General features: G+C 71.1%; 52 protein-coding genes, 1 tRNA gene and 1 pseudogene (1 of these 54 only partly in view). 25 read left to right on the forward strand and 29 right to left on the reverse strand.

All coding sequences use genetic code 11. The features are described from left to right. A pseudogene (locus ACIQHQ_RS03195) lies at positions 1-700 on the forward strand (fibronectin type III-like domain-contianing protein); the annotation flags it as partial. A gap of 81 nt (positions 701-781) precedes the next feature. On the opposite strand, the gene ACIQHQ_RS03200 reads toward ACIQHQ_RS03195, so the two are convergent. Continuing rightward, complete coding sequence (locus ACIQHQ_RS03200; RefSeq protein WP_402609534.1) at positions 782-1,753, reverse strand: aldose epimerase family protein; 972 nt, start codon at positions 1,751-1,753, stop codon at positions 782-784. A gap of 27 nt (positions 1,754-1,780) precedes the next feature. Beyond that, positions 1,781-2,668 (reverse strand): SGNH/GDSL hydrolase family protein, encoded by an 888-nt coding sequence (locus tag ACIQHQ_RS03205; RefSeq protein ID WP_402609536.1) that lies wholly within the window; start codon positions 2,666-2,668, stop codon positions 1,781-1,783. A 259-nt stretch (positions 2,669-2,927) separates the two neighbouring features. On the opposite strand from ACIQHQ_RS03205, the gene ACIQHQ_RS03210 reads away from it, so the two are divergent. Beyond that, the gene (locus tag ACIQHQ_RS03210; RefSeq protein WP_402609538.1) at positions 2,928-3,422 is read left to right on the forward strand and encodes a DUF3145 domain-containing protein; all 495 of its coding nucleotides are present in this window, start codon (positions 2,928-2,930) and stop codon (positions 3,420-3,422) included. Between the two features lie 64 nt (positions 3,423-3,486). Here the strand turns inward: ACIQHQ_RS03210 and fabF are convergent, their stop codons facing one another. The 5 genes from fabF to fasR form a co-directional block, all read right to left on the reverse strand. Then, a complete protein-coding gene (fabF, locus tag ACIQHQ_RS03215) occupies positions 3,487-4,758 on the reverse strand; it encodes a beta-ketoacyl-ACP synthase II (RefSeq protein ID WP_402609540.1) in 1,272 nt (423 codons plus the stop codon). 85 nt (positions 4,759-4,843) lie between these two features. Continuing rightward, positions 4,844-5,092: an acyl carrier protein gene (locus tag ACIQHQ_RS03220; protein WP_030341284.1), complete on the reverse strand. Its 249-nt coding sequence runs from the start codon at positions 5,090-5,092 to the stop codon at positions 4,844-4,846. 81 nt (positions 5,093-5,173) lie between these two features. Further along, positions 5,174-6,175 (reverse strand): ketoacyl-ACP synthase III, encoded by a 1,002-nt coding sequence (locus tag ACIQHQ_RS03225; protein ID WP_402609542.1) that lies wholly within the window; start codon positions 6,173-6,175, stop codon positions 5,174-5,176. Positions 6,176-6,191: 16 nt separating this feature from the next. Further along, positions 6,192-7,124 carry an ACP S-malonyltransferase gene (locus ACIQHQ_RS03230; RefSeq protein ID WP_402609544.1) on the reverse strand — a complete coding sequence of 311 codons (933 nt, stop codon included), beginning with the start codon at positions 7,122-7,124 and terminating at the stop codon, positions 6,192-6,194. Between the two features lie 89 nt (positions 7,125-7,213). Then, positions 7,214-8,419: a fatty acid biosynthesis transcriptional regulator FasR gene (gene fasR / locus ACIQHQ_RS03235; RefSeq protein ID WP_402609546.1), complete on the reverse strand. Its 1,206-nt coding sequence runs from the start codon at positions 8,417-8,419 to the stop codon at positions 7,214-7,216. 59 nt (positions 8,420-8,478) lie between these two features. Between fasR and ACIQHQ_RS03240 the strand changes: the two genes are divergently transcribed. Then, entirely contained in the window at positions 8,479-9,132 is a 654-nt protein-coding gene (locus ACIQHQ_RS03240) for a pirin family protein (RefSeq protein ID WP_402609548.1), read from the forward strand. A gap of 21 nt (positions 9,133-9,153) precedes the next feature. Here ACIQHQ_RS03240 and ACIQHQ_RS03245 read toward each other — a convergent pair whose 3' ends face one another. Further along, positions 9,154-9,969, reverse strand: coding sequence for a serine hydrolase domain-containing protein (locus tag ACIQHQ_RS03245; protein ID WP_402609550.1), 816 nt, complete (start codon positions 9,967-9,969; stop codon positions 9,154-9,156). Positions 9,970-10,412: 443 nt separating this feature from the next. Between ACIQHQ_RS03245 and ACIQHQ_RS03250 the strand changes: the two genes are divergently transcribed. Together ACIQHQ_RS03250 and ACIQHQ_RS03255 are read left to right on the forward strand one after the other, a co-directional pair. Then, positions 10,413-10,877 (forward strand): MerR family transcriptional regulator, encoded by a 465-nt coding sequence (locus tag ACIQHQ_RS03250; protein WP_402609552.1) that lies wholly within the window; start codon positions 10,413-10,415, stop codon positions 10,875-10,877. Beyond that, complete coding sequence (locus ACIQHQ_RS03255) at positions 10,874-11,890, forward strand: aldo/keto reductase (RefSeq protein ID WP_402609554.1); 1,017 nt, start codon at positions 10,874-10,876, stop codon at positions 11,888-11,890. The genes ACIQHQ_RS03250 and ACIQHQ_RS03255 overlap by 4 nt, the downstream gene beginning before the upstream one ends. A gap of 63 nt (positions 11,891-11,953) precedes the next feature. On the opposite strand, the gene ACIQHQ_RS03260 is transcribed toward ACIQHQ_RS03255, so the two are convergent. The 3 genes from ACIQHQ_RS03260 to ACIQHQ_RS03270 all read right to left on the reverse strand — a co-directional run bounded on the left by ACIQHQ_RS03260 (position 11,954) and on the right by ACIQHQ_RS03270 (position 14,831). Beyond that, entirely contained in the window at positions 11,954-12,814 is an 861-nt protein-coding gene (locus tag ACIQHQ_RS03260; RefSeq protein ID WP_402610612.1) for a DUF4429 domain-containing protein, read from the reverse strand. A gap of 66 nt (positions 12,815-12,880) precedes the next feature. Further along, a complete protein-coding gene (locus ACIQHQ_RS03265) occupies positions 12,881-14,089 on the reverse strand; it encodes an alpha/beta hydrolase (protein ID WP_402609556.1) in 1,209 nt (402 codons plus the stop codon). Between the two features lie 73 nt (positions 14,090-14,162). Further along, the gene (locus tag ACIQHQ_RS03270; protein WP_402609558.1) at positions 14,163-14,831 is read right to left on the reverse strand and encodes a TetR family transcriptional regulator; all 669 of its coding nucleotides are present in this window, start codon (positions 14,829-14,831) and stop codon (positions 14,163-14,165) included. Positions 14,832-14,912: 81 nt separating this feature from the next. Here ACIQHQ_RS03270 and ACIQHQ_RS03275 point away from each other — a divergent pair, with 81 nt between their 5' ends. Both ACIQHQ_RS03275 and ACIQHQ_RS03280 read left to right on the forward strand, forming a co-directional pair. After that, positions 14,913-16,538, forward strand: coding sequence for an MFS transporter (locus ACIQHQ_RS03275; protein ID WP_402609560.1), 1,626 nt, complete (start codon positions 14,913-14,915; stop codon positions 16,536-16,538). A gap of 235 nt (positions 16,539-16,773) precedes the next feature. Further along, positions 16,774-17,082, forward strand: a complete 309-nt coding sequence (locus ACIQHQ_RS03280; RefSeq protein ID WP_402609562.1) for a small hydrophobic protein — start codon at positions 16,774-16,776, stop codon at positions 17,080-17,082. 54 nt (positions 17,083-17,136) lie between these two features. Here ACIQHQ_RS03280 and ACIQHQ_RS03285 read toward each other — a convergent pair whose 3' ends face one another. Both ACIQHQ_RS03285 and aceE read right to left on the reverse strand, forming a co-directional pair. Then, complete coding sequence (locus ACIQHQ_RS03285; protein ID WP_402610613.1) at positions 17,137-17,871, reverse strand: potassium channel family protein; 735 nt, start codon at positions 17,869-17,871, stop codon at positions 17,137-17,139. Between the two features lie 85 nt (positions 17,872-17,956). Then, positions 17,957-20,704 carry a pyruvate dehydrogenase (acetyl-transferring), homodimeric type gene (gene aceE / locus ACIQHQ_RS03290; RefSeq protein WP_402609564.1) on the reverse strand — a complete coding sequence of 916 codons (2,748 nt, stop codon included), beginning with the start codon at positions 20,702-20,704 and terminating at the stop codon, positions 17,957-17,959. A 429-nt stretch (positions 20,705-21,133) separates the two neighbouring features. Here aceE and ACIQHQ_RS03295 point away from each other — a divergent pair, with 429 nt between their 5' ends. The 6 genes from ACIQHQ_RS03295 to ACIQHQ_RS03320 all read left to right on the forward strand — a co-directional run bounded on the left by ACIQHQ_RS03295 (position 21,134) and on the right by ACIQHQ_RS03320 (position 25,706). After that, a complete protein-coding gene (locus tag ACIQHQ_RS03295) occupies positions 21,134-21,571 on the forward strand; it encodes a DUF3052 domain-containing protein (RefSeq protein WP_062926619.1) in 438 nt (145 codons plus the stop codon). Between the two features lie 105 nt (positions 21,572-21,676). Next, the gene (locus ACIQHQ_RS03300; protein ID WP_402609567.1) at positions 21,677-22,135 is read left to right on the forward strand and encodes a peroxiredoxin; all 459 of its coding nucleotides are present in this window, start codon (positions 21,677-21,679) and stop codon (positions 22,133-22,135) included. Positions 22,136-22,282: 147 nt separating this feature from the next. Beyond that, positions 22,283-22,858 carry a TerD family protein gene (locus ACIQHQ_RS03305; protein ID WP_402609569.1) on the forward strand — a complete coding sequence of 192 codons (576 nt, stop codon included), beginning with the start codon at positions 22,283-22,285 and terminating at the stop codon, positions 22,856-22,858. A 135-nt stretch (positions 22,859-22,993) separates the two neighbouring features. Further along, positions 22,994-23,569 carry a TerD family protein gene (locus tag ACIQHQ_RS03310; protein WP_402609571.1) on the forward strand — a complete coding sequence of 192 codons (576 nt, stop codon included), beginning with the start codon at positions 22,994-22,996 and terminating at the stop codon, positions 23,567-23,569. A 125-nt stretch (positions 23,570-23,694) separates the two neighbouring features. Next, positions 23,695-24,840: a DUF475 domain-containing protein gene (locus tag ACIQHQ_RS03315; RefSeq protein WP_402609574.1), complete on the forward strand. Its 1,146-nt coding sequence runs from the start codon at positions 23,695-23,697 to the stop codon at positions 24,838-24,840. Positions 24,841-24,971: 131 nt separating this feature from the next. Then, positions 24,972-25,706 carry a Tellurium resistance gene (locus ACIQHQ_RS03320; RefSeq protein WP_402609576.1) on the forward strand — a complete coding sequence of 245 codons (735 nt, stop codon included), beginning with the start codon at positions 24,972-24,974 and terminating at the stop codon, positions 25,704-25,706. Between the two features lie 32 nt (positions 25,707-25,738). Here the strand turns inward: ACIQHQ_RS03320 and ACIQHQ_RS03325 are convergent, their stop codons facing one another. Beyond that, positions 25,739-26,644, reverse strand: coding sequence for a TerD family protein (locus ACIQHQ_RS03325; RefSeq protein WP_402609578.1), 906 nt, complete (start codon positions 26,642-26,644; stop codon positions 25,739-25,741). Between the two features lie 227 nt (positions 26,645-26,871). Here ACIQHQ_RS03325 and ACIQHQ_RS03330 point away from each other — a divergent pair, with 227 nt between their 5' ends. From ACIQHQ_RS03330 to ACIQHQ_RS03340, 3 genes are read left to right on the forward strand one after another with little or no spacing between them, the layout of a single operon-like run. Continuing rightward, positions 26,872-28,038 (forward strand): HpcH/HpaI aldolase/citrate lyase family protein, encoded by a 1,167-nt coding sequence (locus ACIQHQ_RS03330; protein WP_402609580.1) that lies wholly within the window; start codon positions 26,872-26,874, stop codon positions 28,036-28,038. 58 nt (positions 28,039-28,096) lie between these two features. Next, positions 28,097-30,718 carry a phosphoribosyltransferase gene (locus tag ACIQHQ_RS03335; RefSeq protein ID WP_402609582.1) on the forward strand — a complete coding sequence of 874 codons (2,622 nt, stop codon included), beginning with the start codon at positions 28,097-28,099 and terminating at the stop codon, positions 30,716-30,718. Continuing rightward, the gene (locus ACIQHQ_RS03340) at positions 30,718-31,536 is read left to right on the forward strand and encodes an HAD family hydrolase (protein ID WP_402609584.1); all 819 of its coding nucleotides are present in this window, start codon (positions 30,718-30,720) and stop codon (positions 31,534-31,536) included. Before ACIQHQ_RS03335 ends, ACIQHQ_RS03340 begins: the two co-directional genes overlap by 1 nt. On the opposite strand, the gene ACIQHQ_RS03345 is transcribed toward ACIQHQ_RS03340, so the two are convergent. Both ACIQHQ_RS03345 and ACIQHQ_RS03350 read right to left on the reverse strand, forming a co-directional pair. Next, a complete protein-coding gene (locus ACIQHQ_RS03345; protein WP_402609586.1) occupies positions 31,533-32,225 on the reverse strand; it encodes a DedA family protein in 693 nt (230 codons plus the stop codon). The two genes, ACIQHQ_RS03340 and ACIQHQ_RS03345, sit on opposite strands and share 4 nt — an antisense overlap. Positions 32,226-32,287: 62 nt before the next feature. After that, positions 32,288-32,509 (reverse strand): zinc ribbon domain-containing protein, encoded by a 222-nt coding sequence (locus ACIQHQ_RS03350; RefSeq protein ID WP_402609588.1) that lies wholly within the window; start codon positions 32,507-32,509, stop codon positions 32,288-32,290. A gap of 249 nt (positions 32,510-32,758) precedes the next feature. Here ACIQHQ_RS03350 and ACIQHQ_RS03355 point away from each other — a divergent pair, with 249 nt between their 5' ends. The 3 genes from ACIQHQ_RS03355 to ACIQHQ_RS03365 all read left to right on the forward strand — a co-directional run bounded on the left by ACIQHQ_RS03355 (position 32,759) and on the right by ACIQHQ_RS03365 (position 37,480). Next, a complete protein-coding gene (locus ACIQHQ_RS03355) occupies positions 32,759-34,870 on the forward strand; it encodes a transglycosylase domain-containing protein (protein ID WP_402610614.1) in 2,112 nt (703 codons plus the stop codon). 55 nt (positions 34,871-34,925) lie between these two features. Continuing rightward, the gene (locus ACIQHQ_RS03360; RefSeq protein WP_402609590.1) at positions 34,926-36,203 is read left to right on the forward strand and encodes a hypothetical protein; all 1,278 of its coding nucleotides are present in this window, start codon (positions 34,926-34,928) and stop codon (positions 36,201-36,203) included. 122 nt (positions 36,204-36,325) lie between these two features. Beyond that, a complete protein-coding gene (locus tag ACIQHQ_RS03365) occupies positions 36,326-37,480 on the forward strand; it encodes an amidase domain-containing protein (RefSeq protein WP_402609592.1) in 1,155 nt (384 codons plus the stop codon). An 18-nt stretch (positions 37,481-37,498) separates the two neighbouring features. Here ACIQHQ_RS03365 and ACIQHQ_RS03370 read toward each other — a convergent pair whose 3' ends face one another. Together ACIQHQ_RS03370 and ACIQHQ_RS03375 are read right to left on the reverse strand one after the other, a co-directional pair. Further along, complete coding sequence (locus ACIQHQ_RS03370; RefSeq protein ID WP_402609594.1) at positions 37,499-38,899, reverse strand: hypothetical protein; 1,401 nt, start codon at positions 38,897-38,899, stop codon at positions 37,499-37,501. A gap of 74 nt (positions 38,900-38,973) precedes the next feature. Continuing rightward, positions 38,974-39,771 (reverse strand): DUF4097 family beta strand repeat-containing protein, encoded by a 798-nt coding sequence (locus ACIQHQ_RS03375; protein ID WP_402609596.1) that lies wholly within the window; start codon positions 39,769-39,771, stop codon positions 38,974-38,976. A 211-nt stretch (positions 39,772-39,982) separates the two neighbouring features. Here ACIQHQ_RS03375 and ACIQHQ_RS03380 point away from each other — a divergent pair. Then, positions 39,983-40,054, forward strand: a tRNA-Val gene (locus ACIQHQ_RS03380). Positions 40,055-40,149: 95 nt separating this feature from the next. On the opposite strand, the gene ACIQHQ_RS03385 is transcribed toward ACIQHQ_RS03380, so the two are convergent. Continuing rightward, on the reverse strand, positions 40,150-40,701 hold the full coding sequence (locus ACIQHQ_RS03385) for a hypothetical protein (RefSeq protein WP_402609598.1): 552 nt from the start codon (positions 40,699-40,701) through the stop codon (positions 40,150-40,152). 180 nt (positions 40,702-40,881) lie between these two features. Here ACIQHQ_RS03385 and ACIQHQ_RS03390 point away from each other — a divergent pair, with 180 nt between their 5' ends. Continuing rightward, a complete protein-coding gene (locus ACIQHQ_RS03390) occupies positions 40,882-41,148 on the forward strand; it encodes a hypothetical protein (RefSeq protein WP_402609600.1) in 267 nt (88 codons plus the stop codon). 11 nt (positions 41,149-41,159) lie between these two features. Here ACIQHQ_RS03390 and ACIQHQ_RS03395 read toward each other — a convergent pair whose 3' ends face one another. Then, on the reverse strand, positions 41,160-41,513 hold the full coding sequence (locus tag ACIQHQ_RS03395) for a hypothetical protein (protein WP_402609602.1): 354 nt from the start codon (positions 41,511-41,513) through the stop codon (positions 41,160-41,162). Between the two features lie 50 nt (positions 41,514-41,563). After that, entirely contained in the window at positions 41,564-42,460 is an 897-nt protein-coding gene (locus ACIQHQ_RS03400) for a ketopantoate reductase family protein (RefSeq protein ID WP_402609604.1), read from the reverse strand. A gap of 102 nt (positions 42,461-42,562) precedes the next feature. Between ACIQHQ_RS03400 and ACIQHQ_RS03405 the strand changes: the two genes are divergently transcribed. Then, on the forward strand, positions 42,563-42,793 hold the full coding sequence (locus ACIQHQ_RS03405; RefSeq protein ID WP_402609605.1) for a DUF2277 domain-containing protein: 231 nt from the start codon (positions 42,563-42,565) through the stop codon (positions 42,791-42,793). A 24-nt stretch (positions 42,794-42,817) separates the two neighbouring features. Here ACIQHQ_RS03405 and ACIQHQ_RS03410 read toward each other — a convergent pair whose 3' ends face one another. From ACIQHQ_RS03410 to ACIQHQ_RS03435, 6 genes are all read right to left on the reverse strand, one after another. Next, complete coding sequence (locus ACIQHQ_RS03410) at positions 42,818-44,104, reverse strand: phosphatase PAP2 family protein (RefSeq protein WP_402609607.1); 1,287 nt, start codon at positions 44,102-44,104, stop codon at positions 42,818-42,820. 130 nt (positions 44,105-44,234) lie between these two features. Continuing rightward, a complete protein-coding gene (locus ACIQHQ_RS03415; RefSeq protein ID WP_402610615.1) occupies positions 44,235-44,828 on the reverse strand; it encodes a DedA family protein in 594 nt (197 codons plus the stop codon). 286 nt (positions 44,829-45,114) lie between these two features. Next, on the reverse strand, positions 45,115-45,567 hold the full coding sequence (locus ACIQHQ_RS03420) for a DoxX family protein (protein ID WP_402609609.1): 453 nt from the start codon (positions 45,565-45,567) through the stop codon (positions 45,115-45,117). 83 nt (positions 45,568-45,650) lie between these two features. Further along, on the reverse strand, positions 45,651-47,537 hold the full coding sequence (locus ACIQHQ_RS03425) for an FAD/NAD(P)-binding protein (protein WP_402610616.1): 1,887 nt from the start codon (positions 47,535-47,537) through the stop codon (positions 45,651-45,653). Positions 47,538-47,825: 288 nt separating this feature from the next. Then, positions 47,826-49,463, reverse strand: coding sequence for an alkaline phosphatase D family protein (locus ACIQHQ_RS03430; RefSeq protein WP_402609611.1), 1,638 nt, complete (start codon positions 49,461-49,463; stop codon positions 47,826-47,828). Between the two features lie 76 nt (positions 49,464-49,539). Beyond that, positions 49,540-50,184 carry an HNH endonuclease family protein gene (locus tag ACIQHQ_RS03435; protein ID WP_402609613.1) on the reverse strand — a complete coding sequence of 215 codons (645 nt, stop codon included), beginning with the start codon at positions 50,182-50,184 and terminating at the stop codon, positions 49,540-49,542. Positions 50,185-50,574: 390 nt separating this feature from the next. On the opposite strand from ACIQHQ_RS03435, the gene ACIQHQ_RS03440 reads away from it, so the two are divergent. Together ACIQHQ_RS03440 and ACIQHQ_RS03445 are read left to right on the forward strand one after the other, a co-directional pair. After that, positions 50,575-51,156 carry a TMEM165/GDT1 family protein gene (locus ACIQHQ_RS03440; protein ID WP_161361977.1) on the forward strand — a complete coding sequence of 194 codons (582 nt, stop codon included), beginning with the start codon at positions 50,575-50,577 and terminating at the stop codon, positions 51,154-51,156. A gap of 209 nt (positions 51,157-51,365) precedes the next feature. Next, positions 51,366-52,025, forward strand: a complete 660-nt coding sequence (locus tag ACIQHQ_RS03445) for an HAD-IA family hydrolase (protein ID WP_402609615.1) — start codon at positions 51,366-51,368, stop codon at positions 52,023-52,025. Between the two features lie 441 nt (positions 52,026-52,466). Here ACIQHQ_RS03445 and cpt read toward each other — a convergent pair whose 3' ends face one another. Continuing rightward, the gene (gene cpt / locus ACIQHQ_RS03450; RefSeq protein ID WP_402609617.1) at positions 52,467-53,021 is read right to left on the reverse strand and encodes a chloramphenicol phosphotransferase CPT; all 555 of its coding nucleotides are present in this window, start codon (positions 53,019-53,021) and stop codon (positions 52,467-52,469) included. 27 nt (positions 53,022-53,048) lie between these two features. Next, positions 53,049-54,713 carry a peptidoglycan-binding protein gene (locus tag ACIQHQ_RS03455; protein ID WP_402609619.1) on the reverse strand — a complete coding sequence of 555 codons (1,665 nt, stop codon included), beginning with the start codon at positions 54,711-54,713 and terminating at the stop codon, positions 53,049-53,051. A 158-nt stretch (positions 54,714-54,871) separates the two neighbouring features. Here ACIQHQ_RS03455 and ACIQHQ_RS03460 point away from each other — a divergent pair, with 158 nt between their 5' ends. Beyond that, positions 54,872-56,201 carry the 5' portion of a DHA2 family efflux MFS transporter permease subunit gene (locus ACIQHQ_RS03460; protein WP_402609621.1) on the forward strand. Its footprint extends 722 nt past the window's final position, so only the first 1,330 of its 2,052 coding nucleotides appear in the window; its start codon is at positions 54,872-54,874; its stop codon lies beyond the right edge, outside the window.

Below are 56,201 nucleotides of genomic sequence, written 5' to 3' on the forward strand. Positions count from 1 at the left end.
CCCCGCTCGACGGCGTCACCGCCGCCCGCCGACGGCACCCCGGCCCGGCCGGGTCGCGTTGATCGGCGCCGCCGCCCGCGACGCCCGCGTGCTCGGCGGCGGCTCCGCCACGTCGTCCCCGCCCGGGTCGTCTCCCCGCTCGACGGCGTCACCGCCGCCCGCCGACGGCACCCTCACCTATCGGGCCGGCGCCGACCCCCACACCGAACTGCCCGCCGCCGACCAGGGCTTCGTGCTGCGTGCCGTCTGCCGCGACACCGAAGGCACCGTCCTCACCCGTTCGGCCCCCAGCGGCCACATCCAGTGGAGGGACGCCGACCTCCCCGGCGGCGTCACTCCCGACACCCTGCACAGCGCCGAACTGACCGGTACCTTCACCGCGCGCGAGGAGACCGCCGAGACGACCGCCGCGAAGGTCCGCTTCCGCAACACCGGCGACCGTCCGGGCCGCGAGGTCGTCCAGCTCTACCTCGCCCCGGGTGACCCCGACGCCGCCCGCACGGCCCGCTGGCCGGCCGGTTTCGCGGCTGTCGAGGCCGCACCGGGCGACAGCGCCGAGGCCGTCGTCGAACTGCCGCGCCGCGCCTTCGAGATCTGGGACGAGGCGACCGGATCGTGGTCGTTCGTGAAGGGTTCGTACGAGATCGACGTCGGACGCCCGTTCGCCGACCGCAGGATCACCTCGACGATTAACGTCTGATCCGGGACACGTTCCCCACCGAGCAGCCCCGGTCCGGGACCTGACCTCCGGACCGGGGCTCGCGGTCGGTCGCCCGGCACCTCAGCGGGTGCCGAACCCGTACACCGTCTCCGAGCGGTACACCGCGCCCGGCCGCAGCACGGTGGTGGGGAAGCCCGGCCGGTTCGGCGAGTCGGGGAAGTGCTGGGTCTCCAGCGCGATGCCGTCGCCGGGCGCGAAGGGCTCGCCCAGGTGGTCGGCGGTGTACAGCTGGAGGCCGGGCTCGGTGGTCGCCACCGTCAGCACCCGCCCGGACGCCGGGTCGTGCAGCTCGGCCACCGCCACCGGAGCGTCCGTCACACCCTTGTCGAGCACGAAGTTGTGGTCGTAGCCGGAGCCGGTCTTGCGGGCCTCGCGGAAGTCGAAACGCGTGCCGGTCACGTCGTCCGGCTCGCCGGCCGGGATCAGGTCCGCGTCGACGGGCGTGTACCGGGAGGCGGCCAGCCGCAGCTCGTGGCCGCCCGCGTCACCGGAACCGGACAGGTTGAAGTAGCTGTGGTTGGTCAGGTTCACCACGGTCGGCGCGTCCGTCACCGCCTCGTACGCGATCCGCAGCGCCCCGCCCCCGTCGAGCGTGTACGTCGCCGAGACCTCCAGCCGCCCCGGGAACCCCTCCTCGCCGTGCGGGCTGACCCGCGTCAGCCGCACGCCGTGCGCGACGGGTTCCGCCCGCCACACCCGCTTGTCGAAGCCGCACACCCCACCGTGCAGCGAGTTCGGCCCGTTGTTCGGTTCCAGCGCGTACGTCCGCCCGTCCAGGGCGAACCGGCCGCCGGCGATCCGGTTGGCGTAGCGTCCGACGAGGGCGCCGAGGTAAGGCTCCGGGTGGGCGAGATATCCGTCGAGGTCCGGGAACCCCAGCACCACATCGCCGGCCCGGCCCTCCCGGTCCGGCACCTCCACGGACTGCACGATCCCGCCGTACGACAGGACCCGCACCCGCACGCCCGCCCGCTCCAGGGTCCAGCGGTGCACCGGGGTCCCGTCGGAAAGTGTCCCGAAGAGTTCGTTCATGTGCGGAACTCTAGGACAGGGCCTGGGTCAGGGATTCTTCGCGGTGATCGTGCGGTACGCGATCTCCGCCAGCCGGGCCTGTCCGTTCACGCTCGGATGGAAGTAGTCCCAACGGCTCAACTGGGCGGTGCCGAAGCGGTAGTCGTACACCGCGCCCCCGTCGTGGCGGCACCGCTTGTCCTCGGCGCAGACCTCCCTGAGGACCTTGTTGTAGTCCTCCACCCGCTTGTGCACCGTGTCCCGCCGCAGGGTCGCCGCCGAGTCCAGGGCGTCCGGCTCGCCCAGCATCGACGGGCAGATGCCCAGCTTCCACACCTGCTTGCCCATCGGGCTGGCGCGGCCCTCGGACCACAGCCGCTTCAGGTTGGGCACGCTCGCCACGAACACCTGAGCCTTGGGCAGCGCCTCGCGCAGGCTGCGCAGGGAGTCCTCGAAGTCGGCGCGGAAGGCGGAGACCGGGGTCATCGCCGAGGGCGTGGACCGGCAAGCGTCGTTCGCCCCGACCATCACCGTCACCAGTTGAGGTTTCCGCCGCACCGCCTGCGCCATCTGGCCGGGCAGATCGGCCATCCGCGCCCCGGTCACGGCGTAGTTCCAGCTCCGCCGGGCGGCCCCGCTCCGCCCCAGCAGCCGCACCGCGAGCGAGTCGACCTCGGGACTCGCCCCGGTCGCCCAGGACGCCTCCGGACAGTCCGACAGCACGTCACAGGCGTCGAACCCCCGCGTGATGGAGTCACCGACGGCGGCCACGGAGTTCGGACTGCGGTCCCACAGCGGCGTCGGCTTCGGCGACGGCTTCGCCGTCTCGGACGGGGCCGCGGCGTCACCGCCCACGGCATCACACCCGGCGGCACCCAGCAGGGCCGCCGCGACCACGGCCAGAACGCCCCGAGTGCGACGGCCTCGCTTCCGCATATCCGGTCCATCCCCTCGCCACGCCGTGCCTGTCTCCCCAACCCATCACAACGCACGAGGGTTCCCGGCCGATCAGGTGCAACGGCTCACACCCGTACAAGCGTCCCCCTGGGTGAATGGCGGGCGTTTCCCGGCACCTGGACCGACCGTACGTCACCCTCCTTGCGCCCCCGCACGGTAGCCTCGCCCTCAACGTGACCCGCCCGGTCGCAGCCGTTCCGCCCGTTTGCACCATGTCCCGCTCTGCCCGGAGGTTCCGGTGACGACACGTGGAGTTCTGTACGTGCACTCCGCGCCGCGCGCGCTGTGCCCGCACGTCGAGTGGGCCGTCGCCGGGGTGCTCGGCACACGCGTCAGCCTGGACTGGATCCGCCAGCCGGCCGCACCGGGCACCTGGCGCTCGGAGTTCTCCTGGCAGGGTCAGGCGGGTACGGCGTCCAAGCTGGCCTCGGCGCTCCGCGGCTGGCACCTGCTCCGCTTCGAGGTCACGGCGGAACCCTGCCCCTCGGCCGAGGGCGAGCGCTACAGCTGCACCCCCGACCTGGGCATCTACCACGCCGTCACCGGCATCCACGGCGACATCCTCATCCCCGAGGACCGCCTGCGCGCGGCGCTGCTGCGCAGCCAGCGCGGCGAGACCGATCTGGAAGCCGAACTGAGCAAACTCCTCGGCAAGCCCTGGGACGACGAGCTGGAGCCCTTCCGCTACGCGGGCGAGGGCGCACCGGTGCGCTGGCTCCACCAGGTGGTCTGAGACGCAACACGTGAGGGGCCCCCACCACTCGGGTGGGGCCCCCTCACGCGTGCGGAAACGCTGCTCAGATCGTCCGGAACGCCAGCACCACGTTGTGCCCGCCGAAGCCGAACGAGTCGTTCAGCGCGGCGATACGGCCTTCGACCGGCAGCTTGCGAGCCTCACCGCGGACGACGTCGGCGTTCGCCTCGGCCTCCGGGTCCAGGTTCTCGACGTTGATGGTCGGCGGGGCCATCCGGTGGTACAGCGCGAGCACGGTCGCCACCGTCTCGACTCCACCGGCACCGCCCAGCAGATGCCCGGTCATCGACTTCGTCGCGGACACCGCGAAGTGGTCGGCGTCGTCGCCGAACACCTTCCGCAGCGCCTTGAGCTCGGCGATGTCACCGGCCGGCGTGGACGTCGCGTGCGCGTTGACGTGCACGATCTCCGCCGGGTCCAGGTCATGGCGCTCCAGCAGGTTCTGCAGGGCGTGCGAGATGCCCCGCCCTTCCGGCTCCGGCTGCACGATGTCGTGCGCGTCGGCGGAGATGCCCTGCCCGACCGCCTCGGCGTACACCCGGGCACCGCGCTTGGCGGCGTGCTCGGCGGACTCGAGGACGACGACACCGGCGCCCTCACCGAGGACGAAGCCGTCACGGGCGGTGTCGTAGGGACGCGACGCGCCCTGCGGGTCGTCGTTGTTCTTGGACATCGCCATCATGTTGCCGAACGCGGCGATGGGCAGCGGGTGGATCGCCGCCTCCGTGCCACCCGCGACGACGACGTCGGCGCGGCCGGTGCGGATCATCTCGATGGCGTAGCCGATGGCCTCGGCGCCCGAGGCGCAGGCGGAGACCGGCGTGTGCACGCCCGCCCGGGCGCCCACGGCCAGTCCCACGTTGGCCGAGGGGCTGTTGGGCATCAGCATGGGCACGGTGTGCGGGGAGACGCGGCGGACGCCCTTCTCCTTCAGCACGTCGTACTGGTCGAGCAGCGTCGTCACGCCGCCGATGCCGGAGGCGATGACCGCGCCCAGCCGGTCGGGGTCGATGGTGGGGTCCTCGCCGGCCTTGGCTTCGAAGCCGGCGTCGGCCCAGGCCTCCTTGGCCGCCACCAGCGCGAACTGCGCCGAGCGGTCCAGTCGGCGGGCCTGCGGCCGCGGGATGACCTCGGTCGGCTCCACGGCGACCGGGGCCGCGATGCGGACCGCCTGGTCGGCGGCCCACTCCTGCTCCAGGGGCTTGACACCGGACTTGCCGGCGATCAGACCCTCCCAGGTAGAGGCTGCGTCGCCACCCAGCGGTGTGGTTGCGCCGATACCGGTGACGACCACGGTGCGATTGGTCGAGCTCACGGGAATTCTTTCTCCAACGGATCCGAGGATAAGCGGCGCCACCGCCGGGTGGCGGGGCAGTCAGCCAGTCGGTCTGATCGGCTGATCAGGCCTGGTGCTTGAGGATGTAGTCGGTCGCGTCACCGACGGTCTTGAGGTTCTTGACGTCCTCGTCGGGGATCTTGACGTCGAAACGCTCTTCGGCGGCGACGACGACCTCGACCATGGACAGCGAGTCGACGTCCAGGTCGTCGGTGAAGGACTTGTCCAGCTGGACGTCCTCAACCGGGATGCCGGCGATCTCGTTCACGATCTCGGCGAGACCGGCGACGATCTCTTCCTGAGTGGCGGCCATGTTGGCGCTCCTTCGTAGATATCCAGAGGGTGTGGCAGGTGTTTCATCCCGTGCCGGATCGCATGATCCGGCACGGAGTGCCTAGGGGAGGGTAACGACAGTCGCGGCGTACACGAGACCCGCCCCGAAGCCGATGACGAGCGCGGTGTCGCCGCTCTTCGCCTCTCCGGTCGCCAGGAGCCGCTCCATCGCGAGCGGGATCGAGGCGGCCGAGGTGTTGCCGGTGGTGCGGACGTCACGCGCGACCGTGACGTGCTCCGGCAGTTTCAGCGTCTTCACCATCGAGTCGATGATCCGCTCGTTGGCCTGGTGCGGGATGAAGACGTCCAGGTCCTCCGCGGTGATGCCGGCGGCGTCCAGCGCCTCCTTGGCGACCTTCGCCATCTCGAACACGGCCCAGCGGAACACCGCCTGGCCTTCCTGGGTGATCGCGGGGAACTTCTCCACCGTCCCGTCACGGTAGTCCGTCCACGGCACGGTCTGCTTGATGGTCTCGGACTTGTCGCCCTCGGAGCCCCACACGGTGGGGCCGATCGCGGGCTCCTGGGCCGGGCCGACCACGACCGCGCCGGCGCCGTCCCCGAACAGGAAGGCCGTCGCGCGGTCCTCCAGGTCCGTCAGGTCGCTCAGCCGCTCGACACCGATCACCAGGACGTACTCGGCCGAGCCCTCGACGATCATGCCCTTGGCGAGCGTGAGACCGTACCCGAAGCCCGCGCAACCCGCCGAGATGTCGAACGCGGCGGCCCTGGCGGTGCCCAGCTTGTCGGCGATCTCGGTGGCGACGGCCGGGGTCTGCTTGAAGTGCGAGACGGTCGAGACGATCACGGCGCCGATCTGATCGGCGGAGATGCCCGCGTCGGCGACGGCCTTGCCGGACGCCTCCAGCGACATCGCGGCGACGGTCTCCTCGTCGGAGGCCCAGTGCCGCGTCTCGATGCCGGAGCGCGAGCGGATCCACTCGTCGGACGAGTCGATCGTCTCGAGGATCACCTCGTTCGGCACGACCCGGGTCGGGCGGTAGCCGCCGACACCGAGGATGCGCGCGTACGGGGCGCCCTTGCTGGGCTTGATCTTCGCCATGCTCTCGGGCTCCTTCTCAGGCACGCTGCTCGGCGATGAGTGCGCGGGCGGCGTCGAGGTCGGCGGGGGACTTCAGGGCCAGCGTCTTCACCCCGGGCAGGGCCCGCTTGGCGAGACCGGTGAGGGTGCCGCCGGGGCACACCTCGATCAGGGCGGTGACGCCGAGCTCCTTGAAGGTCTCCATGCACAGGTCCCAGCGGACGGGGTTGGCGACCTGGCCGACCAGACGTTCCAGCACCTCGGCGCCGCCGGAGACGGCCTGCCCGTCCGCGTTGGAGAGGTAGGTGAGCTTCGGGTCACCGGGCGTCAGGGCTTCGGCGGCCTTGGCCAGCGTGTGGACCGCGGGGGCCATGTGGTGCGTGTGGAACGCGCCGGCGACCTTCAGCGCGACGACCTTACGCACGCCCTCGGGCTTGTCCGCCTCCAGCGCGGCGAGCTGCTCCTTGGTGCCGGCCGCGACGATCTGGCCCGCGCCGTTCATGTTGGCGGGGGTCAGACCCAGCTTCGTCAGATGCGGAACCGTCACGTCCGGGTCGCCGCCGAGGAGAGCGGCCATGCCCGTCTCGGTCACGGCGGCGGCCTCTGCCATGCCGAGCCCGCGGACGCGGACGAGGCGGAGCGCCTCCTCGTGGGGCAGCACCCCGGCGAGCGAAGCGGCGGTGAACTCGCCGACGCTGTGCCCCGCGATGGCGCCGACCTTGCGCGGGAGGTCGGCCGGGTCCTCGAAGAGCAGGGACGCGGACACCAGGCCGGCCGCCACCAGCAGCGGCTGCGCCACCGCGGTGTCGCGGATCTCCTCCGCGTCCGCCTCGGTGCCGTAACGGATCAGGTCGAGTCCCGCGGCGTCCGACCAGGCCTCGAGGGCACCGCGAACACCGGGGATGTCGAGCCATTCGGTCAGGAAGCCGGGCGTCTGAGCGCCCTGGCCGGGAGCGACGAGTACGAGCACTCTCACACTCTCTCTTGGGTACGGGCACGGCCGCCCGTGGGGACAAGGACGAAGAACACGAGGGGGTTTTGTCGAGCTCCGACAAAACCTTAGGGCTGGAGATCTCCATCGACCAGACGCCCCAGGATCAGTGCGATCCGCAGTGTGAACGCAGAGCGTACATCGGAGGGTGACCAGCCGGTGACGTCAGTCACACGTCGAAGCCGGTAGCGGACGGTGTTGGGATGGACGAACAGCATCCGTGCGGCGCCCTCCAGACTGCTCGCCTGTTCGAGATAGACGCTGAGGGTCTCCAGGAGCGCGGCCCCGGCCTCCTCCAGTGGTCTGTAGATCTCCTCCACCAGTTGCTCACGGGCCGAGGGGTCCCCGGCCATCGCCCGCTCGGGCAGCAGGTCGTCCGCCAGGACCGGGCGCGGGGCGTCCTGCCAGGCCGAACACGCCTTCAGCCCGGCCGCGGCGGCCTGCGCGGACCGGGTCGCGGCCAGCAGGTCCGGCACCACCGGGCCCGCGACGACCGGCCCGGCCGCGAAGGGGCCGATGAGTGACTTGGCGACGGCCAGCGGGTTGTCGCTGCCGCCCGCGATGACGACCAGCCGGTCACCGAGCACCCCGGTGAGCACCTGGAGTTTGGCGTGCCGGGCGGCGCGCCGTATGGCCTCGACGGTCAGCTCGCTGTCTCCGTCGGGCGCCGTGCCGAGCACCACGCACACGTGCTCGGGGGAGTTCCACCCGAGGGCGGCGGCCCGCGACACGGCCCCCTCGTCGGCCTCGCCGCTGAGCACGGCGTTCACGACCAGGGACTCCAGCCGGGCGTCCCACGCGCCGCGTGCCTCGGCGGCCTGCGCGTACACCTGGGCCGTGGCGAAGGCGATCTCGCGGGCGTAGACGAGCAGCGCCTCGCGCAGCACCCTCTCGTCGCCGGGGGCCGCGACCTCGTCGATCGCGCTCTCCATGACCTCGATGGTGGTGCGCACCATCTCCACCGTCTGGCGCAGTGTGATCGCCCGGGTCAGCTCACGCGGCGCGGTGCCGAACACGTCGGTGGAGATGGCCTGCGGGGCGTCCGGACGCCGGAACCACTCGGTGAACGCGGCGATGCCCGCCTGTGCGACCAGACCGATCCAGGAACGGTTCTCCGGGGGCATGGCCCGGTACCAGGGCAGCGTCTCGTCCATCCGCGCGATGGCCTGCGCGGCGAGCGATCCGGACGAATTCTCCAGCCGCTTCAGCGTCGCGGCATGCGGATGGACGTCGTGGGCTGCGGCTTCGTTCTTGCTGGTTTCGGGTTCGGGCACGGGGACAAGACTGCCTTATCCGGACGGGAAGGTGGGCTGCCGGGTCTACCGTGGACCTCGTGATGGACATGCGGCGCGCGGGCGAGCGCTACCGGGGCGGCGACCCTGCGGCCGGAATCGAGTCGTGGCACGCCTTCTCCTTCGGCCCCCACTACGACCCGGACAACCTCCGCTTCGGCGCGGTGCTCGCGTGCAACGAGGAGCGGCTGGCGCCCGGCGCCGGGTTCGACGAACACCCCCACAGCCACACCGAGATCGTGACGTGGGTGGTGGAGGGCGAGCTGACCCATCGTGACTCCGCCGGGCACGAGTCGGTCGTACGGCACGGCGATGTGCAGCGGCTCAGCTCGGCGGGCGGGGTGCGTCATGTGGAGCGCAACGACGGCCCGGAGCCGCTGACCTTCATCCAGATGTGGCTGGCCCCGCTCCGGCCCGGCGGCGACCCGTCCTACGAGGTCGTCCGCGGCATCGCGGACTCCACGCCCTACGCGCTCCCGGAGGCCGGCGCGACGCTGCACGTGCGGCGCCTCGGGCCCGGGGAGCGGACGGCGGTACCGGAGGGGCCGTACACGTACGTGCATGTCGTCCACGGGGACGTCCGCCTGGACGGTGAGGAACTGCACGCGGGTGACGCGGCCCGGATCACGGACGCCAAGGGCCTGGAGGCCGAGGGCGTGACCGCCGCGGAGCTGCTGATCTGGGAGATGGCCTAGCGGCAAAGGCCCATGCCTCCCCTAGAGCTCCGCGAGCACCGCGTCCGTGAAGGCCGGCCACGCCTCGATCGCCCACGGGCCGAACGCCCGGTCCGTCAGCGCCACACAGGCCGCGCCCGCGTCCGGGTCGACCCACAGGAACGTACCCGACTGCCCGAAATGCCCGACCGTGCGCGGCGAGGACGAGGACCCCGTCCAGTGCGGCGACTTGGAGTCGCGGATCTCGAACCCGAGCCCCCAGTCGTTGGGGTTCTGGTGGCCGTATCCCGGCAGGACACCCTTCGTGCCGGGGAAGTGCACGGTCATCGCGTCGGCGACCGTACGCGGATCCAGCAGGCGCGGTGCCTGCACCTCGGCCGCGAACCGCAGCAGGTCCTCCACCGTCGACACCCCGTCCTTGGCCGGGGAGCCCTCCAGGGTCGTCGAGGTCATGCCCAGCGGCTCCAGCACGGCCTGTCGCAGGTACTCGGCGAACGGGATGTCGGTGGCCTTCGCCACATGGTCGCCGAGCTGCTCGAAGCCGGCGTTGGAGTACAGCCGGCGTTCCCCGGGCGGGGCCGTGACCTTGTGCTCGTCGAAGGCGAGGCCCGAGGTGTGCGCGAGCAGGTGCCGGACCGTCGACCCGGTGGGACCCGCCGGTTCGTCGAACTCGACGGCCCCCTCCTCGTACGCGACGAGCACCGCGTAGGCGGCGAGCGGCTTGGTCACCGACGCGAGGGGGAACCGCTGCCCGGCCGGGCCGTGCGTGCCGAGGACGGTGCCGTCCGCTCGTACGACCCCCGCCGCAGCGGTGGGAACCGGCCAGTTCTCGGTCAGCGCGAGGCTCTTCAGTGACATGCTTTCGAGCCTATGCGCTCAGAGCGTCAGCTCCGGCAAGGGGTCTGGCTCGGGCCACAGCCCGGGGGAGACGTACAGCGCTCGGCCCGAGCCGAGGGGGTCAGCTGCACACGCGGGGCGCAGCGCTCGCGGAACCACGTCGGCAGCGCGGTCGTGCGGGCGCGTTGCGGAACCTCCCCCAAGCTCTCGACTTCGCTCCGGCAGGGGCCCCCATCGCCGCGTGCCCGGGCCGGTGGCGACGCCGGACACGAAGCCCGCCCCGCCCTGCGGGCCGCCCGGTCGCCCCTTCCCGCTCGGGGTGGTCGACGACGAACGCCGCGAACTCCCCGTCCCGCGCGCACTCGTGAGTCCGTACGCTGACCAGCCGGATCAAGAGGCGTCCTGCCGATTTCTTACCGTCGGCGCTTGCTTGGAGTGCACTCCAAGGTCCTAGCGTTGGGGGCATGACGGTGATGGAGACCACGGGCACCAGGACCGACACGTGCGCCGGACCGCCGCAGCAGAACCGGCGCCCGGACGGCGAGGACCGCTACACGATCAGCGAGGTCGTCGCCCTGACGGGACTGACGGCCCACACCCTGCGCTGGTACGAGCGCATCGGCCTGATGCCGCACATCGACCGCTCCCACACCGGCCAGCGCCGCTACACCAACCGCGACCTCGACTGGCTCGACCTCGTCGGGAAGCTCCGCCTGACGGGCATGCCGGTGGCGGACATGGTCCGGTACGCGGAAATGGTGCGCGAGGGCGACCACACCTACGGCGAGCGCTTCGAGCTGCTGAAGGCGACCCGCGAGGACGTTCTGGCCAGGATCGACGAACTCCGGGGCACGCTCGCCGTGCTCGACCGGAAGATCAGTTTCTACGCGGACGCCGGGCGCGCCCTGGCGTCGGAGAGGTCCCGATGACGGACGGCAAGATCACGACGGCGAAGCTCGGCGACCACGGTCCCGAGGTGAGCGTCCAGGGCCTCGGCTGCATGGGCATGAGCTTCGGCTACGGCCCCTCGGACGCGGACGCGTCCCGTGCCACCCTGGAGCGGGCACTCGAACTCGGCGTCACCCTCTACGACACGGCCGACGCGTACGGCGCCGGTGAGAACGAGCGGTTCCTGTCGCCGTTCTTCAAGGCCCACCGCGACGAGGTCGTCATCGCGACCAAGTTCGCCCTGTCCATCCCGCCGGACGACCCGACGCGCCGTGTCATCCGCAACGACCCGCCCTACATCCGGCAGGCCGTCGAGGCGAGCCTGAAGCGCCTGGACGTCGAGGCCATCGACCTCTACTACATGCACCGACGCGATGTGAACGTGCCGATCGAGGAGAGTGTCGGCACCATGGCCGACCTGGTCCGCGAGGGCAAGGTCAAGCACCTCGGCCTGAGTGAGGTCACGGCCGGCGAACTGCGTGCCGCCCACGCCGTCCACCCCATCGCCGCCGTGCAGTCGGAGTGGTCGCTGTTCAGTCGCGACATCGAGACGCACGTCGTCCCCGCCGCCCGCGAGCTGGGCGTGGCCCTCGTCGCGTACTCGCCCCTCGGTCGCGGCTTCCTCACCGGCTCCTTCACCGACGCCGACCAGGACCTGAGCACCGGTGACTTCCGCCGCCAGCAGCCCCGCTTCACGGGCGACAACGCCATGGCGAACGCCACCCTGCTGGAGCTGATCCGCTCGGTGGCCAAGGCCCACGACGCGACCCTCGGTCAGATCGCCCTGGCCTGGACCCAGCAGCAGGCGACGGTCCACGACCTCCCGGTCATCCCGATTCCGGGCACGCGCAAGCCCAGCAGGGTGGAGGAGAACACGGCGGCGACCAGGATCGTCCTGACCGACGAGCAACTGGAGCTGCTGGACGGCATAGCCGCCCAGGTGGCGGGCAACCGCTACGCGGACATGACGTTCACTTCGGCGGGCCGCGAGTAGAGGTCCTGGGACGCGGAGGACTGCGCGACCGGTCACCCGCCGGCGCGCAGCACCCCGCGGAGGCTAGAGCTGCGCCAGCAACTCCGCCTTCTTGACCGAAAACTCCTCATCCGTCACCAATCCGGCCTGATGCAACTCGCCGAGGTGACGGATCCGCTCGGCGATGTCCGCGGGATCACGACGCGGCGCAGCCGCGGCCACGGCCGCCACCGGGCTGGACGTCCGCACGGCCGCCAGCACCGCGGCGGCGAACGGGAGGGACTCGTGAACAGGCCCGTATCCCAGCCCGAACACCACCGCGGCCGGGTCCTGATCGGCCTGTGAGGCGGACCCCGCCGCCTCGTCCCGCCGCAGCAGCCGCAGATGCCCCTCGAACACCTCCGGCGAGCGCCACTCCACCCCGTTCAGCTCTCCGACGGAGAAGCTCTGGTCGCCGGCCTTCCACTTCGCCGAGGACGCGCCTGTCCAGAACCACCGGAAATTCACGGTCCGCCCGTCGAAGGACGCCTTGCCGTCGTACGCCTTGAACGACAACGGTCCCTCGGGCGGCGGTACGAGGAACCGCTCGGACGGCCCGGACTCCGTGAGCAGGGTCCGCAGCTCGTCGGCGTAGTACTCCGCGAGGACCTCCCGGTCGGCGGGCAGCACCAGCCGGTAGGGATCGCCGTTCTCCTTCAACTGCCCGGCGGCCGCCTCCATCAAGGGGTCCGCCCCGGGGCGCGGTTCGACGCGCAGCACGACCGTGCCGCGTTTCCCGCGCGTCAGCGTCACTCCGGCGATCGCCTCCAGGGGCACACGGCGTTCCCCGAGGGCCTGGAAGAGTTTGGGTGTTCGAATCCCCCGTTCGTAGCGGATGAGCACGGAGTCGGACTCGAACTCCCAGGCGGCATGAAATCCGGCCAGTACGTCACCCATGCGGCTCATCGTATGCGGCACGCGCTCCTCCGTCCCCCTCCCGAGCAGACCGCAATTCCTTCGCCTCTACGCGCGTCAGACCGCCGCCGTGCCGGACAAACCGGTACGGCAGACGTCGTCTTCGTGCGCGCAGTGCACCGAGCGGTATGCGCCGACGCCGATCTCTGCGAAATTGAACAGACTTGCCGTTCCCGGCTCGAAGTAACCCCCGTGACCCTTCGCACCCGCCGCCGACAGCACCCGCGCCCCGAACCCGGAGGACACCGGGTCGGCGCCGTGGCCCAGCCCGCCGACCTTCAGATAGGGCACGTCCTGGATCCAGTCGTCGGAGTCGCGCATCGCCCACACCCGGGCGGTGGTGTCCAACTGCGCGGCCTTCTCGACGCGCATGCCGGGGCTGCCGGCCACCGCGATGTCGGACACCCTGCCGGGCAGCGCGGGGGCCGCGACCCCGCACACCACGGAGCCGTAGCTGTGGCAGAACAGCGAGACCGGCGAACGGCCCGGCAGCGCCCGCACCAGGGCGTTCAGCCGTACGGCACCCTCCTCGGCGCGCATCGCCGTGGCCGAGTCGATGCCGAGTCCGCTGGGCGCCCTGTAGTCCGCCCAGGCGATGACGGCCGTACGGGTCGAGGGGCTGACCTTGCGCTCGGCCGCGTACAGCGACTCGGCCATGCCGACGGGCGCCGAGTACTTCCGGCTGGTGCGCTGGAAGGTGAGCAGGTCGGTGTCGACGCCGGGGACGACGACCGAGACCCGCTCCGCCCTGCGCAGGTCGCCGAAGACCTCCGCCACCCGGCCCGAGCCCTCCGGGTCGAAGGCCAGAATGTGACGGCCCGGCTCCATGAGGTCCTCGAAGCGGTGCATCCTGCGCCCCGCCTCGTGCTGCCCGGCGGGGGTGAGGCGCTTGTCCTGCATGCGTTCCCGCTCGACCTTGCGTGCCTTGGCGAGCGCGAGGTGGTTGGCGCGGTAGCGCATCTCGACCGGCGCGCCGTTCATGTTGCCCACCGCGAGCGGGTACTTGCGGATCAGGGTCGAACGGTCCCGCTCGGTGAGCGAGGCGAAGAAGCGGGCCAGCTTCGCCGGCTCGGACTGCGGGTTCGGCAGCCGGTGCCCACCGATCCGGCCGTGCTCCCAGGCGGAGAGCGATGCCTGGAGCGGCGCGGCGCCCCGCTGGTTGCGCAGCGCGGTCCAGCCGGTGGTCGCCAGCATCACGAACACGACGGCCAGAGCGAGCAGTGCGCGCCAGACGTTCAGTTGCGGGGAGGTGTCGAAGGAAGTCACTGAAAGGACACACTAGGAGAACGAGACGGTCTCGCGTTAACCAAGTGACCGGGATCACGTTTCGGTGATTGCGTTAAGGGGAGTGCTCCGCACGCCAGTTCCCGGCCAGCGCGGGGCCCACCTGATCCAGGTATGTCGTGGTGAGTTCGCGCATTCCGTCGAGGCTGAGGTCGTCCCCCGCGGACCACAGCCGCTCGGTGACACGGATCACGCCGCCGAAGAGGGCCACGACGATCCTCGGCCGGGGGTCGGCGTCCACGTCGAGCCCCTCGCGCTCGGCGATGATGCACGCGAGCTGCTCCTCCAGCCCCGCCGACCGCCTCAGATGGGCCGCGAGCAGCGCGGGTGTCGACTCGATCACCCGGTAGACGCGCATGTGGAGCTCGATCGGCACGAGCTCCTCGATGGCCTCGTTGATCGCGTCCCAGCTCTCCAGCACGGCCCGGCGCAGCGCCTCCAGCGGTACCTCGTCCGGCGGGCGCGTCCGCAGGGCCTCGACGACGAGCGTCTCGGCGAGGCGCGGCACAAAGAACGCCGTCTCCTCCTTGCCGGCGAAGTAGCGGAAGAAGGTGCGCTGCGAGACGTCCACGGCGGCGGCGATGTCGTCGACGGTCGTCTCCTCGTACCCGCGCGTGGCGAACAGCTCCAGCGCGGCCCGCAGCAGTGCGTCCCGGGTGCGCCGTTTCTTTCGTTCGCGCAGGTTCAAGACAAGCCTCTCGTCTGAAGTGTTTGCCCAGTTCATAGGCTATACGGGGATGTCGTGTCAGCAACCGACTAGTGAATTGGTTTGTCAAGTGTCAGTGGCTGTCACTAGCCTCGCGGTATGACTAGTCAGACCACCATCGACACGACGGGGTCGGGGGGCAAGACGCCGGCGTCGCCGTCGGGCGCGACGCCGGGCAAGGGGCTGCGAGGGCACCCCTGGCTCACCCTCATCACCGTCGCTGTGGGGGTCATGATGGTGGCCCTCGACGGCACCATCGTGGCCATCGCCAACCCGGCCATACAGAAGGACCTCGGCGCCACGTTCGCCGAGGTCCAGTGGATCACCAACGGGTACTTCCTCGCCCTCGCGGTCTCCCTGATCACCGCGGGCAAGCTCGGCGACCGCTTCGGTCACCGGCAGACCTTCCTCATCGGCGTCATCGGCTTCGCCGCCGCCTCGGGCGCGATCGGCCTGTCCGACAGCATCGCCTTCGTCGTCGTCTTCCGCGTCCTGCAGGGCCTGTTCGGCGCGCTGCTGATGCCGGCGGCGCTCGGTCTGTTGCGCGCCACCTTCCCGGCCGAGAAGCTGAACATGGCCATCGGCATCTGGGGCATGGTCATCGGCGCGTCCACCGCGGGCGGCCCGATCCTCGGCGGTGTGCTCGTCGAGCACGTCAACTGGCAGTCGGTGTTCTTCATCAACGTGCCGGTCGGTGTCCTCGCCGTCGTCCTCGGCGTGCTGATCCTGCTCGACCACCGCGCCGAGAACGCCCCTCGCTCCTTCGACCTGCCGGGCATCGCCCTGCTGTCGACCGCCGTGTTCTGCCTGGTGTGGGCGCTCATCAAGGCCCCGCCGTCCGAGTGGGGCTGGGGTGACCCGAAGACGCTCGGCTTCCTCGGCGCCTCCGTGCTGTGCTTCGCGCTCTTCGCCTTCTGGGAGACGAAGGTGAAGGAGCCGCTGATCCCGCTCGCGCTGTTCCGCTCCGTGGCGCTGTCCGCCGGTGTGGTCCTGATGGTGCTGATGGCCATCGCCTTCATGGGCGGTCTGTTCTTCGTGACGTTCTACCTCCAGAACGTGCACGGCATGAGCCCGATCGACGCGGGCCTGCACCTGCTGCCGCTCACCGGCATGATGATCGTCGGCTCGCCGCTCGCCGGCGCGATGATCACCAAGCTCGGCCCCCGGGTCCCGCTCGCGGGCGGCATGGCGTTCACCGCGATCGCCATGTACGGAATGTCGACGCTGGAGACGGACACCGGCAGCGGCATCATGTCGCTCTGGTTCGCCCTGCTGGGCCTCGGCCTCGCGCCGGTCATGGTCGGTGCGACCGAAGTCATCGTGGGCAACGCCCCGATGGAGCTCTCGGGGGTCGCGGGTGGTCTCCAGCAGGCCGCCATGCAGATCGGCGGCAGCCTCGGCACGGCCGTGCTGGGTGCCGTGATGGCCTCCAAGGTCAACAGCGACCTCGCCGGCAACTGGGCGAAGGCGGGCCTCCCGCCGCTCACCCCGGAGCAGGAGCACCAGGCCTCCGAGGCGGTCCAGGTCGGCGTCCCGCCGGTGGCCCCGGGCACGCCGGACGCCATCGCCGCGAAGATCACGGGTGTCGCGCACGACACCTTCATCGCGGGCATGAGCGCGGCCTCGCTCGTCGCGGCCGGGGTCGCCGTGGTGGCGGTACTGGTGGCGTTCCTCACCAAGCGCGGTGACAACGCGGAGGCCGGCGCGGGCGCGGCGCACATCTGACGGTCCCCGGCGGCTCGTTCGCCTATCAGGGTGAACAGAACCGCCTGACCCTCCCCTTCGGCAGGCGCAGCAGGTCACAGTGGGTCAAGTCCTCCGCAGGACATGGAGGGCGGACGCTGCGGCGCGCTGCCGGAGGGGGGTGGCGCGCAGGCAGCGGGATTGAAGCCCGCTGGCGGGGTACTCGCCATGTCGTACCCGAAAAGAACCCCAACCTACTAAGGGTTTACGGGAGTTGATGATGGCGAGCTTCGGAAGCGGTACGCGCGGGCACCCCCGCTCACGTGGCCGGACGTGGTCACGGACCGGGACGGATCGCGCGACACTCGGACTCATCGGAGTCATCTGCGCCGTTGCGGGCTTCTTCGTGCTGGGGATCGTTCTCGGTCCCGCCGCGATGGTCTGCGGCTGGCTCGCCATGGGCCGCGCGTGGTCGGGCTCCCGCCCCACCGCGGCCGTGATCGCCCTGGTCCTGGGCGCCATCGACACGCTCCTGGCCATCATCTGGCTGTCCGGAGCGGCCACACCGGGCGTGGGCGTGTTCTGACCCGGGTGAACGGTGTGAGAAGGGCCCCCGGCCGTTCGGCCGGGGGCCCTCTCGTCATTCCACCGGGGTGCCCTTGAGCGCCGCCAATTCCCCCCGCAGCGCCCGCACCTCCTCCGTCAGCTCCCGTATCGCCTCGGTCTGCCGCCGCTCCTCGACGTCGTCCTTCTCGAACCGCGCGATGAACCACGCGGCGATGTTCGCCGTCACCACACCGAGCAGCGCGATCCCGGACAGCATCAGCCCGACAGCGAGTATGCGCCCGAGCCCCGTGGTCGGTGCCATGTCTCCGTAGCCCACGGTGGTCATCGTCGTGAACGCCCACCAGATCGCGTCCCCGAGCGACTGAATGGAAGCCCCGGGCTCGTCCCGTTCCACTTCCAGGACGGCCAGCGCGCCGAAGACGAGCAGTCCCAGACACGACCCCGCGACATACGTGGTGACCCGAACCTGTGACGCCATCCGCGCCCGCTGACCGGCGAGGAACAGCATCGACACCAGTTTCAGCAGCCGCAGCGGCTGGGCCAGCGGCAGCACCACCGCCAGCAGTGCCAGCGGATTGCCGCGTACGAACCGCAGCCGGTCCTCGGACAGCAGCAGGCGCACCAGATAGTCGCCGGCGAAAGCGGCCCACACCGCCCAGTTGGTGACGTGGCACGCGGTGAGCAGCTCCTCCGGAGCCCCAGGAGTAACGATCGGGAAGGCATAGGCGATCGCGAAGAGCACGGCCAGCGCCAGCAGGGGGCCTTGAGTGCGCCGCTCCCAACGGGCCAGGGCGGTCTGTTCTGTCATCGGGAGCGTCATGGGGAGCATGGTAGGAAACGCGGGGGCGGCACCGGTCGGGGTGCCGCCCCCCGGGGGCGTGCGACCTCGCGTCTTACGCGTCGCCGCCCGCGGCCCCCGGGTCCGCCGCCGACACGTCGAGCAGCTGGTACCGGTCGATGGCCTGCTTGAGCACGGAGCGGTCGACCTTGCCCTCACGGGCCAGCTCGGTCAGCACCGCCACCACGATCGACTGCGCGTCGATGTGGAAGAACCGCCGGGCCGCGCCCCGTGTGTCCGCGAAGCCGAACCCGTCCGCGCCGAGCGACTGGTACGTCTGGGGCACCCAGCGCGCGATCTGGTCCGGAACCGACCGCATCCAGTCGGAGACGGCCACGACCGGCCCCTGCGCGCCCGCCAGCTTGCGCGTCACGTACGGCACCCGCTGCTCCTCCTCGGGGTGCAGCAGGTTGTGCTCCTCGCAGTTCACGGCCTCGCGCCGCAGCTCGTTCCAGGAGGTCGCCGACCAGACGTCCGCCTTGACGTTCCAGTCCTCGGCCAGCAGCTTCTGCGCCTCGACGGCCCAGGGCAGCGCGACACCGGACGCCAGGATCTGCGCCGGGATCGAGCCGGCCGTGCCCTCGCTGAACCGGTAGAGGCCCTTGAGGATGCCGTCGACGTCGACGTCGTCCGGCTCGGCGGGGTGCTGGATCGGCTCGTTGTAGACGGTCAGGTAGTAGAAGACGTCCTCGCCGTGCGGGTGCTCCTCGGAGGAGCCGTACATCCGGCGCAGGCCGTCCTTCACGATGTGCGCGATCTCGAAGCCGAACGCCGGGTCGTAGGCCACGCAGCCCGGGTTGGTGGAGGCCAGCAGCTGCGAGTGGCCGTCCGCGTGCTGGAGCCCCTCACCGGTCAGGGTCGTACGGCCGGCGGTCGCGCCCAGGACGAAACCGCGCGCCAGCTGGTCGGCCATCTGCCAGAACTGGTCGCCGGTGCGCTGGAAACCGAACATCGAGTAGAAGACGTAGACCGGGATGAGCGGCTCGCCGTGCGTGGCGTACGCCGAGCCGGCCGCGATCAGCGACGCCGTGCAGCCGGCCTCCGAGATGCCGTCGTGCAGCATCTGGCCGTTCGGCGCCTCCTTGTAGGCGAGCAGCAGATCGCGGTCGACCGACTCGTACTGCTGGCCGAGCGGGTTGTAGATCTTCGCACTCGGGAAGAACGAGTCCATACCGAAGGTGCGGTACTCGTCCGGCGCGATCAGCACGAACCGCTTGCCGATCTCCTTGTCCCGCATGAGGTCCTTCAGGAGTCGGACGAAGGCCATCGTCGTCGCGATGGACTGGTTGCCCGAGCCCTTCTTCACGGTCGCGTACGTCTTCTCCTCGGGCAGCGCCAGCGGCTTGGAGCGGACCACACGCGTGGGCACGTAACCGCCGAGACCCTTGCGGCGGTCGTGCATGTACTGGATCTCCTCCGAGTCCCGGCCCGGGTGGTAGTACGGCGGCACGCCGGACTCCAGCTCCTTGTCCGGGATCGGCAGGTGCAGGCGGTCGCGGAAGCGCTTGAGGTCGTCGACCGTCAGCTTCTTCATCTGGTGCGTGGCGTTGCGGCCCTCGAAGTTCGGGCCCAGCGTCCAGCCCTTGATCGTCTTGGCCAGGATCACCGTGGGCTGGCCCTTGTGCTCCAGGGCCGCCTTGTACGCCGCGAAGATCTTCTTGTGGTCGTGGCCGCCGCGCCCCAGGTGCAGGATCTGGTCGTCGGTCATGTCCTCGACCATCGCCCGCAGCCGGTGGTCGTCACCGAAGAAGTGGTCGCGGATGTAGGCGCCGGTCTCCGTGGCGTACGTCTGGAACTGTCCGTCCGGCGTGGTGTTCATCCTGTTGACCAGCACGCCGTCGCGGTCCTGGGCCAGCAGCGGGTCCCAGGTGCGGTCCCAGACCAGCTTGATCACGTTCCAGCCGGCACCGCGGAAGATCGACTCCAGCTCCTGGATGATCTTTCCGTTGCCGCGCACCGGGCCGTCGAGGCGCTGGAGGTTGCAGTTGACGACGAACGTGAGGTTGTCCAGGCCCTCGCGGGCGGCGATGGAGAGCTGGCCCAGCGACTCCGGCTCGTCCATCTCGCCGTCGCCGAGGAACGCCCAGACGTGGGACTTGGAGGTGTCGGCGATCCCGCGCGCCTCCATGTAGCGGTTCATGCGCGCCTGGTAGATCGCACCGATCGGGCCGAGGCCCATCGACACCGTCGGGAACTCCCAGAAGTCCGGCATCGACCGCGGGTGCGGGTACGACGACAGCGCGTGCGGGGCCTTCGACTTCTCCTGGCGGAAGCCGTCCAGGTGCTGCTCGCTGAGCCGGTCCAGCAGGAAGGCGCGGGCGTAGATGCCCGGGGAGGCATGGCCCTGGAAGAAGACCTGGTCGCCGCCGTCGCCCTCGTCCTTGCCGCGGAAGAAGTGGTTGAAGCCGACGTCGTAGAGCGAGGCGGAGGAGGCGAAGGTGGCGATGTGGCCGCCGACGCCGATGCCGGGACGCTGGGCCCGGGAGACCATCACCGCGGCGTTCCAGCGGGTGGCGTTGAGGACCTTGCGCTCGATCTCCTCGTTGCCCGGGAAGAACGGCTCGCTCTTGGTGGGGATGGTGTTGACGTAGTCCGTGCTGCGCATCTCCGGCACGGCCACGCGCTTCTCGCGGGCCCGCTCGATCAGCCGCAGCATCAGGTAGCGGGCGCGCTCCCGGCCGCGCTCGTCGACGGCGGCGTCGAGGGAGTCGAGCCACTCCTGCGTCTCTTCGGGATCGAAGTCAGGAACCTGACTCGGAAGGCCGCCAATGATGATCGGGTTGCGATCGGATGCGGAAGCCACGCTGTTCCTTACCTGTCAGAGGGCCGTGCGAGGGCCGCTGTTTCGCTGTCGTCGCTGGGTGTCGTCGCTGGGGGGTGCGCCGTTCCCCATGGTCCACCTCGGGGCCGGGAATCGTCATCTCTACCGGACGGTAACCCGAGCGTGAGATCGACTCCGCCTCGACTTCGTGACCTGTGGGGCGAATACATTCGAGTCTCGTACCCACAGACGATTCCCAAACGCCCAAACAGGGCAGAAAGGTGTGGTGTGCGTCACCTCGGCCCATGATGGTGTGCCTGAAGTTGCGGTGACACGGCCAGGATCGTCACCGTTTCGGCGGTCTGAACGGCCGGGTACTTGCGCGATCGGTCCCGCCCGTGTGGACTACGGCCAATGCTTCGCGCACGCGCGTGGCTGAGATATTTCCAAAACATGATCAGGAGGCAACCCGTGAGCGCGACCGCGGACCACGCGGAGGAGCGGACGAACCCTGCCGCCAGGCTGGGGTTCCAGCCCGGGCAGGTGGTCCAGGAGATCGGCTACGACGACGACGTGGACCAGGAGCTCCGCAAGGCCATCGAGGGCATCATCGAGGCCGACCTGGTGGACGAGGACTACGACGACGTGGCCGATGCCGTTGTGCTGTGGTTCCGTGACGACGACGGCGACCTGACGGATGCGCTGGTGGATGCCACCACGTACATCGAAGAGGGCGGCGCGATCCTGCTCCTGACGCCGAAGACCGGCCGTTCGGGGTACGTGGAGCCGAGCGACATCTCGGAAGCCGCCACCACGGCGGGTCTGACGGCGTCCAAGAGCGTCAGCGTCGGCAAGGACTGGAGCGGCAGCCGGCTGGCGACGCCCAAGGCCGCCAAGTCCAAGCGTTAGTCGTACGGCGGGGCGGGCCGGCGCTGTCGGCCCGCCCTCCGGCCTGTGCCGGTGCCTGCGTAGGGTGGTCCCACCCGAGGAGACCACGAAGGGACACCCACAGCGATGGCGATCCAGGTCGGCGAGAAGGCCCCCGACTTCGAGCTCAAGGACAATCACGGCCGGTCCGTGCGGCTGTCCGACTTCCGGGGCCGCAAGAACGTCGTGCTGCTCTTCTACCCCTTCGCCTTCACCGGCGTGTGCACCGGCGAACTGTGCGAGCTGCGTGACAACCTGCCGCAGTTCTCCGACCGCGACACCGAGCTGCTCGCCGTCTCCAACGACTCCATCCACACCCTGCGCGTCTTCGGCGAGCAGGAGGGCCTCGAGTACCCGCTGCTGTCGGATTTCTGGCCGCACGGCAACGTCTCGCGGGCCTACGGCGTCTTCGACGAGGACAAGGGCTGCGCCGTGCGCGGCACCTTCGTCATCGACAAGGAGGGCGTCGTGCGGTGGACCGTCGTCAACGGCCTGCCGGACGCGCGCGACCTGAACGACTACGTGAAGGCGCTCGACTCCCTGTGACGCCGGTCGGGCGGCAACCGCTCGACACCCGCCGAATTGCCGGCCTCAGGGCCTGCGTGCGGCGGGAACCCGTCACTAGGATCGACTCGTTGATCCGACATCCGAGCACAACGGGGCATCCCGCCCCTGGACACCAAGGGAGGACTCGTGGGAGTCAGCCTCAGCAAGGGCGGCAACGTATCGCTGAGCAAGGAGGCGCCGGGCCTGACCGCGGTCATCATCGGTCTGGGGTGGGACGTCCGTACCACGACCGGCACGGACTTCGACCTGGACGCCAGCGCGCTGCTGCTGAACAACTCCGGCAAGGTCGGCAACGACCAGCACTTCATCTTCTTCAACAACCTCAAGACGCCGGACGGCTCCGTCGAGCACACCGGTGACAACATCACCGGTGAGGGCGAGGGTGACGACGAGCAGATCAAGGTCAATCTCGCCACCGTCCCGGCCGACGTGGAGAAGATCGTCTTCCCGGTCTCGATCTACGACGCCGAGACCCGCCAGCAGTCCTTCGGCCAGGTGCGCAACGCGTTCATCCGCGTCGTGAACCAGGCCGGCGGCGCCGAGATCGCCCGGTACGACCTGAGCGAGGACGCCTCCACCGAGACCGCCATGGTCTTCGGCGAGCTCTACCGGCACGGCTCGGAGTGGAAGTTCCGCGCCATCGGCCAGGGCTACGCCTCGGGCCTGCGCGGCATCGCGCAGGACTTCGGTGTGAACGTCTGAACCACCTGACGGGCCCTGACGACAGGGCCCCGAGGTCCTCTTGTCCGGCGCCGCACGGTTTACGTGCGGCGCCGGACGTGCAGGACCACCTCAGTGACACCGCCGGGCCGGTGGCCCAAGGGGAGGGACAGCATCATGGGCGTCACACTCGCCAAGGGGGGCAATGTCTCCCTGTCCAAGGCCGTACCCAACCTCACTCAGGTGATGGTCGGGCTCGGCTGGGACGCGCGCTCCACCACCGGAGCGCCCTTCGACCTCGACGCAAGCGCCCTGATGTGCAACAGCGGGCGCGTGCTCGGGGACGAGTGGTTCGTCTTCTACAACCAGCTCAAGAGCCCGGACGGCTCGGTCGAGCACACCGGTGACAACCTCACCGGCGAGGGCGACGGCGACGACGAGTCGCTCCTGATCGACCTCTCCAAGGTCCCGCCGCAGTGCGACAAGATCGTGTTTCCCGTCTCCATCCACATGGCCGACGAGCGCGGCCAGACCTTCGGCCAGGTCAGCAACGCCTTCATTCGCGTGGTGAACCAGGCCGACGGCCAGGAGCTCGCCCGCTACGACCTGAGCGAGGACGCCTCCACGGAGACCGCGATGATCTTCGGCGAGCTCTACCGGTACCAGGGCGAGTGGAAGTTCAGGGCCGTGGGGCAGGGGTACGCGTCAGGGCTGCGGGGCATCGCGCTGGACTTCGGGGTCAACGTCTCATAACGCGTTATGGGCAAAACCCAGGGGCCAGTGGGGTGCGGAGGGGGCCCGACTAGACTTCGGCTTCAAATGTTCGTAAAGCCGGGTACGGCGCGAGGGAGCCCCGTACACACACGATTGGGTAGCCAGTGGTTCTGAAAACCTTCGGGTGGTCGTTCGCGGTCACCGCGCTCGGCCTGGTCGCAGCGGTCTTCTACGGAGGGTGGACCGCGTTCGGCGTCGTTGCGATCCTGTCCGTCCTCGAGATCTCGCTGTCCTTCGACAACGCGGTGGTCAACGCCGGGATCCTGAAGAAGATGAGTGCCTTCTGGCAGAAGATCTTCCTCACGATCGGCATCCTGATCGCCGTCTTCGGCATGCGGCTGGTCTTCCCTGTCGTGATCGTCGCGATCAGCGCCCAGCTCGGGCCGATCGAGGCCGTCGATCTCGCGCTCACCGACAAGGACCAATACCAGCAGCTCGTCACCGACGCCCACCCGGCGATCGCCGCGTTCGGTGGCATGTTCCTGTTGATGATCTTCCTCGACTTCATCTTCGAGGACCGGGACATCAAGTGGCTCGGCTGGCTGGAGCGCCCGCTGGCCAAGCTCGGCAAGGTCGACATGCTGTCGGTCTGCATCGCGTTGATCGTCCTGCTGATCTCGGCCATGACCTTCGCGACCCACGCCCACCAGCACGGCGGCACGCACGTCGACAAGGCTGAGACCGTTCTGCTCTCCGGCATCGGCGGTCTGATCACGTACATGATCGTCGGTGGCCTGTCCGGCTACTTCGAGGACAAGCTCGAAGAGGAGGAGGAGCGCGAGCACGAGGCCGAGGAGAAGGCCGCGCGCGAGGGCAAGCCCAAGTCCGCCGTGGTCGTGGCCGGCAAGGCCGCGTTCTTCATGTTCCTCTACCTCGAGGTCCTGGACGCGTCGTTCTCCTTCGACGGCGTGATCGGCGCCTTCGCCATCACCAACGACATCGTCCTGATGGCCCTCGGCCTCGGCATCGGCGCCATGTACGTCCGGTCGCTCACGGTCTACCTGGTCCGCCAGGGCACCCTCGACGACTACGTCTACCTGGAGCACGGCGCGCACTACGCCATCGGCGCGCTCGCCGCGATCCTGCTCGTCACCATCCGCTACGAGATCAACGAGATCGTCACCGGCCTCATCGGCGTCGTCCTGATCGGCGCCTCCTTCTGGTCCTCCGTCCGCCGCAACCGCGCCATCGCGGCGGCCGGGGGAGACTCCGGCTCCGACTCGAAGACTGAGGTCTCGTCCGGGGTGTGACACCCCTCCGGGTGAGGAACGCTCTGTGCGGGGCGGCCACCGAGGCGAGTCCTCGGCGGCCGCCCCGTCGGTCGTCAAGGGCCGCGGGTACGGCGATGACCCGCGGTCTCCAAGTGAACGTGGGGGGCGGAATGGGCCTGTTCGACGGACTCCGGCGCGGTGACGCGCAGTTCGACTCGGGCGACGCGTCGACCAACGCGATCGAGCTGACCAAGCGGCGCGCGCAGATATCACTCAGCAAACAGGGCGCGGCCACCGGCCATCTGCGCGTCAACCTCAGCTGGCGGATGCGCACGTCCGACATCGGCGGCAACCAGCGCGAGAGCCTGCTGCGCCATCCCTTCCGGGCACTCAAACCCCCCGAGGTCGTCGGCCACAGCCAGAGCATGGTCAACGTCGACCTCGACCTCGGCTGCCTCTACGAACTCCAGGACGGCAGCAAGGGCGTCGTCCAGCCCCTCGGCGGCTACTTCGGCGACGTCAACGGCGCGCCGTACGTCAAGCTCAGCGGCGACGACCGCTTCGGCTCCGCGTCCGGCGAGACCATGTACATCAACCTCGACCACAGCGACCAGATCAAGCGGCTGCTGGTGTTCGTCTACATCTACGACCAGACGCCCGCCTTCGACCGCGCGCACGCCATCGTCACCCTCTACCCGAGCAACGGACCCCGCATCGAGATCCACCTCGACGAACGCCAGCCGCAGGCCCGCTCCTGTGCCGTCGTCATGATCGAGAAGGTGAAGAACGAGATCGTCGTCCGCCGTGAGGCGAAGTTCGTCTACGGCTTCCAGGCCGAACTCGACCGGCTGTACGGGTGGGGGCTGCAGTGGGGCCGGGGCTACAAGACCAAGGTCGATCGCTGACCCCGAGCCCCGGCCGACGTCGCTGCCGGGCCCTAGCGTCCGGCGAACTGCGGGCCCTGCGGGGGCAGGGTGAAGTCCGCGTCGGGGACCGCCGTGACCGGCGACGGGTAGCCGTAGCCGGTCTGCGCCCCCGCCGCCCCCGCCGCGGCGGATGCCTGGGGATAGCCGTACGCGGGCCGGCCGGTGGGCTGCGGGTAGCCGTACGCCGGCTGGGTCGCCGGCGGCTGCTGGGGATACCCGTAGGCGGGCTGCGCGGGCACTGCGGCGGGCTGCTCCGGGGGCAGCGGCAGGGAGACCTCGGGGGGCTGCTGCGCGGGACCGGCGGTCGTCTGCTGCGCGGGCGTGTTCGTGGTGGGCGGCGCGGGGACCGTCGTGGTCGGCTCCTCGGCCGCCTCCGACTCGTCCACCGAGATGCCGAAGTCCGTCGCGAGCCCCTTCAGCCCGTTCGAATAGCCCTCGCCCAGCGCCCGGAACTTCCAGCCCTCCCCGCGCCGGTACAACTCCCCGCAGATCAGCGCGGTCTCCTGGCCCGTCTCCGGCTTGACGTCGAAATACGCCAGCGCCTCGGCGTCGGAGTCCGCGGCGTCGTACAGCAGGATGCGCAGCGCCTGTACGCGGTCGAACGTCACGCCGTCCGCCGATGCGACGAGCAGAATCCGGCTGACTTCCTGCTCGACACCGGTGAGTTCTGTCTGGATCGTGTCGGTCAGGCCCTCGGCGTCCCGCTTCTTGCCGAGCCGCCACACCTTCCCGGCCGGGTGCCGGGGCTGGTTGTAGAAGACGAAGTCCTCGTCGGAGCGCACACGACCCTCGGGGCCGAGGAGCAGCGCTGAGGCGTCGACGTCCGGAACCCCCTGCCCGGGGGTCCAGCGCAGCACGGCGCGCACCGTGGTGGCTTCCAGCGGGACGTTCGACCCCTTCAGCATCGCGTGCGTCATGCGGTCATCCTGCCTTCTCGGTCCTGCTCACGACAACGTGGGGGCGCGGTCGTGAGCGGCGCCGACCGCCGTCGCGGACTACCGTGGTCATGGCCGGGTACTGGCTGTGGTGGCCCGCGTTACCTGAAATTCATGCCTGATGGGAACCTCTGACATGGACTTCTACGTACTATTACCGGCCAGCTTTCATCGATTCGCAGGTCGCGCAACCACCACGGGGGAGTTCCATGCGTCATTTCGGGCACGTCGCCCCTGAGGTGCGGAAGCGTCTCTTCCACCGCGAGCCGTGCGCGTTCACCGCGGACTCACCGGCCCGGCTGCTCGCGGCCGCCCTGGGCGCCACGCTCTACAGCCCGGCCACCCGGCCGCGTCTCGCCGACGACATCCTCAAGCAGTCCGGTCGCGGTGTGGTCTCGATGGTGCTGTGCCTGGAGGACTCGATCGACGACGCGGACGTCGGCCCCGGCGAGGAGAACCTCGTCCGCCAGTTCGCGGCCCTCGACGACATCCCGGACGCCGACCTGCCGCTGCTGTTCATCCGGGTCCGCGCCCCCGGGCAGATACCCGACCTCGTACGACGCTTCGGGCCGGCCGTCCGGCTGCTGTCCGGGTTCGTCCTGCCCAAGTTCACCGAGGAACGCGGCATGCCCTTCCTCGAGGCCCTGGTCGCCGCCGAGGCCGAAAGTGGCCGTCGACTTTTCGCCATGCCCGTGCTGGAGTCCCCGGAGCTGCTGTACCGGGAGTCCCGCGTGGAGACCTTGGAGGGCATCTCCCGGGCGATCGACAAGTACCGCGAGCGCGTGCTCGCCCTGCGCCTCGGAGTGACGGACTTCTGCTCCTCCTACGGGCTGCGCAGAGGTCCCGACATGACGGCCTACGACGTGCAGATCGTCGCCTCCGTCATCGAGGACGTGGTGAACATGCTGGGCCGCGCCGACGGGACCGGCTTCACCGTGACCGGGCCGGTGTGGGAGTACTTCCGGGTCCAGGAGCGCATGTTCAAGCCGCTGCTGCGCCAGAGCCCCTTCCTGGAGGTGCAGGCCGCGGAACTGCGCGAGAAGCTGATCGAGCACGCCATGGACGGCCTGCTGAGGGAGATCTCCCTGGACCAGGCCAACGGACTGCTGGGCAAGACCTGCATCCACCCCTCCCATGTCCTGCCGGTGCACGCCCTGTCGGTCGTCAGCCACGAGGAGTTCTGCGACGCCCGGGACATCCTGCGCCCCGAACGCGGCGGCGGGGGCGTGATGAGGTCGGCCTACACGAACAAGATGAACGAGGTGAAGCCGCACCGGGCCTGGGCCGAGCGGACCCTGCTGCGGGCCGAGGTCTTCGGCGTGGCGAACCAGGACATCGGCTTCGTGGAACTGCTGGCGGCGGGACTGCCGGGCTGACGTCACGACGCGAGGGACATGGACAAGGCCGAGAAGGCGAAAGAAGGCGGAGAAGGCAGTGAACCAGGGGGAGCACCATGAGGTGCGCGACGAGGCCGACCACGTCTGGTCCGGCAGCTGGGTCGCCGAGCGGCTCGGCGTCGAGCTCGTCGGCGACGACCGGCTGACCGGCATGCTGGGGCTGGCGCTGCGCCGCAACCCCAGGCGGGCCCACCTGCTGGTGTCGAACGTGCTGGGCAAGCACGTGCCGCAGTCGCCGTCCGTCGTGTACGACCACGGGTTCGAGCTCGGCCGCCGGGTACGTGACCTGCTGGGCGCCGACGAGGCACGCAGGGCCGTCGTCCTCGGCTACGCCGAGACCGCGACCGGCCTCGGCCACTCCGTGGCCGACGGACTGGGCCCCGCCCCCTACCTGCACTCCACCCGCCGCCCGATCGACGGTCTCGCCCCGGCCGGCGGTTTCGAGGAGTCCCACTCCCACGCGACCTCGCACCTGCTGCTGCCGGAGGACCCCGCGCTGCTCACCGGCGTCGGGCCGCTGGTCCTGGTCGACGACGAGTTCTCCACGGGCAACACGGTGCTGAACACCGTCCGGGATCTGCACGAGCGGTATCCGCGGCGCCGGTACGTCGTGGTGGCGCTGGTGGACATGCGGTCGGCGGCCGATGCCGGCCGGCTGGAGGAGTTCGCCCGCGACATCGGCGCCCGCGTCGACCTGGTCACGGCGGCTTCGGGGACCGTGCGGCTGCCCGACGGGGTGCTGGAGAAGGGGCAGGAGCTGGTGGCCCGGTACGAGTCCGAGAGCGCCGGAGGAAGCCGTCGTTCGTCCGCGGCCGCATCGGGGCCGGTCGCGCACTTCCCCCCGCCCCCGGACAACGGCGTTGCCGTCGAAGCCGACCACGGGGCTGACTCACCAGGGGCGCGGGGAACTGCGCAACCAGCCCCCACCGGCCCGCACCCGGACGACGACGGCACCGACCCCCAGGTCACCCGCGTCAACCTGCACTGGCCCCCAGGCCTCCCCGACGGCGGACGGCACGGATTCACCCCCGCGCACCGGGCCCGGCTGGAGGCCGCCCTGCCCGCCATGGCCGCCCGGCTCGCCGAGGCGCTGCCTCAGGGGGCCCGGCGCGTGCACGTCCTCGGCTTCGAGGAGCTGATGTACGCCCCGCTCAGGCTCGCCCGCGAGCTGGAGCGGACCACCGACGTCGAGGTCCGCTACTCCACCACCACCCGCTCGCCCGTCCTCGCGGTCGACGACCCCGGCTACGCGATACGCACCCGCCTGGTCTTCCCCGCCCACGACAACCCCGCGGACGGCTCCGGCGAGCGATACGCCTACAACATCGCAGGCGCCGGCTTCGACGCCGTCGTCGCCGTCGTCGACTCGGCCGCCGACACCCCCCGGCTGCACGCGCCGGACGGCCTGCTGGCCCGGCTCGCCGCGCACACCCCGCAGGTCCTCCTCGCCGTCGTACCGTCGTACGCCCCCGAGGCCCCGCACGCCCCCGAAAGGCCCTCCATGCTGCCCGAGCCCCTCCGCGGCCCCGCCTTCTCCTCGTACGCCCCCGAGGAGGTCGGCTGGCTGCTCCAGGACCTCTCGGGCGTCACACTGGAGGCGCCGACCGAGGAGCGCGAGGAGGCGATCCAGAGCGGCGGCGCGCACTACGCGGAGTCACTGCCCGTGGAGTACCAGCCGAGCGAGCAGTACCAGGAGCTGTTCCACGCCGCCCTGGACACCTCGGCGGCCCGTATCGCCCAGGCGGTCGGTGTGGTCACGGAGACGGTCCTCGCCGAGCGGTCCCCGCGTCCGGTCCTGGTCTCCCTGGCCCGCGCGGGCACCCCCGTCGGCGTCCTCATGCGCCGCTGGGCGCAGCACCGGCACGGCCTCGACCTGCCGCACTACGCCGTGTCGATCGTCCGCGGCCGCGGCATCGACGCCAACGCGCTGCGCTGGCTCGCCGAGCACCACGACCCGCGGGACGTCGTCTTCGTCGACGGCTGGACCGGCAAGGGCGCCATCACCCGCGAACTCGCCCAGGCCCTCACGGAGTTCGAGAAGACCGACGGCATCGGCGGCTTCAGCCCCGAGATCGCCGTCCTGGCCGACCCGGGCTCCTGCGTACGCACCTACGGCACCCGCGAGGACTTCCTCATCCCCTCGGCCTGCCTCAACTCCACCGTCTCCGGCCTGATCTCGCGGACCGTGCTGCGCGCGGACCTGGTGGGCCCGCAGGACTTCCACGGGGCGAAGTTCTACCGCGAACTCGCCGGCACCGACGTCTCGGTGACCTTCCTGGACGCCGTGTCCGCCCGTTTCCCCGAGGTCACGGACGCGGCCTGCGCCCAGGCCAAGGACCTGCTCGCGACCGACCGCTCGCCCACCTGGGAGGGCTGGGCCGCCGTGGAGCGCATCAGCGAGGAGTACGGCATCCACGACGTGAACCTCGTCAAGCCCGGCGTCGGCGAGACCACCCGGGTCATGCTGCGCCGGGTGCCCTGGAAGGTCCTGGCGCGTGCCGGCGCGGGCAGCGACCTCGACCACGTACGCATGCTGGCCGAGCAGCGCGGCGTGCCCGTCGAGGAGGTCGACGCACTGCCCTACACCTGCGTCGGCCTGATCCATCCCCAGTACACCCGGGGCGCGACCGGCGCCGACGGCAAGGCGGTGACCCTCTGATGACCGCACTCGTCGCGAGCGACCTCGACCGCACCCTGATCTACTCCTCCGCCGCTCTCGCGCTGACCATGCCGGACGCGCGGGCACCCCGGCTGCTCTGTGTGGAGGTGCACGAGAGCAAGCCGTTGTCGTACATGACGGAGACGGCGGCCCGGCTGCTCACCGACCTGGGTGACGCGGCCGTGTTCGTGCCGACGACGACCCGGACGCGCAAGCAGTACCAGCGCATCAACCTGCCGGGCCCACAGCCCAGGTACGCGATCTGCGCCAACGGGGGCCACCTCCTGGTCGACGGCGTCTCCGACCCCGACTGGCACGCCCGGGTCACCGCCCGGCTGGCCGACCGGTGCGCGCCCCTGGCCGAGGTGCAGGAACACCTGCTGCGGGCCGCCGACCCGGTGTGGGTGCGCAAGCACCGCGTCGCCGACGACCTGTTCGCCTACCTCGTCGTCGAGCGGGAGCTGCTCGACGAGGACTGGGTGAAGGAACTGGCCGTGTGGGCGGAGAACCGCGGCTGGACGGTGTCCCTCCAGGGCCGCAAGATCTACGCCGTTCCCAAGCCGCTCACCAAGAGCGCGGCGATGCGCGAGGTCGCCCGCCGGACCGGTGCCGAGCTCACCCTCGCCGCCGGCGACTCCCTGCTCGACGCCGACCTCCTCCTCGCGGCCGACCGGAGCTGGCGCCCCGGCCACGGCGAGCTGGCCGACACCGGCTGGACGGCTCCCGCGCTCAGGGCGCTTCCCGAACGGGGGGTGCTGGCCGGGGAGCGGATCCTGCGGGAGCTTCTCGCCGCCGCCGGGTCCGGCCAGGGAGCCTAGGAGTTCGGGGGGTGCGGTGATCGTGCGGGTACCTGTTCGTCATGGCTTGTCGCGCGGTTCCCCGCGCCCGTTTCCGGGCGTCGTCGCAGCCGCAGGGCTGTGAACGCCACCACCGCCACGGCAGCCACCGCCAAGACGATCTTCGAGTAGGCGGAGACGACGTCCGAGACCTGGTGCCAGTTGGTGCCGAGGAAGTAGCCCGCGAGCACGAACACCGTGTTCCAGATCGCGCTGCCCAGGGTGGTCAGCCCCAGGAACACCGGCAGACGCATGCGCTCCACGCCCGCCGGCACGGAGATCAGGCTGCGGAAGATCGGGATCATCCGGCCGAAGAACACGGCCTTGGTGCCGTGCTTCAGGAACCACGCCTCGGTCTTCTCGATGTCCGAGACCTTCACCAGCGGCAGCCGGGACGCGATCGCCACCGTCCGGTCACGGCCGAGCAGCGCACCGACCCCGTACAGCGCGAGCGCGCCGATCACCGAGCCTGCCGTCGTCCACAGCAGGACCGCGAGCATGCTCATCCGGCCGCTGCTCGCGGCGAACCCGGCGAGGGGCAGGATCACCTCGCTGGGCAGCGGCGGGAACAGGTTCTCCAGGGCGATGGCGAGACCGGCACCCGGCGCACCCAGCGCGTCCATCAGGTCGTTGACCCACTGCGGTCCGGCGTCCGCTGCGATGGCTGTCATGCCACCACGCTAGGAAACCGAAGCTGAAGAACTCCTGAGGACAGGACTTCCGGGGACAAGGGTCAGCCGCAGCAGCCACCCCCGCAGCAGCCACCCCCGCCGCCACCCGGGCCGGGTGCCGGGGCCGGAGCGGAGGCCGAGCCGCCGACCGCCACCGTGGAGAGGAGCTTCACCGTGTCGTCGTGACCCGAGGGGCAGGCCGCGGGGTCGGAGGACTGCGCCATGGGACGGCTGAGTTCGAAGGTGTCGCCGCAGGTCCGGCAGCGGTACTCGTAGCGAGGCATGGGGACAGATTATCCATGCCGGTGGAAATAACGCCGTTCGGGATTCCTTTTGGTCACTGTTGCCGTACCGGCGTGGAGGAACTGTAAAGGCCGCTGATAGCTTTCGATGGCCGCGAGGAGCCGTAAGGGCGGGGGAACGTGAAGGCTCGCTGCAGTCGACCCACGGCAGCCATGGCCTTCCGCGCGAGCATCACCGTGAGGGGGAGGGAGACAGCCGTGTCCAAGGCTGAGCGGGAATCGGACGAGACCATGCAGTTGAAGGTCCCCGCTTCCCGGCACGCGGACGAGACCATGCTCTTGCGTATCGTCGAAGTGGCCGCCACCGACAGCGCGAACTCGTCTTCCGCCACGGCCCCGGACGGACCCGCCAGGTCACGCCACCGGCGCAGGGCACCCCGGCTGACTCGGCTCGTCACCCGCGTCGCGGCCACCGCCCGCCGCATCCGGCCCCGTTACCCGCACGCCGACCGCACCGGCTGGCGGCGCTGGGCGCCCTCCTGGCGGCAGTGGCTGGGTGCCGCGCTGACGTTCACCGGCCTGACCCTCGCCCTCCTGGGCTCCGCCTACGCAGCCACCGACATACCGGAGAACCTCAACTCGTACGCCACCCAGCAGGACAACGTCTACTTCTGGTCCGACGGGACGCCCATGGCCCGCACCGGCTGGGTGCGACGGCAGGCCATGCCGCTGAAGGACATCCCCGAGGACGTCCGCGGCGCGGTGCTGGCGGCGGAGAACGCGAGCTTCTACAGCGACCCCGGCATATCCTTCAGTGGCATCGGCCGCGCCCTGTGGCGCACCGTCGGCCAGGGAGACACCCAGGGCGGCTCCACCATCACCCAGCAGTACGTCAAGAACGTCTACCTCAACCAGGACCGCTCGGTGGGCCGCAAGTTCACCGAGGCGATGCTCGCCGTCAAGCTCGACAACGGGATGAGCAAGGACGACATCCTCGAGGGCTACCTCAACACGAGCTGGTTCGGCCGCGGCACCTACGGCATCCAGCGCGCCGCCCAGGCCTACTACGGCAAGGACGTCGGCGAACTCGACGCAGGTGAGGCCGCCTTCCTCGCCTCCCTCCTCAAGGGTGCCGCGCTCTACGACCCGGCCCTGAGCGAGGCCAACCACGCCCGGGCGGTGGAGCGCTGGTCCTGGATCCTCGACCGCATGGTCGACACCGGCGTGCTGTCGAAGTCCGAGCGGGCCCGCTACAAGGAGTTCCCCGAGCCGCTGAAGCAGGTGCCCGGGTACGACACCGGCAAGCAGAGTGACTACCTCGTCGAACTGGCCGCCCGGTACGCCAAGAAGGCGGCGCACCTCTCGGCCAGGGAGTTCGACCTCGGCGGCTACCAGATCTACACGACCTTCGACCGCAAGCAGGAGACCGCGCTCACCGACGCCGTGCACAAGGCCCGCAAGCAGGCGCGCAAGGACGACGCGGCCAAGGCGAAGTCGCTGCACTTCGGCGCCGCCTCGGTGGCCACCGACGGGCGCATCCTCGCCGTCCACGGCGGCCCCGACCACCGCAAGCAGGGCTACAACGAGTCGAACGCGACCACCGTGCCCGCCGGTTCGGCCTTCCTGCCCTTCGTCTACGCCGCCGCCCTGGAGAACGGCGTGCACAAGACCCGGGACGGCGCCGCGACCGAGGTCACCCCGCAGACGCTGTACGACGGGGACGACGGCATCGCCGTCATGACACCCGAGGGCCCCTACTGGGACCGCGGTGGCAAACAGGTCACCTCCCACAACGACGGCAAGAAGTCCTACGGCCGGATCAGCCTGAGCCGGGCGCTCGCCCTCTCGGTGAACACGCCGTTCATGCAACTGGGCATGGACACCGGCCTGGACCGGGTGCGGGCCACCGCCCAGCGGGCGGGCCTGCTCTCCTCCAGCTTCGGCCCGCAGGTGCCCGCGATGTCCTTGGGCAGTGCCACGCCCAGCGCGATCCGTATGGCGAGCGGATACGCCACGTTCGCCGCCGCCGGCAAGCACGTCGAGCCGTACTCGGTGGCCCGGATCACCCGCAACGGCTCCGAGGTCGCGCTGACGAAGCCGGCGTCCCGCCGTGCGGTGAAGGCGAGCGTGGCCGGGGCGGTCCAGTCCGCCCTCACGGACGCCTTCCGCATCGCCCACCCGGGGGCGGTCACGACCGTCGCGGTGGCCGGGAAGGCCGGCACCACGCCGAACGACACCGCCGCCTGGTACGTCGGCACGGCCAACTCCGTGTCGACGTCCGTCGTGGCCTACCGCATCGACCTCGCCAAGAGCCTCGAACCACTGCCGTTGAACGGGATCGCGGGCTCCCTCCCCGACAGCGTCCCGTACCGCATCTGGTCCGGTGCCCGCGGCATCGGCTGACGCCCGCCCGCCACCGCTCCGTACCCCCACTCCCCCCTCGCAGAATGAGCCGCGCATGAAACCGCCGTCCGGCCGCCGCCGCCGACCTCGCGCACCCCGCCGCGCCATACCGGCGAGGATGCTGACCCTGGCGGCCCTTCTGGTCGTCGCGTCCCTGGTCGCGGGTTACGTGGTCCTGACCCGCTCGGACACCACCACCCCGACCGCCTCCTCCGGGCCCCGCAAGGAGCCCCCCGCGAAGCCGGACCAGGAACCTCGCTGGGACGGCAGGACGAAGGTCCTCGGGGACGGCTCCACCTCCTACACCGGGCCGCAGCAGGGGCAGTTGAAGCCGGTACCGCTCAAACCGGGCGAGAAGCCACCCCAGTTCGTCGTCTTCTCCTGGGACGGTGCGCTGCAGGGCGAAGACGGGCTCTTCTCGCACTACCGTGAGCTGGCCGAGGAGTACGACGCCCACATGACCTTCTTCCTCACAGGCATCTACCTCCTGCCCAAGAGCAAGAAGGAGCTCTACGCCCCGCCCCAGCACTCCAAGGGCTCGGCGGCGATCAGCTTCGCCACCGACGAGCACATACGCACCACGCTGGAGCAGCTCGGCAAGGCGTGGCAGGGCGGGAACGAGATCGGCACCCACTTCAACGGCCATTTCTGCGGCAAGAAGGGCGGCGGCGACTGGAGCGTCGCGGAGTGGAAGAGCGAGATCGACCAGTTCTACGACTTCGCCGAGAAGTGGAAGACCAATACCGGCTTCCGCGACGTCGCCCCGCTGCCGTTCGACTTCAGGAAGGAGGTCACCGGCGGCCGGGCGCCCTGCCTGGAGGGCCAGGAGAACCTGCTGAAGGCCGCCAAGAGTTACAAGTGGCGCTACGACGCCAGCTCCGCGGGCGACTTCCAGATATGGCCCCGCAAGAAGAACGGCATCTGGGACTTCCCGCTGCAAATGCTCCCTTACGAGGGGGGCAAGTACCAGGGCCTGTCGATGGACTTCAACTTCCTCTACAACCAGTCCGAGGGTGAGACCGAGGGCGACCCGGCGAACTACCCCGAGTGGGAAGAGCAGACCGTCGCCTCCTACATGTCCGGCTTCAACCGCGTCTACTACGGCAGCCGGGCCCCGCTGTTCATCGGCAACCACTTCGAAGACTGGAACGGCGGCATCTACATGAGGGCCGTCGACCGGGTCATCAAGGACATGTGCACGAAGAAGGACGTCAAGTGCGTGTCCTTCAGGGAACTGGCCGACTGGCTCGACGTCCAGAAGCCCGGGACGCTGCAGCGGCTGCGCGGTCTGGACCCGGCGCAGTCGCCCGATTGGTCGGCCGTCGTGAAGTGATCAGGGTTAGAAGTAACAGGCGCAACCCTCTTCACATCAGTCACACATTTCATGCAAAGATCTCCTACCCCGGCAACCCTTGGCCGGGGGCAAGAGGGGAAACACCAGTGAAATCAAGGAAATTGAGCGGGACGCGCCGTCGCGTCACGATACTCGGTGCCGCGGCCACGTCGGTCGTCGCCGGAGCGGCCCTGCTGCCCACCTGGAGCGCCGGCGCGGCGGTCAGCGACGACCCGACGGTGGACGCGCGGACCAGGGCCACCTTCCAGCGGCTGGCGGACGCGGTCTTCACCGACCGCACCAACGCCCTGGTCGACGGCGGGCGGACCGGCGCGGACCAGCCGCTGACCGACGGTTTCTCCGGCGACGTCGCGCTGTCCCCGGGCACGGCCCGCACCGAGGACGCCGCCCTGTCCGCGCTGGCGCAGCGCAGGGAGAAGCTGGCGAAGGCCGGCGAGACCTACGGCAAGGCCAGCACCACCGTCACGCTGAACGCCACGCGGGTGACGGGCCGCACGGCCAAGGCGGAGGTCACCGAGACCACGACCCTGACCTACGCCGGGGCCCGTGGCGACGCGCCGAAGACCACCGGATTCCAGGCCCGGCACGAGCTGACCTTCAAGGCCGACCGGCAGGGCGACTGGCGGCTGACCGGCATCCGCGACACCGGCCAGGGCGGTCTCGCGGTGAACGCGCTCTCCAAGCCGGCCCCCGTCAAGGCGACCACTGCCGGCAACACCACGCCGAACGCCCCGCGCGCGGCGATCACCCGTAACCCGGCCGCCGCCCCGAAGACCGGCACGACGTACGACTACAAGGCCATGGCGGCCTACGCCGAGAAGCACTGGAACGCTTACAACAAGGACTACCCGGACTTCAGCGGCCGCGGTGCCGGCGGCGACTGCACCAACTTCGTCAGCCAGTCCCTGAAGGCGGGCGGCTGGAAGCACGTCCCCGGCTACGTGTACGACTACACCAGGTGGTTCGGCAACGCCGACATCCAGTCGCACTCGTTCATCGGCGTCAACGAGTGGTCCTGGTTCGCCCAGAACTCCAAGCGGACCACGCCGCTCGCCAACGTCTACCAGCTGGAGGTCGGCGACGTCCTCCAGGTGGACTTCGACAGGGACGGGTCCAAGGACCACACGATGATCGTCACGTACAAGAGCGGCGGTGTGCCGTACGTGACCTACCACTCCAACAACACCCTCCGCAGGTCGGTGGCGAGCCTCGTCGCGTCGTACCCGAACGCGTACTACTACGCCTTCCGCACCTGAGACCGGTGGGGGCCGGGCTCAGTGTCCGGCCCCTCGCTCCTCGCGGATCTCGGAGACGACGCGTGCCACTGTCCGGCGGACCGCTTCCGTCTCCGTGAGGAAGTGCCAGTAGTCGGGGTGGCGGCCCTCCAGGGTGGCGATGGCACGGTCCAGGCGGGACACGGCGTCGTCCAGGGGGCGGGCGTGGCGCGGGTCGGGGGTGTTGCGGCCGGCCATGGCGAGGCGCTGGGCGTCGCGGATGGCGAAGCGGGTGCGCTCGATCTCCTGCTGGGGGTCCTTCTGCACGGCGTTCAGACGGCGCAGCCGGTCGCCGGCGGCCGAGACGGCCTCGTCGGTGCTGTTCAGCAGGGCTCGGACGGTCGACAGCAGGGCCGTGGCGTCGGCCCAGCGCTGTTCGCCGCGGGCGGTGTGGGCCTCGGCCAGTCTGGTCTCGGCCCGGCGGACGTTCTCGGCGGCGGCGTCGGGGACGTGCTGCAGGTCCTGCCAGCAGGCCGCGGTGAAGCGGCGGCGGAGTTCGCTCAGGGTCGGTTCGACCTGCTCGGAGCGGGTGGTGAGGGCCTGGGCGCGGGTGCGCAGGGAGACGAGCCGGTGGTCGATCTCGGCGGCGAGGTCCGGCAGCCGCTCGGCCTCCACACGGACCGCCTCGGCCGCGCGGGTGACCCGCTCGGCCCGCTCCAGGGTCTGCGGCACGCCGTGCTGCCCGGCGCCCTGGTTCAGCTTGGTGAGCTCCGGGGAGAGGGCGGCGAGCCGGGCGGCGAGGTCGTCCGCCGTCAGGCCCGACGCCCGGACGGCGTCGAGGGCGTTGGAGGCGGCGAGCAGGGCCTGCCGGGCGCGTTCGACCGCGGGGGCGAGCCGGGCCAGTTGCGTCTCGGCCTTGCCGAGGAGGGGGCCGAGGCCGTCGGTGAAGCGGTCGAGCTCCTGCTTGACCCGGCCGAGTTCCTCCTTGGCGGCGGTCAGCTCGCCGCGGGCGCGGGAGGCGGCGGAGGCCTCCAGGTCGTCGCGGTCGAGGTCGTGGGCGTCGACGGCGTCGATGTACCGGTGGCTGGCCTCGTCGATGCGCCGGCCGAGGTCGTGGAAGTCGGCGACGGCGCGCCGGGCGGCGGGGGAGTCGTCGACGGCGCTGATCGTCTCGATCGAGATGCGCAGGTCGCGCTGGGCGGTGTCCAGCTCGTAGAAAGCGGCCGCGGCGGCGTCCTTCGCGGCCTGGGCCTCGGCCCGCTGGTTCTCGGCCCGGCCGCCGAACCATCGCCGGGTGCCCCCGCCCGCGAAGGCGGCGGGCAGGGCCAGTGCGGCCAGCAGCGGCAGCATCGTCAGGGTGAGCGTGTCGCGCAGCGGACCGGGAGTGCGGGGGACGCGGCGGCGCGGACCCTGCGCGCGCGGCACCGACGGCGAGTACGGCTGCGCTGGTGTCGCCGTCACATCCCTCTCCCGTGCTGTGGTCCACCCTGCCCGGTGTCATTCTCCCACCGGATAAGGACGAACACACGGGCCGGTCAGTTCGCCGTTCGGACTGTCACTTTGCCGTCGCCGGTGTGGGCGGAGACCGCATGGGAGCTGGTCTCGTCGCGGGGCACGGACACATCGACGCCGCCGTCGCCGGTCTCGGTGGTGACGCGGTACGTGGCCCGGGGCAGTGCGATGTCCACCGACCCGTCGCCGCTGCGGGACTCCACCCGGTCCGGTACGACGCCGAGTTCGAGGCGGACCGAGCCGTCGCCGGTGTGGGTGCGGACGTCGCGGGAGGAGACGTCCGCCCGGATGGATCCGTCACCGGTGCGCACCTCCAAGGGGCCGGTGGTGTCGGTGACGCGGACGGAGCCGTCGCCGGTGCGGATGTCCAGGGGGTCGCGGAATCCCCGGGCGCGGACGCTGCCGTCACCGTCCCGCACCTTCACGGTGATGCCGCGGGGCACCTCGATGCGGTGCTTGGCCGAGCAGTCGGCGACGACGCCTGAGCACTTCAGCCGCAGCTCCAGGCGGTCGTCCCGCATGGCCCAGGTGACCTCGGGCTCCTTGCCGACGACGACCGAGCCCTTGAACCAGCGGGTGACCTCGATCCTGCCCGCCGGGTTGCCGCCGTCGGCGACGATCTCCAGGGCCGAGTCGTCGGAGTCGACGGTGAGGGTGCGGCCCTGGAGGCCGAAGGACCGGTGGTCGGGGTCCGTGTCGTCCCCGGCAGACGCGCCGCAGGCGCTGAGACCGGCGACGAGCACCACGACGGCACCCATGAGGGCGGCGGCGCGGACAGAGGCGGTGCCTGTGGTGCTGGTGGTGCCGGTGGTGCGGGCCATGACGATCTCCCCCTGGACGGACGACGGGCGCTGCGGGGCGCTCTACGACCGTATGGATCCGGGGCCCGCCGGGGGATCCGGGCCACTCCCGGATCGGGGGTGGGGTTAACCCCAGGTGCGGGGCCGGCGGGGTCCCGCGATACGGGTTTGCGGTACCGCGCCCCGGGCAATGTAGGCTGTCGACTCGTCCTGGGCGCGTGGTCCGGGAGCCGGGTGCGTAGCTCAGGGGTAGAGCGCCTGCCTTACAAGCAGGATGTCGGCGGTTCGAAACCGTCCGCGCCCACAGCGTCGAGTTTCGGGTCGAAGGCCCTCCAGGAGCATCCCTGGAGGGCCTTTCCTGTTGCTGCCCGGCGGTACACGGCAGGCGGCAGGGGCCGCTCAGTAGTTCGCGTTGGCGAGGAGTTCGCCGTCCTTGTCGTAGACCGTGACGAGGCCGTTCTCCGACTCGTAGCAGGAGGTGAACGCGGAGGCGATCAGTTTGCCCTCACCCTGGTGGGGGCCCGTCAGGCCGCCGCTGAAGTCGGTGAAGACCTCGGCCGCGTCGAGGATGTCGTTGCGCTTGTCCGCGCCGGTCACCTTCGTGACGTGCTCGACCGCGGACTTCTCCGTGTCCGTGCCGTTCTCGGCGACGCAGCCGCGGAACTGCTCGGCCTGGGTCTTCTCGTGCGCCGGCCCGCTCTTCTTGGGGCTGTTGCCCTCCGGCCGGCCCTCGGCGGTGACGGCCTTGTCCTTGTTCGAGGTGTCGGCGCTGTCGTCTCCTCCGCCGCCCGTGGCGACGGCGGCGATGACGAAGAGGGCGAGGATGCCCGCGCAGCCGAGTCCCGCGATCTTGCCCACCCCGCGCTTCTTGGGCGGCTGTGGCGCCGGGGCGCCGTCGCCGGGCTGCTGCGGCTGGGGCTGGTCCGGCTGCTGCGGGTACTGCTGGCTCATGGATCTCCCTCGGAATCATTCGTGTGGTGCGGGTGTACGACCCGCCGGGGGAGCCGCCTGGTTGTAGGCGGTTGATGAGTTCATCCGATGGGGCTATGGCCCGTCGCACACCTGGCGGTGAACCGCGTGCGTGTCCGACCCGGTCCGAGTCGGGGTGGGGGCTGTTCCTGCGATGTGCGGGTGAACAGTCCCGGGCAGCGTGCCTCGCGATCCGCCGTACGGCGGTGGCATCCGCTGTGCGTGCCGGAGCTGTTGGTGGGGCTGCTCGGCATGCACGGGCCGGCGCCCGGCGGCGGTCTGCCCCGGCGGAGCCACGGACAGCAGGCGCAGGCACTCCGCTACGCCCCCGCCAAGGCCATGGCCGACGACATCGTCAGCGCCCAGCACGCCGAGATCGGTGAGATGAACAAGCTCCTCGGCAAGAGCGGGAGCCCAACCGAAGGCTGACCGGCCAGGCGTCAGGAGGTTCCGCCGGTCTCCTCCGGCGGAACCTCGTGGGCGTGCTTCAGCTCCGAGCGGGCCGTCACCCGCTCGGGGCCGGCGAGCTCGGACCAGTAGCGGTGGGTGCTGACGAACACCGCGAGTTCGTGCTCCCGCCGCCGGAGTTTCTCCACTTCGGCCTGTTCGTCGGCGGTCCAGCCCGGGGAGGCGGGGCGTTCCACCTTGCGCCAGCCGTTGTCGTCGCTGAAACCGTCCAGCGGCTCCACCGACCAGGGAAGCCGCTTCAGCAGGGCCGAGAGCTCGGCCCGGACCTGATGGAGTTCCTCCTGACCGGCCAGGAGGTCACTCGGAAAGTCATAGGTCGTAGCCACGGCTCAATGATACGCCTGTTCGAATTTGGCAGGCGAGTTCTTCCTGTGGTTCAGGCGGACGGGTGTACCTCGCCCACCACCCGGGCCACCACCGGAGCCGGGATCCCGTGCCGCTCGGCCGCGCGGAGCAACGCGCCGCCGATGGCGTCCAGTTCGAGGGGCCGGCCGGCCTCGGCGTCGCGCTGCATCGAGGACTTCGTCGACGCTGGGAAGGCGTCGTAGCGGGCGAGGGCCTGGGCCGGGTCCGCCGGGCCGCCGCACGCGCGGCTGATCGCGGCGGTTTCCTCCACCAGGGCCGTCAGCTCGTCGCGGTGGCGGGTGCGGACCTCGCCGAGAGGGAGGCCGTAGACGGTGGTCAGCAGGGCGAACGGCGCCAGGAACGACATCTTCGCCCACAGGGCCGCCGTCTCGTCCTCCAGCACGCGGGTGGCCGGACCGGCCGCGGCGAAGGCCTCGGCGAGGGCGTCGAGGCGGGCCCGGGGCACGTCCGTGCCGGTCAGGTCGATCTCCGCGAAAGGGCTGCCGTGTTCGACGACGCCCGGGGCCACACGGGTGGACTCGACGCGGATGACGGCGGGGGCGACGCGGTCGGGGCGGTAGCGGGCGCGCAGGGCCGCCGGGTGTTCCACACCGTTCAGGAAGGGCACGAGCAGGCCGTCGGACAGCACCGGGGCGGGCACTCGCGCCAGCGCGGCGTCGAGGGCGGTGTGCTTGACGGTGACCAGGCACGCGTCGACCGGTTCCCGCAGTTCGGTGTCGGCCTCGACGCGGGCGGTGAAGTCGCCGAAGCGGGCGCTGCGGACCTGGATGCCGTCGGTGCGCAGGGCCTCGGCGGTCCTCTCGCCGGACAGGCAGATCACGCGGTGGCCGGTGCGGGAGAGCAGGGCCGCGAGCAGGCCGCCCACGCCGCCGGGGCCCAGGACGGCCACGGTGAGTTCGTTCGCCACGAGGAATTCCTCTCGTCGGTCGGCCCCGGGACGGTGGCCGCCTCGGAGCGATCATGGCAGGAGCCGCTGTCGTACGGGGGCCGTAAGGGTGAGACTGGGGGCATGTGCCGGAGTATCAAGACGCTGCGTCCGCCCGCGATGCCCGAAGAGGCCACCGAGGCGGACGTGCGCGCTGCCGCCCTGCAGTACGTGCGGAAGGTCTCGGGCTTCCGCGCCCCCGCCGCTCACAATCAGGAGGTGTTCGACCGCGCCGTGGAGGCCGTCGCGCAGGCCACGACCGAGTTGCTGGACGGTCTCGAGGTCCGCGGGGCCGCGGCCAGGAAAGCGAGCTAGTGCCCGGCTCCTGGTCCCGGGGCCTCAGACCGCCAGTTCGGGCCGCGGTTCCGCTTGCGGCACGGGTGCGGCCTTCGCTTCCCACAGGGCGGTGGTCCGCCGGTAGCCGTAGACCACCGAGGCCATCGCCAGCAGCAGGAGGGGGCCGGCGAGCCACGGGTATGCGGCCATCTCCAACGGCAGGAAGCGGTAGGACGCCAGCAGTGCCGCGAAGACGAGCGTCCCGTAGGCGATCAGCCACCCGCCCGTGCGGTCCCAGCCGAGGTCGTACGTGCGCAGCGTGGCCTCGACCGTGTACGCGAAGACCACGCCGGCGACGAGGTCCACGCCGTAGTGCCAGCCGAAGCCCAGGGTGGCGGCGAGGGTCGCGATCAGCCAGAACGTGCCGGCCAGGCGCAGAGCGCGCGGTCCCGTGCGGGAGTGGATGAAGATCGTGGTGGCCCATGCCGTGTGCAGGCTGGGCATGCAGTTGCGCGGGGTGATCTCGTCGAACGGCAGCTCGTACGGGGTGGTGATCGGCGGCAGGGTGTTCGGCCACAGGTTCGCGGCCGCCCAGCGCCCGCCCTCGGGACCGTAGGCGAACATCGGCCCGACCACGGGGTAGATCATGTAGAAAGCCGGCCCGAGCAGGCCGATCAGCAGGAAGGTGCGCACCAGGTGGTGGCGCGGGAAGCGCTGCTCGGCCGCCACGTTGCGCAGCTGGTACAGCGCCACACAGACCGCGGCCACCGCGAGCTGGGCGTAGACGTAGTCGAGGGCGTGCTCGCCGACCGGGCCGCTCGCCTCGAGGAGCCGGCCCGCCAGCCACGACGGGTTGCCCAGCGCGTGATCGGCCATGGCGACGTACGGGTCGAGGACGACCGGGCGGGTCTTCGACGTGATCAGCAGCCAGGTGTCACCGGTCTTGCGGCCGGTCACCAGCAGCAGGCCGAGTCCCACGCCCTTCAGCATCAGGACGCGTTCGGGGCCGGTGCGGCGGGTGAGGGCGATGACCGCACAGCCCAGGATCACCCACAGCGCGCCGTTGCCGAACGGGTGGCCTTCGTCGGGATAGGTGCCGGTCGCCCAGCGGACCAGCAGGAAGACGAGGTCGATGCCGATCGCGGTGACGAGGGCCGTGAGCCGTTGCCGCCAGGTGAGCACCACCGTCATCAGCGCCATGCTGGCGTACAGCAGGAATCCGGACTTGGGGGCGTGGATCACCTCGCGGGCCTGCGTGGTGATGGGCCCCGGTATGCCGAGGTGGTGCGCCACGATCTGGAGCGCGATCAGAAATCCGAGAGTGATCACGCCGGCCGTGATCCACAGCATCGCCCGGGGGTGCCGTCTCGCGGCGAGCGTGATCCGTCTGGTGCGAGAGGCTTCCCGGGACGCCGTGGTGGTCAATGTCTCAGCCGCTTCCAGGTCTCTGAGTGGTCGTGGTGGTGGGTCGCAGCGCGGTCTACGACGTCCGCGGCTCGCGCCGCATCACATACGCCGCCCCTGCCCCGGCGCCGAACAGGGCCCCCACCGAGACCGCCGTCGCCACCCAGCTCGCACCCAGCCAGTGGGCGCCGAAGTAACCGAGGGCGACGCTGTAGGCGGCCCAGGTGAGACCGGCCACGGCCGACCAGGGCAGGAAGTCGCGGGCGCGGCGGTGGGCGGCGCCCGCGCCGAGGGAGACCACCGAGCGGCCGGCGGGAGCGAAACGGGCGAGGACGACGAGGGCCCCACCGCCTTGGGCGAGGGCCGCTCCGAGACGCTCCTGCGCGGTGGTCAGACGCCGGGAGCGGGAGATCGCCCGGTCCAGCCGGGCGCCGCCGCGCCGGGCGAGCCGGTAGGCCACCAGGTCACCCACGACGGAGGCGGTGGCCGCACAGAGGGTCAGGGCGAGGATGTCGGGCACGTCGGCCGCGGTGCCCGCCGCCGCGGCCATGGCCGCCGTGATCACCAGAACGCCACTGGGCAGCACCGGCAGGAACACGTCGAGCAGCACGGACAAGGCCACCGCCGCGTAGATCCATGGGCTGGCGACCAGCAGCCCCACTTGCTCCAGCACCGCAACTCCCCGTGACTCCCCCGTGGGCCAGACCGTGCCGCGGTGTCGCGGGGGAGCGGCAGGAGTGGCCATGACAGCCATAGAGCGTACGCCTGGGGCGTGACGGGCGGTTCACGGGGGGCTCATACGTTCGGTGCGTACTGTTCACCTCGTCGCGGATCGCCCCGAATTGCTGCCCTATGGGCCGTCGTCGCCACCGTCGCCCGGATCGATGGCCGGTGCAGACGGAGCGGCGCCTCCCCCCGGGGGAAGGCGCCGCTGCGTGTCCGGATGGCCTGGTGGCTCAGGCGGCCACCGGGGTCTGGCCCGCGGAGCGCTGTTCCTGTGCCGCGGTCCGCCTGCTCAGCAGCCGGTCCAGGCCGAACGCGCCGGACCCCGTGAAGATCAGCAGGAACATGGCCCAGCAGTACATGGCCGCCCCCTCGCCGCTGTTCTCGATCGGCCACAGGCCCTGGGGCTGGTGGACCTTGAAGTACGCGTACGCCATCGCGCCCGAGGAGATGAACGCCGCGATGCGGGTGCCGAGGCCCAGCAGGACCAGGGCACCCCCGACGAGTTCGATGACGGCCGCGTACCAGTTGGGCCAGGCGCCGGTCGCGGCGGTGCCGCCCTTGCCGTCCACGCCGCCGAGGACGCCGAAGAGCGCGACGGCGCCGTGGCAGGCGAACAGCAGACCGACGACGATCCGGAACAGGCCGAGCGCATACGGCTGGGCGCCGTTGAGGCGAGCGGTCATGTGGGGGGTCTCTCCTTCGGTTGGCCGGCCTTGGAGAGGCCGGTCGGGGACGGATACCGCGGAGTAACCCACGTTAGGTGCGCCTAATTGATACTTTCAAGTTCAACATTTGGCCACTGCTTTGCCTCCCCCTGGGGCCCCGTTTCGGGTCCAGTCGCACGTAGAACGGCTCTCGCCACCGCGTCAGCGTCCGAAAGAGTGACCGAATCCACCCCTGGGCGGGCTCCCGCAGCGGTCACCCAGTGCACGCCTTCTGTCGGCACTCCGAACGCGAACAGCCTTTTGTGTGCAACTCCTTGACGATCCATCAGCCGATAGGGGCGCGGGGTGACGTCCAACCCGCCCGTCTCGTAACCGTCCACGGTGTGGGGGCGGCACCGCCCGCTCCGCAGCAGGCCGGCCAGGAGGTCGTCGGCGGTGCGCCGCAGGTCGGGTTCGGGCAGCCGGGCCTCTATGAGGGTTTTCACACGGACGGCCGACCCCGGCACGTCGGGGGAGTGCGCCGCCCAGGCCCCGTCCTCGTCCGACACCCGCAGCCGCGGACCGAGCACCCGCACCACCCCCGCCTCCACCAGGGCCGCGAGTTCCTCGATGCGGCGCCGGGGCGGGCCGATGGACAGGAACGCGTTGAGCGGTGTGTACCAGCGGTCCAGGTGGTCCCGGCGGGAGGCGCCGGCGAGGCCGCCGTGGTCGACGATCAGCCGGAGCTCGTTGCGCAGGTCGCGCAGCACGTCGAGAGCCGCCTTCAACGGCCCGTGCACATTGCCCAGGGCGGCCTGTGCCGCGTCCTCGCGCAGATACGACAGCAGCCAGTCGCGCCACTCGCCGGGATGGGCGAAGTCCCGTCCGGAGTACGGGCGCGAGATCCGCTCCCAGCACCAGCGGTCGGCCTCCGGCACCCCGAACGCGTCCAGCAGGGGTGCCGCCTCCAGGGGGTCGCCGTGCGGGACGGCGAGGAAGCGCTCGGTGAACTCCCGCTCCCGCCCCGCGCGTGCCCCGGCCCGCCGGAGCAGCGCGGCGTAGTAGACCGTCTCCACCTCCTTCGCCACCAACGGCCATATCTCGGTGAGGAAATCGGGTGCCTCCCCGGAGTCGGCGCGTTTACGGAAGCCCGCGATCACCTCCGGGGTGAGGGCCAGCGGGACGTGCCGGCCGTACGGCCCCTTCTCGTTGTCGCCGCGCGCCTGGTAGGGGACGCCGCGCCGCGAACCGGCGAAGAGCCGCGGCTCGCGGCCGGAGGGGAGGTAGCGCAGTTGCCCGGCGTCCCGGACGAAACGGCCTCCCCGGCCGGTCGTCAGCAGAGCCGTGTGGTCGAAGAAGTTGAGGCCGAGGCCGCGCAGCAGGACGGGCTCGCCCGGGGGTATGGAGGACAGGTCGACGTCGGCCGGGTTGGCGGGCGGGACGTGGCGCAGACCGTGATGTGCGGCGTGGGCCGCCAGGCGCCGCAGATCGGGGCCGGCGGCCGCCGGGAGGTGTCCCTGGGCCAGGACGACCGCGGACAGGCCGGTCAGGGTGCGGCCGTCGTCGAGGGTGAGGCTCTGGCGGTCGCCGGGAGTGTCGTCGAGCCGTACCGCACGGGCCCGGTGGGTCTCGACCCGTACGGCCGGCGGCGCTTGCCGTACGACCTCGGCGAACACCCACTCCAGGTAGCGGCCGTAGTCGGCCCTGGCCGGGTAGTCGTCCGGGCCCAGGCCGCCGCCGGCCCACTCGTACAGGCTCGGACCCGGGCGGATCGGCCCTGAGCAGTCCACGCTGTCGTCGGTGAACAGGGTCACCTGGCAGGCCACGGTGTTCATCAGCAGCTCGGGCGACTGGGCGGTGCGCCAGACGCGGCCGGGGCCGGGCGGATCCGGGTCGACCACATGGACCGTCAGCCGGACCCCCGGCGCCAGGAGTTCCGGGGCGGAGGCGCACAGGCGTTCCAGGACGCTGGTGCCGCGCGGTCCGGCGCCCACCAGGGCGACGGACACGGCCGCGGGTCCCGCGGCCGGTGCGGAGTCCTCGGCGGGTACGGATTCCTCGGTTTCCTCGGTTTCCTCGGGCGACGCAGGCAAGGGTGGGACTCCCGGGCGTGTGGGGCGCGTGTCGGCGGTCCGCCGGACAGGAAGCGGACGGTCCGCCTCATCATGCCGTCGCCGGGAGCAGGGACCAGGGTTCGTGGGGAAGGATTGACGTCGCTGTGGGATGCCTCACTAGCATCACGGGACATCGCCGTACATCTCCCGCCACAGCAGGAGTAATCAGGCCGAACGGATGGGTCAGGGGGCGAGTTCGGTGTCCAGGAGTGTCGTCAGGCTCGGCCCCGCCCCCTGCCGGGCCTTGGCCTGCTCCAGTCGCAGCCGCGCCGTACGGCCGCGCAGGGTCAGCGTCATGAGCTGGTTGCCGAACCAGGGGCCGCCCGTCTTGCGCCAGCTGACCGGCGGGTCCGGGAGGCGGCCGTGCCGGGCGAGGCCGCGGCCCAGGCCCCGTGCCAGCGCGCTCCAGCCGATACGGAACGCCAGGCGCATCGACAGCGGGACCGAGTTGTGGACGGGTGAGCACACGAGCTGCAGCACCCGGGCGTCCGGACCCGAGCCGGGCCAGGAGGGCTCGGCGATGTAGGCGTGGTGGACATCGCCGGACAGCACGCACACCGTCGCCGGCGCGTCCCGCCCCGAGCCCGCCTCGGCGATCAGCTCCGCCAGCCCCGCGAAGGACTCGGGGAACGCCGACCAGTGCTCCAGGTCGGCGGCGCGCCGCACCTTCTCCCCGAACCGCGCCCACCGGTCGCCCCGCTCGCCGCCGCACAGCGCCGCGTTCCACCCCTCGGCGTCGTGCACCAGATGCGGCAGCAGCCAGGGCAGTGAGGTGCCGATCAGCAGGTGGTCGTACGCCTCGGGCGTGTCCCGCACCTGCTCGCGCAGCCAGGCGTCCTCGCCCGGGTCGAGCATCGCGCGCTCGTCCTCGGCCAGGACCCGGGCGGCCCGGCTGTCCACCATCACCAGGCGTACGCGCCCGAAGTCGCGCCGGTAGCTCCAGCGGACCGAGGCCGCGTCGGCGTCGGCCCGCGCGGCGAAGGTGCGCAGCACATCGGTGCCGTCGGAGGCCTCGCACACCGCCCCGTACACCGGGTCGGCCGCCAGCTCCTCGAGGGAGAGGTTCCCGAGGTGCTGGTGGACCCAGTACGACATCAGCCCGCTCAGCAGCCGCTCCCGCCACCAGTCGGTGGAGCGCATGTCGGCGAGCCAGGCGGCGGAGGTGTTCCAGTCGTCGATGACGTCGTGGTCGTCGAAGATCATGAAGCTGGGCACGGTGGACAGCAGCCAGCGGATGCGCGGGTCGAGCCACGACTCGTAGTAGAGGTGTGTGTATTCCTCGTAGTCCGCGACTCCGTTGCCCGGCCCTTCCTTCAGGTCGCGGCGGCCCGCCAGCCAGCGTTGCGTGGAGTCGGAGGTCTCGTCGGCGTACACCTGGTCGCCGAGCAGCAGCAGGACGTGCGGCCGCTCGCCCTCCGGGTCGGCCGCGAGGCGGGTGGCGAGGGCGTCCAGGGCGTCCGGGCCGACGGGATCGTCGCCGCCCGCCGGCGGGGAGGCCCAGCGGCAGGAGCCGAAGGCCACGTCGAGGCCGCCCTCCGGCCCCGGCGCGTGGATCGCCGAGGGCGGGAAGGGGGAGCCGGGCAGCGGCCACACCTGTGCGCCGTCGAGGAACACCTCGTACGTCGTGGTCGTGCCGGCCGTGAGGCCGGTCACCGGGACCAGCGCGTAGTGGTGGCCCGCGATCTGGAAGCTGCGGGCCGTGCCGCCGGCGCCGTCGGCGCAGCGCACCTCGGCGGTGCACGGACGGCTCGTCTCGACCCACACGGTCGCGGACGAGCCGTCGGTGTACCTCAGCAGCGGTCCGAGACGCAGTGCGCTCATGTCGTTCCCCTTCCGTCGCCCCGTACGGTACGGAACGGCGAAGGTCAGCGGGGAGGTCCCGACACGAATCAGCGTGTCAGCAGCTCGCCAGGTGGTTCTGCAGCGCGGACTTCTCGGCCGAGTCGACCGAGAGGCCGTAGTAGTACTTCACCTGCACCCAGGCCCGGGCGTAGGTGCAGCGGTACGCCGTCCGGGAGGGCATCCAGGTGGCCGGGTCCTGGTCGCCCTTGGCCTGGTTGACGTTGTCGGTGACCGCGATGAGCTGCGGGCGGGTGAGGTCGTTGGCGAACGACTGGCGGCGGGAGGTCGTCCAGGAGTCGGCGCCGGAGTCCCAGGCCTCGGCCAGCGGGACCAGGTGGTCGATGTCCAGGTCGGAGGCGGCGGTCCAGGTGGCGCCGTCGTAGGGGGAGTACCAGCTGCCGCTGGTGGCGGCGCAGGAGGAGTCCTGCTGGACGTCCGAGCCGTCACGCTTGAGGACGACCTCACGGGTGTTGCAGGTGCCGGACTGGGTGATCCAGTGCGGGAAGAGGTCGCGGTTGTAGCCGGTGCGGTCCTCGGCCGTCACGGTGAGCGTGGCGAGGTAGGAGCGGGCGGTGGCGCCGCTCACGGGGGTGGGCAGGGCGGCGGTGGCCGTGGGGGCGTTGAAGAGGGCCACGGAGGATATGAGGGCGGTGGCCGCCGCGGCCACGTTCAGCCGTCGACGCGCGTAGAACCTGGGCATGCGGACTCCCTGGGCAGAGGGGGGTGTTGGCTTGCGAGCAAGGGAATGCTCGCGGCGCCGTGTTGCGCACAGGTGTGCGCCCGGTGAGAAGTTAGTGACGCGGCCATGACATGACAAGGTTCCGGCGGAAAGTTTTCACGCCGACGGCGTCGCGTAGCATGGACGGCGCAGAAGGGGAGTAGCTCTTCGCCGGACCGTCGACATACTGCTCAGCTCGTCTGAGCCGGCGCCCGGAGGCCGGTCCTTTCCCGGACCTGCCAGCGAGACCTTCGGTAAAGCAGTGCACGCCCGTGCCGTCCGGCGCGGGCGTCGAGTGTGCTGCCGTGCCGAGGTGTCGTGTGCGAAGGTCCAGCACTCTCGGTGGGGCGGCCCCGACCGATTGAGGAACCCTTGATCAGCCTGACCGTGACGGCCGTCGTCTTCGGCGTCGTCTTCCTCGCAGAACTGCCGGACAAGACCGCCCTCGCCGGCCTCGTCCTCGGCACCCGCTACCGCGCCTCCTACGTCTTCGCCGGGGTCGCCGCCGCCTTCGCGCTGCACGTCGCGCTCGCCGTCGCGGCCGGCAGTGTGTTGACGCTGCTGCCGCAGCAGATCGTGCAGGCCCTCACGGGCGTGCTCTTCCTGGGCGGGGCCGCGGTGCTGCTGCTGAGGAAGGGCGAGGACGAGGAAGAGGTCCGCAAGCCGGAGAACCAGTCGTTCTGGAAGGTCTCCGGCGCCGGGTTCATGCTCATCCTGGTCGCCGAGTTCGGTGATCTCACCCAGATCATGACCGCGAACCTGGCCGCCCGCTACGACGATCCGCTCTCCGTCGGCCTGGGGGCGGTGCTCGCCCTGTGGGCCGTGGCCGGGCTCGGCATCGTCGGCGGCAAGGCGCTGATGAAGAAGGTGCCGCTGCGGCTGATCACCCAGATCGCGGCGCTGGTGATGCTGGCACTCGGGGTCTGGAGCCTGTGGGAGGCCGTGACCGGCTGAGCCGGGCGAGCTGAACAGCGGGTGAATGTCCGCGGGTGCCCCTGGCGCGAAGGCCGACTTGTTTTGTACCGTGGAGAAACAAAGTGGCCTCCGCCCGTTTTCCCTGACCGGCGGGCGGGGCCGCCTTGTCCCTCCCGGGGACGTGACGGTCGCGATCCGCCGTCCGCCCCCTCCCGCGCTGGTACGCGCCCCGAGCCTTGGAGCTGCCGATGACGGCCACCGCCGTGCTGACCGCCCGCGCCCTCCTGCTGGACATGGACGGCACCCTCGTCAACTCCGACGCCTCGGTCGAACGCGTCTGGCGGCGCTGGGCCGAGCGTCACGGGCTCGACGGGGACGAGGTCATGAAGGTCGTCCACGGCCGGCAGGGCTATGCCTCCATGGCGCTGCTGCTGCCCGGCCGGCCGATGGAGCAGAACCACGCCGACAACGCCCGGCTGCTCGCCGAGGAGACGGCCGACACCGACGGTGTCGTCGCGATCCCCGGCGCGGCGGAGTTCCTGGCCTCGCTGCGAGGGCTGCCGCACGCACTGGTGACCTCCGCCGATGTGCCGCTCTCGACCGCGCGGATGGCAGCGGCCGGCCTCGAACCGCCCGAGGTTCGGGTGACCGCGGAGTCCGTCGGGGCGAGCAAGCCGGACCCGGAGGGTTTCCTGAAGGGCGCCGCCGAGCTGGGGATCGCCCCCGCGGACTGTGTCGTCTTCGAGGACTCCGGGGCCGGGATAGCGGCGGGGCGCGCCGCCGGCATGACGGTCGTCGGGATCGGGCCCCGGGCCGCGTTCCACGAGCCGGACGTGGTGATCGAGGACCTCACGAAGGTACGCGTGGAGGCCGCGGCGGACGGGACGATCCGCCTGCACATCGCCTGAGGCCCGGTCGATCGGGTCGCCTCGGCTGATCGGGTCGCCTCGGTCGATCGGGTCGCCTCGGCTGATCGGGTCGCCCCGGTCGATCGGGTCGCCTCGGCTGATCGGGTCACCCCGGTCGATCGGGCCACCCTGGCGGTGAGGGGACGCAGTACGTCTCCGGGGCGGAGCCGGTGCATGAATCACCGAGGCGGAGCCGGTGCATGTGTCACTGTGGCGGAGCCGGCGGTTGCGGCACCTGCCCAAAGCCGGCGGTCGCGGCGCCTGCGCGGAGGTGTCGCGTGTGGCACCTGGAGGGAGCCGGTGCATGTGGCACCGGAGCGGAGCCGGTGCATGCGGCACCTGGACGGAGACCGGTGCGGCGGCCCGAGCGGTCGAACGCCTGCGGTCCCGCCGTGCGGGGGCGTGGCGGCAAGCCACCCGGACCGAACCGGCGCGTGCGCGTCACCCGGGCTGAGCCGCTGCCCGGGTCACGTGGGTGGCGATGGTGCGCGCGCACTCCAGGGACTCGGTGTGCGTCGTGTCGACCTCCACGTCGTAGCTCAGCCCCTCGTGCACGACGCGGGCCTGGGACGCGGCCATGCCGCGGACCCGGTCTCCCCGGGCGACCTCACGGCCCGCGGCGACCTCACCGTCGCACCGGACGCCGACCCACAGCACGGCGAGCCCGGACAGCGCCTTCTCCCACCGCTGCCGGGACGCCGGACCGCCGAGGAAGACGTCGTCGACGATGATCCCGGCCCCGGCGCGGGCCATGGCGGCGATGCCCTCGGTCCAGGCCGCGTCCAGGGCCCGGAACTCCGCGCCCACGCTCACACCGCCGTCCGCCGCGAAGGTGATCCCGCCGTCCGAGTCCCGCAGCTTCGCGGGCAGCGCCTCCACGAACGAGTCGACGCCGAAGGCCAGCCACGGACCGGGCAGCACGTCTTGCAGGCACCGGACGATGCCGGACTTGCCCGAGCTCGAACCGCCGTTGAGAACGATCACCTGAGTAGTCACGGCGTCACAGTAGGACGGCCCGGCCGGTCATGGCTCCCGGGTTTCCGACTCCAGCTTCGCCCTGGTCTCCCGGTCGTAGACGCCGAGGTCGTCCACCTGGATGCCGCGTGACCACTGGTAGGTGCGGACCGCGTCCTCGAGCCGGTCGTCGAAGGTGCCGTCGGTGTCGTCGTCGTAGAGGTACAACTGGCGCAGCCGGAGCTGGAGTTCGGTCACCTCCGTGCCGCGGTCGCCCAGGCGCAGGACGGTGGGGCCGGTCTTCTGGCGGCTGCTGTCCGGGGGTGCCTGGCCGGGGCCGGTCGCGGGGGCGGACGTCGGCGGTGCCGACGGGGAGGGCGACTGCGACGGGCTCGCCGAGGCGCTCGGTGCGGACGGCGACGGAGAGGCGGACGGGCTCCCGCTGCGGGAGGGCGAGGGGGCCGGTGCGGCGGGTGCCGGTGGAGCCGCCGACGCGCTGCCCGTCGGGGCCGTGGAGGCCGCGCTGCTCGACGGGGCGTCCGGCACACCCGCCCGGATGCCGTCCGGCAGGGCGGTGTCCCGGGACGGGCTCTCGTAGGAGAACAGCCCGGTCGCGTACCCGGCGGCCGTGACGACGGCGACGCAGGCACCGGCGGCGGCGATCAGGAGGGTGCTGCGCCGACGCGGACGACGCCTGCCGGACCGGCCCTCCTCCTGCGCGCCACCGTCTGCCCTCACCGTGCCGACGAACATGCGCAGGTCGGTGACGCTCGGCTCGGTCGCGGCAGGGGGCAGGGGCGTCGGAAGCGCCGAGGCGGCGGGAGCGGCCGGCAGTACGGCCGTCGCGTCCGGGTCGACCGGGCGCAGGGGCATGGTGGCGTCGGCGGGTGAGACCGGCTGAGCGGCGCTCCCGGGGGGCGAGGCCTGGGCGCTCGGGAACGTCGCCGCGGTGTCCGTCGCCGCCGGGCCCGGTGTGCTCGCGGCTGTGGGTCCGGGGCCCTGGGTGCGCGTGGCTTGCGTGGGGCCGGTTTCCGGCTGCCGGTGGGTGTCTTCGGGTAGCCGCTGGGCGCCCGGGTGCAGGGGCGGAGCGCCGGTGTCCGTCGCCGCCCGGGCCGGTGTGCTCGCGGCTGTGGGTCCGGGGCCCTGGGTGCGCGTGGCTTGCGTGGGGCCGGTTTCCGGCTGCCGGTGGGTGTCTTCGGGTAGCCGCTGGGCGCCCGGGTGCAGGGGCGGAGCGCCGGTGTCCGTCGCCGCCCGGCCCGGTGTGCTCGCGGCCGTGGGTCCGGGGGCCTCGGCGTGCGGTGCCTGCGCGGCGCCGGTGCCCGGCCGCCGGGGCGCGCCGTCACGTGCCCGCGGGGGAGCGGCGGCGGCGTCCGGACCGAAGGCGTGCGGGGTCGTCCCGGGTGAGTCGGCCGGGGCCGCGACGGGCGGGGCGTCCTCGGTCGGCGCTCGTGGTCCCCGCGGGCGTGCGGGCCCCGGCGGCTCGGCCGCCGAGGGGGAGTGCCCCTCGCCCGGCGTACGTGAGGCCGCCTCGCCCGGTCCGGCGGACCCGCCACCGTCGATCTCCACGTACGGGCGGATCCTCAGGGGGTCGAAATCCTCCGCTGCCGCCGCCTGGGCCGTGCGGGCGTCGCGGAGGGCCTCTGCGGCGCGGTGGGTGCAGGCGCAGGCGGGGGTGTTGTCCCGCTGTCTGGGTGCGCCGCACTCCGGGCACGGGTGGCCGTTCGGCGGTTCCACGCGTTCCTCCCTCCCCTCGCGAACTCCAGAGATTATCCAGATCTTCTCCACAGCGCAGTCGACGAGCCCCGGAACCACGGCTTCCAAAAGGGCCCGGCGGGCCATAACAGGTCACAGCGGTCACGATGGAAAATGTCACAGGAGTCTCGGGAGGTCTCATGGCCGGTGACGGGAACGCCGCCACACTGTCGCCCCAGAACGCCACAGCTCAGGAGCAGCTGGCAGGGAACGTCCTGGTCTCCATCGGCGCGCTGCTCCTCGGCATGCTGCTCGCCGCCCTCGACCAGACCATCGTGTCGACCGCGCTGCCCACGATCGTCAGCGATCTCGGCGGTCTGGATCACCTGTCCTGGGTGGTCACCGCGTATCTGCTGGCCGCGACGGCCGCCACCCCCCTGTGGGGCAAGCTCGGTGACCAGTACGGGCGCAAGAGGCTCTTCCAGACGGCGATCGTGATCTTCCTGATCGGGTCCGCGCTGTGCGGCACGGCCCAGGACATGGGCCAGTTGATCGCGTTCCGGGCTCTCCAGGGGCTCGGCGGCGGCGGGCTGATCGTGCTGTCGATGGCGATCGTCGGCGATCTGGTGCCGCCTCGTGAACGGGGCCGCTACCAGGGACTGTTCGGTGCCGTCTTCGGGGCGACCAGTGTGCTCGGACCGCTGCTCGGCGGGCTGTTCACGCAGCATCTGAGCTGGCGCTGGGTCTTCTACGTCAACCTGCCCGTCGGCGTCGTCGCGCTCGCCGTGATCGCGACCGTCCTGCACATCCCGCGCACGGCGCGCCGGCATGTCATCGACTACCTCGGCACCTTCCTCATCGCCGCCGTCGCCACCTGCCTGGTGCTGGTCGCCTCGCTCGGCGGGACGACCTGGGCGTGGGGGTCGTGGCGGATCGTCGGCCTCGCGGTCCTGGGCGTCGTCCTCGCCTTCGCCTTCGTGGCCGTGGAGCGGCGGGCCGCCGAACCCGTGCTGCCGCTCAAGCTCTTCCGCGTGCGCACCTTCACCCTCTCCGCCGTGATCAGCTTCGTCGTCGGGTTCGCGATGTTCGGCGCCATGACCTACCTGCCGACGTTCCTCCAGGTCGTGCAGGGCGTCAGCCCGACCATGTCCGGTGTGCACATGCTGCCGATGGTGCTGGGTCTGCTGCTGGCCTCGACCGCATCCGGGCAGATCGTCAGCCGCACCGGCCGCTGGAAGGTGTTCCCGATCGCCGGCACCGGCATCACCACGCTCGGGCTGCTCCTGCTCCATCAGCTCGACGAGCGCAGCTCCACCGCCGAGTTGAGCGGCTTCTTCTTCGTCTTCGGGCTGGGTCTCGGCCTGGTGATGCAGGTTCTCGTGCTCATCGTGCAGAACGCCGTCCCCTATGAGGACTTGGGCGTGGCGACCTCCGGTGCGACCTTCTTCCGCTCCATCGGCGCCTCGTTCGGGGTCGCCGTCTTCGGCACGGTCTTCGCGGGCCGGCTCGGCGACCAGCTCACGGACGCCT

It is taken from the genome of Streptomyces sp. NPDC092370, assembly GCF_044755265.1.
Lineage (GTDB): Bacteria > Actinomycetota > Actinomycetes > Streptomycetales > Streptomycetaceae > Streptomyces.

Excerpts from the sequence above, each read along its gene's own strand:
- ACIQHQ_RS03435 (WP_402609613.1), bottom strand. The coding sequence starts at position 50,184 with ATGCCCAGGTTCTACGCGCGTCGACGGCTGAACGTGGCCGCGGCGGCC.
- ACIQHQ_RS03300 (WP_402609567.1), top strand. The coding sequence starts at position 21,677 with ATGGCGATCCAGGTCGGCGAGAAGGCCCCCGACTTCGAGCTCAAGGAC.
- ACIQHQ_RS03225 (WP_402609542.1), bottom strand. The coding sequence starts at position 6,175 with ATGGCGAAGATCAAGCCCAGCAAGGGCGCCCCGTACGCGCGCATCCTC.
- ACIQHQ_RS03220 (WP_030341284.1), bottom strand. The coding sequence starts at position 5,092 with ATGGCCGCCACTCAGGAAGAGATCGTCGCCGGTCTCGCCGAGATCGTG.
- ACIQHQ_RS03200 (WP_402609534.1), bottom strand. The coding sequence starts at position 1,753 with ATGAACGAACTCTTCGGGACACTTTCCGACGGGACCCCGGTGCACCGC.
- ACIQHQ_RS03330 (WP_402609580.1), top strand. The coding sequence starts at position 26,872 with ATGCGTCATTTCGGGCACGTCGCCCCTGAGGTGCGGAAGCGTCTCTTC.
- ACIQHQ_RS03445 (WP_402609615.1), top strand. The coding sequence starts at position 51,366 with ATGACGGCCACCGCCGTGCTGACCGCCCGCGCCCTCCTGCTGGACATG.
- ACIQHQ_RS03285 (WP_402610613.1), bottom strand. The coding sequence starts at position 17,871 with ATGACAGAACAGACCGCCCTGGCCCGTTGGGAGCGGCGCACTCAAGGC.
- ACIQHQ_RS03280 (WP_402609562.1), top strand. The coding sequence starts at position 16,774 with ATGATGGCGAGCTTCGGAAGCGGTACGCGCGGGCACCCCCGCTCACGT.
- ACIQHQ_RS03355 (WP_402610614.1), top strand. The coding sequence starts at position 32,759 with ATGCAGTTGAAGGTCCCCGCTTCCCGGCACGCGGACGAGACCATGCTC.
- ACIQHQ_RS03375 (WP_402609596.1), bottom strand. The coding sequence starts at position 39,771 with ATGGCCCGCACCACCGGCACCACCAGCACCACAGGCACCGCCTCTGTC.
- ACIQHQ_RS03350 (WP_402609588.1), bottom strand. The coding sequence starts at position 32,509 with ATGCCTCGCTACGAGTACCGCTGCCGGACCTGCGGCGACACCTTCGAA.
- ACIQHQ_RS03385 (WP_402609598.1), bottom strand. The coding sequence starts at position 40,701 with ATGAGCCAGCAGTACCCGCAGCAGCCGGACCAGCCCCAGCCGCAGCAG.
- ACIQHQ_RS03345 (WP_402609586.1), bottom strand. The coding sequence starts at position 32,225 with ATGACAGCCATCGCAGCGGACGCCGGACCGCAGTGGGTCAACGACCTG.
- ACIQHQ_RS03405 (WP_402609605.1), top strand. The coding sequence starts at position 42,563 with ATGTGCCGGAGTATCAAGACGCTGCGTCCGCCCGCGATGCCCGAAGAG.
- ACIQHQ_RS03360 (WP_402609590.1), top strand. The coding sequence starts at position 34,926 with ATGAAACCGCCGTCCGGCCGCCGCCGCCGACCTCGCGCACCCCGCCGC.
- ACIQHQ_RS03250 (WP_402609552.1), top strand. The coding sequence starts at position 10,413 with ATGACGGTGATGGAGACCACGGGCACCAGGACCGACACGTGCGCCGGA.
- ACIQHQ_RS03275 (WP_402609560.1), top strand. The coding sequence starts at position 14,913 with ATGACTAGTCAGACCACCATCGACACGACGGGGTCGGGGGGCAAGACG.
- ACIQHQ_RS03255 (WP_402609554.1), top strand. The coding sequence starts at position 10,874 with ATGACGGACGGCAAGATCACGACGGCGAAGCTCGGCGACCACGGTCCC.
- ACIQHQ_RS03420 (WP_402609609.1), bottom strand. The coding sequence starts at position 45,567 with ATGACCGCTCGCCTCAACGGCGCCCAGCCGTATGCGCTCGGCCTGTTC.
- ACIQHQ_RS03410 (WP_402609607.1), bottom strand. The coding sequence starts at position 44,104 with ATGCTGTGGATCACGGCCGGCGTGATCACTCTCGGATTTCTGATCGCG.
- ACIQHQ_RS03310 (WP_402609571.1), top strand. The coding sequence starts at position 22,994 with ATGGGCGTCACACTCGCCAAGGGGGGCAATGTCTCCCTGTCCAAGGCC.
- ACIQHQ_RS03270 (WP_402609558.1), bottom strand. The coding sequence starts at position 14,831 with ATGAACTGGGCAAACACTTCAGACGAGAGGCTTGTCTTGAACCTGCGC.
- ACIQHQ_RS03325 (WP_402609578.1), bottom strand. The coding sequence starts at position 26,644 with ATGACGCACGCGATGCTGAAGGGGTCGAACGTCCCGCTGGAAGCCACC.
- ACIQHQ_RS03205 (WP_402609536.1), bottom strand. The coding sequence starts at position 2,668 with ATGCGGAAGCGAGGCCGTCGCACTCGGGGCGTTCTGGCCGTGGTCGCG.
- ACIQHQ_RS03245 (WP_402609550.1), bottom strand. The coding sequence starts at position 9,969 with ATGTCACTGAAGAGCCTCGCGCTGACCGAGAACTGGCCGGTTCCCACC.
- ACIQHQ_RS03260 (WP_402610612.1), bottom strand. The coding sequence starts at position 12,814 with ATGAGCCGCATGGGTGACGTACTGGCCGGATTTCATGCCGCCTGGGAG.
- ACIQHQ_RS03430 (WP_402609611.1), bottom strand. The coding sequence starts at position 49,463 with ATGAGCGCACTGCGTCTCGGACCGCTGCTGAGGTACACCGACGGCTCG.
- ACIQHQ_RS03320 (WP_402609576.1), top strand. The coding sequence starts at position 24,972 with ATGGGCCTGTTCGACGGACTCCGGCGCGGTGACGCGCAGTTCGACTCG.
- ACIQHQ_RS03340 (WP_402609584.1), top strand. The coding sequence starts at position 30,718 with ATGACCGCACTCGTCGCGAGCGACCTCGACCGCACCCTGATCTACTCC.